The organism is Gilliamella sp. X-23, from assembly GCF_057063545.1.
The window spans coordinates 115,344-166,053 of record NZ_JBXSQG010000005.1; the positions used below are offsets into that span (position 1 = coordinate 115,344).

At 36.9% G+C, this 50,710-nt stretch carries 46 protein-coding genes, 3 tRNA genes and 1 pseudogene (1 of these 50 running past the window's edge); 36 read left to right on the top strand and 14 right to left on the bottom strand.

The window, feature by feature from the left end:
- Positions 1 to 880, top strand: the 3' portion of a protein-coding gene (locus ACYH9I_RS05100; RefSeq protein ID WP_483559396.1) for a helicase HerA-like C-terminal domain-containing protein. The gene continues 641 nt to the left of window position 1, outside the view; the window shows 880 of its 1,521 coding nt (coding positions 642–1,521); its start codon lies off the left edge, out of view; the stop codon is at positions 878 to 880.
- Between the two features lie 48 nt (positions 881 to 928).
- A complete protein-coding gene (locus ACYH9I_RS05105) occupies positions 929 to 2,014 on the top strand; it encodes an AI-2E family transporter (RefSeq protein ID WP_483559397.1) in 1,086 nt (361 codons plus the stop codon).
- 28 nt (positions 2,015 to 2,042) lie between these two features.
- Here ACYH9I_RS05105 and bcp read toward each other — a convergent pair whose 3' ends face one another.
- Together bcp and hemL are read right to left on the bottom strand one after the other, a co-directional pair.
- The gene (bcp, locus tag ACYH9I_RS05110) at positions 2,043 to 2,519 is read right to left on the bottom strand and encodes a thioredoxin-dependent thiol peroxidase (protein ID WP_483559399.1); all 477 of its coding nucleotides are present in this window, start codon (positions 2,517 to 2,519) and stop codon (positions 2,043 to 2,045) included.
- Between the two features lie 63 nt (positions 2,520 to 2,582).
- Positions 2,583 to 3,875, bottom strand: coding sequence for a glutamate-1-semialdehyde 2,1-aminomutase (gene hemL / locus ACYH9I_RS05115; RefSeq protein ID WP_483559400.1), 1,293 nt, complete (start codon positions 3,873 to 3,875; stop codon positions 2,583 to 2,585).
- A gap of 158 nt (positions 3,876 to 4,033) precedes the next feature.
- Between hemL and erpA the strand changes: the two genes are divergently transcribed.
- From erpA to ACYH9I_RS05160, 9 genes are all read left to right on the top strand, one after another.
- Entirely contained in the window at positions 4,034 to 4,372 is a 339-nt protein-coding gene (erpA, locus tag ACYH9I_RS05120) for an iron-sulfur cluster insertion protein ErpA (protein WP_267332595.1), read from the top strand.
- A 213-nt stretch (positions 4,373 to 4,585) separates the two neighbouring features.
- A tRNA-Leu gene (locus ACYH9I_RS05125) sits at positions 4,586 to 4,673 on the top strand.
- A gap of 19 nt (positions 4,674 to 4,692) precedes the next feature.
- Positions 4,693 to 4,768 (top strand) — tRNA-Gly (locus ACYH9I_RS05130).
- A gap of 247 nt (positions 4,769 to 5,015) precedes the next feature.
- Positions 5,016 to 5,432, top strand: a complete 417-nt coding sequence (locus ACYH9I_RS05135; protein WP_483559402.1) for a hypothetical protein — start codon at positions 5,016 to 5,018, stop codon at positions 5,430 to 5,432.
- A 171-nt stretch (positions 5,433 to 5,603) separates the two neighbouring features.
- Entirely contained in the window at positions 5,604 to 6,020 is a 417-nt protein-coding gene (locus ACYH9I_RS05140; protein WP_483559404.1) for a hypothetical protein, read from the top strand.
- Between the two features lie 224 nt (positions 6,021 to 6,244).
- A complete protein-coding gene (locus tag ACYH9I_RS05145) occupies positions 6,245 to 7,246 on the top strand; it encodes a hypothetical protein (protein ID WP_483559406.1) in 1,002 nt (333 codons plus the stop codon).
- On the top strand, positions 7,236 to 8,024 hold the full coding sequence (locus ACYH9I_RS05150; RefSeq protein WP_483559408.1) for a hypothetical protein: 789 nt from the start codon (positions 7,236 to 7,238) through the stop codon (positions 8,022 to 8,024). Before ACYH9I_RS05145 ends, ACYH9I_RS05150 begins: the two co-directional genes overlap by 11 nt.
- Before the next feature lie 107 nt (positions 8,025 to 8,131).
- Positions 8,132 to 8,947, top strand: coding sequence for a hypothetical protein (locus ACYH9I_RS05155; RefSeq protein WP_483559410.1), 816 nt, complete (start codon positions 8,132 to 8,134; stop codon positions 8,945 to 8,947).
- A 234-nt stretch (positions 8,948 to 9,181) separates the two neighbouring features.
- Positions 9,182 to 9,706 (top strand): hypothetical protein, encoded by a 525-nt coding sequence (locus ACYH9I_RS05160; RefSeq protein ID WP_483559411.1) that lies wholly within the window; start codon positions 9,182 to 9,184, stop codon positions 9,704 to 9,706.
- Here ACYH9I_RS05160 and ACYH9I_RS05165 read toward each other — a convergent pair.
- Positions 9,703 to 9,903: pseudogene (locus ACYH9I_RS05165) on the bottom strand (transposase); the annotation flags it as partial. The gene ACYH9I_RS05160 and the pseudogene ACYH9I_RS05165 overlap by 4 nt on opposite strands.
- A gap of 426 nt (positions 9,904 to 10,329) precedes the next feature.
- Between ACYH9I_RS05165 and ACYH9I_RS05170 the strand changes: the two are divergent.
- Complete coding sequence (locus ACYH9I_RS05170; protein WP_483559413.1) at positions 10,330 to 10,980, top strand: DUF421 domain-containing protein; 651 nt, start codon at positions 10,330 to 10,332, stop codon at positions 10,978 to 10,980.
- A gap of 64 nt (positions 10,981 to 11,044) precedes the next feature.
- Here ACYH9I_RS05170 and ACYH9I_RS05175 read toward each other — a convergent pair whose 3' ends face one another.
- Positions 11,045 to 11,317, bottom strand: coding sequence for a DksA/TraR family C4-type zinc finger protein (locus tag ACYH9I_RS05175; RefSeq protein ID WP_091346840.1), 273 nt, complete (start codon positions 11,315 to 11,317; stop codon positions 11,045 to 11,047).
- A 167-nt stretch (positions 11,318 to 11,484) separates the two neighbouring features.
- On the opposite strand from ACYH9I_RS05175, the gene msrA reads away from it, so the two are divergent.
- Genes msrA through msrB form a run of 3 tightly spaced genes read left to right on the top strand, consistent with a single transcriptional unit; the run spans position 11,485 to position 13,048 of the window.
- A complete protein-coding gene (gene msrA, locus ACYH9I_RS05180) occupies positions 11,485 to 12,018 on the top strand; it encodes a peptide-methionine (S)-S-oxide reductase MsrA (protein ID WP_483559415.1) in 534 nt (177 codons plus the stop codon).
- Between the two features lie 15 nt (positions 12,019 to 12,033).
- Complete coding sequence (locus tag ACYH9I_RS05185) at positions 12,034 to 12,561, top strand: cytochrome b (RefSeq protein WP_483559417.1); 528 nt, start codon at positions 12,034 to 12,036, stop codon at positions 12,559 to 12,561.
- Positions 12,562 to 12,616: 55 nt separating this feature from the next.
- Positions 12,617 to 13,048: a peptide-methionine (R)-S-oxide reductase MsrB gene (gene msrB, locus ACYH9I_RS05190; RefSeq protein ID WP_483559466.1), complete on the top strand. Its 432-nt coding sequence runs from the start codon at positions 12,617 to 12,619 to the stop codon at positions 13,046 to 13,048.
- An 85-nt stretch (positions 13,049 to 13,133) separates the two neighbouring features.
- Here msrB and lptG read toward each other — a convergent pair whose 3' ends face one another.
- Both lptG and lptF read right to left on the bottom strand, forming a co-directional pair.
- Positions 13,134 to 14,222, bottom strand: coding sequence for an LPS export ABC transporter permease LptG (gene lptG, locus ACYH9I_RS05195; RefSeq protein ID WP_483559418.1), 1,089 nt, complete (start codon positions 14,220 to 14,222; stop codon positions 13,134 to 13,136).
- Positions 14,209 to 15,312, bottom strand: coding sequence for an LPS export ABC transporter permease LptF (gene lptF / locus ACYH9I_RS05200; RefSeq protein ID WP_483559419.1), 1,104 nt, complete (start codon positions 15,310 to 15,312; stop codon positions 14,209 to 14,211). The genes lptG and lptF overlap by 14 nt, the downstream gene beginning before the upstream one ends.
- 137 nt (positions 15,313 to 15,449) lie before the next feature.
- Here lptF and ACYH9I_RS05205 point away from each other — a divergent pair, with 137 nt between their 5' ends.
- The 3 genes from ACYH9I_RS05205 to ACYH9I_RS05215 all read left to right on the top strand — a co-directional run bounded on the left by ACYH9I_RS05205 (position 15,450) and on the right by ACYH9I_RS05215 (position 19,336).
- Complete coding sequence (locus ACYH9I_RS05205) at positions 15,450 to 16,931, top strand: leucyl aminopeptidase (RefSeq protein ID WP_483559420.1); 1,482 nt, start codon at positions 15,450 to 15,452, stop codon at positions 16,929 to 16,931.
- Positions 16,932 to 16,946: 15 nt separating this feature from the next.
- Positions 16,947 to 17,402, top strand: a complete 456-nt coding sequence (locus tag ACYH9I_RS05210; RefSeq protein ID WP_483559422.1) for a DNA polymerase III subunit chi — start codon at positions 16,947 to 16,949, stop codon at positions 17,400 to 17,402.
- Between the two features lie 233 nt (positions 17,403 to 17,635).
- Entirely contained in the window at positions 17,636 to 19,336 is a 1,701-nt protein-coding gene (locus ACYH9I_RS05215; RefSeq protein ID WP_483559424.1) for a hypothetical protein, read from the top strand.
- Between the two features lie 1,875 nt (positions 19,337 to 21,211).
- On the opposite strand, the gene pdxT is transcribed toward ACYH9I_RS05215, so the two are convergent.
- Complete coding sequence (gene pdxT / locus ACYH9I_RS05220; protein ID WP_483559426.1) at positions 21,212 to 21,802, bottom strand: pyridoxal 5'-phosphate synthase glutaminase subunit PdxT; 591 nt, start codon at positions 21,800 to 21,802, stop codon at positions 21,212 to 21,214.
- A complete protein-coding gene (gene pdxS / locus ACYH9I_RS05225) occupies positions 21,802 to 22,689 on the bottom strand; it encodes a pyridoxal 5'-phosphate synthase lyase subunit PdxS (protein WP_174786574.1) in 888 nt (295 codons plus the stop codon). Before pdxS ends, pdxT begins: the two co-directional genes overlap by 1 nt.
- Positions 22,690 to 22,875: 186 nt before the next feature.
- On the opposite strand from pdxS, the gene ACYH9I_RS05230 reads away from it, so the two are divergent.
- The 3 genes from ACYH9I_RS05230 to ACYH9I_RS05240 all read left to right on the top strand — a co-directional run bounded on the left by ACYH9I_RS05230 (position 22,876) and on the right by ACYH9I_RS05240 (position 25,756).
- A complete protein-coding gene (locus ACYH9I_RS05230) occupies positions 22,876 to 24,264 on the top strand; it encodes an aminotransferase-like domain-containing protein (protein ID WP_483559428.1) in 1,389 nt (462 codons plus the stop codon).
- A 501-nt stretch (positions 24,265 to 24,765) separates the two neighbouring features.
- Positions 24,766 to 25,029, top strand: coding sequence for a SemiSWEET family transporter (locus ACYH9I_RS05235; RefSeq protein ID WP_483559430.1), 264 nt, complete (start codon positions 24,766 to 24,768; stop codon positions 25,027 to 25,029).
- Between the two features lie 406 nt (positions 25,030 to 25,435).
- Positions 25,436 to 25,756 carry a DUF1161 domain-containing protein gene (locus ACYH9I_RS05240; protein WP_483559432.1) on the top strand — a complete coding sequence of 107 codons (321 nt, stop codon included), beginning with the start codon at positions 25,436 to 25,438 and terminating at the stop codon, positions 25,754 to 25,756.
- Between the two features lie 58 nt (positions 25,757 to 25,814).
- Here the strand turns inward: ACYH9I_RS05240 and asnA are convergent, their stop codons facing one another.
- A complete protein-coding gene (gene asnA, locus ACYH9I_RS05245) occupies positions 25,815 to 26,807 on the bottom strand; it encodes an aspartate--ammonia ligase (protein ID WP_483559434.1) in 993 nt (330 codons plus the stop codon).
- 64 nt (positions 26,808 to 26,871) lie between these two features.
- Between asnA and ACYH9I_RS05250 the strand changes: the two genes are divergently transcribed.
- From ACYH9I_RS05250 to ACYH9I_RS05270, 5 genes are all read left to right on the top strand, one after another.
- A complete protein-coding gene (locus tag ACYH9I_RS05250; RefSeq protein ID WP_483559435.1) occupies positions 26,872 to 27,141 on the top strand; it encodes a hypothetical protein in 270 nt (89 codons plus the stop codon).
- Between the two features lie 283 nt (positions 27,142 to 27,424).
- The gene (locus ACYH9I_RS05255) at positions 27,425 to 28,906 is read left to right on the top strand and encodes a hypothetical protein (protein WP_483559437.1); all 1,482 of its coding nucleotides are present in this window, start codon (positions 27,425 to 27,427) and stop codon (positions 28,904 to 28,906) included.
- A 276-nt stretch (positions 28,907 to 29,182) separates the two neighbouring features.
- Positions 29,183 to 29,917, top strand: a complete 735-nt coding sequence (locus ACYH9I_RS05260; protein WP_483559468.1) for a basic amino acid ABC transporter substrate-binding protein — start codon at positions 29,183 to 29,185, stop codon at positions 29,915 to 29,917.
- A gap of 18 nt (positions 29,918 to 29,935) precedes the next feature.
- Positions 29,936 to 30,700, top strand: a complete 765-nt coding sequence (locus ACYH9I_RS05265; RefSeq protein ID WP_483559439.1) for an amino acid ABC transporter permease — start codon at positions 29,936 to 29,938, stop codon at positions 30,698 to 30,700.
- Positions 30,687 to 31,409, top strand: coding sequence for an amino acid ABC transporter ATP-binding protein (locus ACYH9I_RS05270; protein ID WP_483559441.1), 723 nt, complete (start codon positions 30,687 to 30,689; stop codon positions 31,407 to 31,409). The genes ACYH9I_RS05265 and ACYH9I_RS05270 overlap by 14 nt, the downstream gene beginning before the upstream one ends.
- 136 nt (positions 31,410 to 31,545) lie before the next feature.
- Here the strand turns inward: ACYH9I_RS05270 and fabB are convergent, their stop codons facing one another.
- Complete coding sequence (gene fabB, locus ACYH9I_RS05275) at positions 31,546 to 32,757, bottom strand: beta-ketoacyl-ACP synthase I (protein WP_091346658.1); 1,212 nt, start codon at positions 32,755 to 32,757, stop codon at positions 31,546 to 31,548.
- 280 nt (positions 32,758 to 33,037) lie between these two features.
- Here fabB and ACYH9I_RS05280 point away from each other — a divergent pair, with 280 nt between their 5' ends.
- Together ACYH9I_RS05280 and ACYH9I_RS05285 are read left to right on the top strand one after the other, a co-directional pair.
- Positions 33,038 to 34,303, top strand: coding sequence for a putative DNA modification/repair radical SAM protein (locus ACYH9I_RS05280; RefSeq protein ID WP_483559443.1), 1,266 nt, complete (start codon positions 33,038 to 33,040; stop codon positions 34,301 to 34,303).
- A 3-nt stretch (positions 34,304 to 34,306) separates the two neighbouring features.
- On the top strand, positions 34,307 to 35,122 hold the full coding sequence (locus ACYH9I_RS05285) for a TIGR03915 family putative DNA repair protein (protein WP_483559445.1): 816 nt from the start codon (positions 34,307 to 34,309) through the stop codon (positions 35,120 to 35,122).
- Between the two features lie 119 nt (positions 35,123 to 35,241).
- Here ACYH9I_RS05285 and ACYH9I_RS05290 read toward each other — a convergent pair whose 3' ends face one another.
- Positions 35,242 to 36,000, bottom strand: coding sequence for an MlaA family lipoprotein (locus ACYH9I_RS05290; protein ID WP_483559446.1), 759 nt, complete (start codon positions 35,998 to 36,000; stop codon positions 35,242 to 35,244).
- A gap of 125 nt (positions 36,001 to 36,125) precedes the next feature.
- On the opposite strand from ACYH9I_RS05290, the gene ACYH9I_RS05295 reads away from it, so the two are divergent.
- The 6 genes from ACYH9I_RS05295 (at position 36,126) to tkt (ending at position 43,451) form a co-directional block, all read left to right on the top strand.
- A tRNA-Arg gene (locus ACYH9I_RS05295) sits at positions 36,126 to 36,197 on the top strand.
- 940 nt (positions 36,198 to 37,137) lie between these two features.
- Entirely contained in the window at positions 37,138 to 37,380 is a 243-nt protein-coding gene (locus ACYH9I_RS05300; RefSeq protein ID WP_085248100.1) for a FeoA family protein, read from the top strand.
- The gene (feoB, locus tag ACYH9I_RS05305; RefSeq protein ID WP_483559448.1) at positions 37,377 to 39,701 is read left to right on the top strand and encodes a Fe(2+) transporter permease subunit FeoB; all 2,325 of its coding nucleotides are present in this window, start codon (positions 37,377 to 37,379) and stop codon (positions 39,699 to 39,701) included. The genes ACYH9I_RS05300 and feoB overlap by 4 nt, the downstream gene beginning before the upstream one ends.
- Before the next feature lie 77 nt (positions 39,702 to 39,778).
- Positions 39,779 to 40,015: a FeoC-like transcriptional regulator gene (locus ACYH9I_RS05310; RefSeq protein ID WP_160403885.1), complete on the top strand. Its 237-nt coding sequence runs from the start codon at positions 39,779 to 39,781 to the stop codon at positions 40,013 to 40,015.
- A gap of 340 nt (positions 40,016 to 40,355) precedes the next feature.
- Entirely contained in the window at positions 40,356 to 41,306 is a 951-nt protein-coding gene (gene tal, locus ACYH9I_RS05315; protein ID WP_160432374.1) for a transaldolase, read from the top strand.
- Positions 41,307 to 41,444: 138 nt separating this feature from the next.
- Positions 41,445 to 43,451 carry a transketolase gene (gene tkt, locus ACYH9I_RS05320; protein ID WP_483559450.1) on the top strand — a complete coding sequence of 669 codons (2,007 nt, stop codon included), beginning with the start codon at positions 41,445 to 41,447 and terminating at the stop codon, positions 43,449 to 43,451.
- A 182-nt stretch (positions 43,452 to 43,633) separates the two neighbouring features.
- On the opposite strand, the gene ACYH9I_RS05325 is transcribed toward tkt, so the two are convergent.
- From ACYH9I_RS05325 to ACYH9I_RS05335, 3 genes are all read right to left on the bottom strand, one after another.
- Positions 43,634 to 45,022 carry an MATE family efflux transporter gene (locus ACYH9I_RS05325; protein ID WP_483559452.1) on the bottom strand — a complete coding sequence of 463 codons (1,389 nt, stop codon included), beginning with the start codon at positions 45,020 to 45,022 and terminating at the stop codon, positions 43,634 to 43,636.
- A gap of 8 nt (positions 45,023 to 45,030) precedes the next feature.
- Positions 45,031 to 46,347 carry a 30S ribosomal protein S12 methylthiotransferase RimO gene (rimO, locus tag ACYH9I_RS05330; protein WP_483559469.1) on the bottom strand — a complete coding sequence of 439 codons (1,317 nt, stop codon included), beginning with the start codon at positions 46,345 to 46,347 and terminating at the stop codon, positions 45,031 to 45,033.
- 335 nt (positions 46,348 to 46,682) lie between these two features.
- A complete protein-coding gene (locus ACYH9I_RS05335) occupies positions 46,683 to 47,609 on the bottom strand; it encodes a siderophore ABC transporter substrate-binding protein (protein WP_483559454.1) in 927 nt (308 codons plus the stop codon).
- Positions 47,610 to 47,779: 170 nt separating this feature from the next.
- Here ACYH9I_RS05335 and ACYH9I_RS05340 point away from each other — a divergent pair, with 170 nt between their 5' ends.
- The gene (locus tag ACYH9I_RS05340) at positions 47,780 to 49,759 is read left to right on the top strand and encodes a TonB-dependent receptor domain-containing protein (RefSeq protein ID WP_483559456.1); all 1,980 of its coding nucleotides are present in this window, start codon (positions 47,780 to 47,782) and stop codon (positions 49,757 to 49,759) included.
- A 498-nt stretch (positions 49,760 to 50,257) separates the two neighbouring features.
- Positions 50,258 to 50,710 (top strand): hypothetical protein (locus tag ACYH9I_RS05345; RefSeq protein WP_483559458.1); only part of this gene is annotated, 453 nt, incomplete at its 3' end.

Here is a 50,710-nt window from a genome sequence, read left to right on the forward strand (position 1 = left end):
TGAAGGTCATGGCATAGTTAACATATTATCGGCCAACAAATTATATAACTCGCCTAAATTATATTCAGTCTTTTTATTATGGCTATTGTCAGAACTTTTTGAGCATTTGCCAGAAGTTGGTGATCTTGACAAACCTAAACTTGTCTTCTTTTTTGACGAAGCTCACTTACTTTTTAATGATATTTCGCCTGCATTATTAGAAAAAATAGAACAAGTAGTGCGTTTAATTCGCTCTAAAGGAGTAGGCATTTATTTTGCCTCGCAAAATCCAAATGATATTCCTGACACGGTTTTAGGGCAATTAGGTAATCGTGTACAGCATGCTTTACGCGCATTTACCCCTAAAGATCAAAAGGCTGTAAAAACAGCAGCCCAAACCATGCGTGCTAACCCAAGCTTTGATACCGAAAAAGCAATCATGGAACTCGGAGTTGGCGAAGCACTTATTTCGTTTTTAGACGAAAAAGGCCGCTCAAACATGGTTGAACGTGGTTATATTATTGCTCCAAGTTCAAAAATGGGAGCAATGTCGCCAGATAATCAATCATCTATTATGCATCAATCCCATTTTTATCATAAATATGCGCAGAGCTTAGATCGACAATCGGCTTATGAAATATTAAAAGATGGATTTTCATTAAATGGCATACCTAACCAAGATGGCAATAATAGTGCCCCAAAAAGTGATGATAATATCAATAAGCAAAATAATGGTGGTTTACTTAATTTTCTAAGTACACTTCTTTTTGGCTCTAAAGGCCCCAAAGGTGGGCAGCATGACGGCATTACCCAACAAATAGCCAAAAGCGCAACAAGGCAAGTTGTTAATCAAATAGGCAAACAGATCACCCGTGGCATATTGGGTGGTTTAAAAAAATAGTTAAACTGAGTTTAATGCTTAAAATATCAGTAAAGTAGGAGAATTTTAATGTTAAAAATGTTTATTGAATGGTACAAAAAGCGCTTTAGCGATCCGCATGTTGTATCGTTAATGGCGGTTATTATTGGTTTATTTATTATTATCTATTTTTTCAATAAAATTCTACTGCCTGTTTTTATTGCTATTGTGCTTTCTTATTTGCTTGATAGTCCGGTGAACTTTTTACACAAAAAAAATATTCCAAGAACGCTATCTGTTGTGATCGTTTTACTGCTTTTTATCATGGTGGTATTAGTCGGATTTATGATCTTATTGCCGCTAATTTGGCAACAAAGTATCAGCTTGATCACCAATATTCCAAACATGCTAAATTTTGCTAACAATTTTTTAACCACATTGCCTGAACACTATCCCGAATTAATCGATGTCGGCTTATTCGATTCAGTGCTGCAAGGTATTACTGAAAAAGTTGTGCAAACGGGTAATTCATTACTGCAGTTTTCAATTGTCTCTTTATTGGGGTTGGTTTCTGTTGCGATTAATGCGGTATTAATACCAATTATGATGTTCTTTTTATTAAAAGATAAAGCCAAAATATGGGGGTATTGCTCAAAAATTTTACCTAAAAACCGCACAATTCTAAATAAAGTTGCTACTGAAATGGATATGCAAATATCTAATTATATTGTTGGCAATGTACTACATATTATTATTTTAACGATTTGTGTTTATATTCCTTTTTGGTATTTTGGCTTAGATTATGGGCTCTTATTAGCAGTGATTGTTGGCTTATCTGTATTGGTGCCTTATGTGGGTATTATTATTTCAAGTATCCCCGTTGTCCTTATAGCACTCTTTCAATGGGGATTCACTGCTCAATTTGGTTATTTATTGTTTTTCTATATTCTAATACAAGCATTAGACGGCAACTTACTCGTACCTTGTTTGTTTTCTGAAAAGCTCAATTTACATCCATTGGTTATTATTTTAGCGGTGATTGTATTTGGTGGTTTATGGGGATTTTGGGGAATATTTTTTGCAATACCATTAGCGACATTAGTTAAAGCAATCATAAATGCTTGGCCAAAACAGGACGAATTAAATAACGCAAATGGTGAATTAAAAGCAGATTAATGGCTAATCTGCTTTTAATTCAAAGTAATTATTTAGCGTGGTTTTTGAGATAGTCTAAAACCACCTCATGATGATTGGCTGTTTTAAAATCATCAAATACTTTTTCGATTTTCCCGTCTTTACTAATTAAAAAGCTAATACGGTGAATACCATCATAGGTTTTCCCCATAAACTCTTTTTCACCCCAAGTACCAAATGCTTGGGCGACTTCGTGATTTTCGTCAGAAAGTAATGTAAAATTTAACAGCTCTTTTTCAATAAATCGAGATAGCTTTTCAGGTTTGTCTGTACTAATACCAAGGATCACAACATTATACTTTTTAAATTCATCAGAACAATCGCGTAAATTACATGCTTGTACAGTGCAACCCGGGGTCATTGCTTTTGGGTAAAAATAAATTAAAACACGGTGACCTTTAAAGTCCTTCAAGCTTACTAGCTCCCCATCTTGGTCTGGCAACGAAAACTGAGGTGCTTTTTCACCTTCTTTAAGTGGATTAACCATATGATTATTACCTATTTTAATAGTTTAATTTTCTCTTTGGATATATAAAACAGTGTCATATTTTTAAGCTAAGTTACTAAAAAAACGACTTGCAGCCTCAATTGTGTGATTGATCTCTTTATCTGTATGTTTAAGTGACATGAATCCCGCTTCGAAAGCTGACGGTGCAAAATAAACACCTTCCGTTAGCATATGATGATAGAATTTTTTGAATAATTCAACATCACACCGCATCACATCTTGATAACTGGTCACTTCGGAAGCAGTTGTAAAAAATACCCCAAACATCGCCCCCGCATAATTCACCACTAATGGCACATTATACTTTTTAGCTGCTGCTAATAAACCATCGGCAAGTGCTGCAGTTTTATTTTCTAGCTCCTGATATATACCGACTTCCATCAACTTCGTTAACGTTGCATATCCAGCTGCCATTGCTACAGGATTACCTGAAAGGGTTCCTGCTTGGTATATTGGACCAGTTGGTGCTAATTGCATCATAATATCCGCACGACCACCAAATGCCCCAACAGGCATACCGCCACCAATAATTTTTCCTAAACAAGTCAAATCGGGCACTACATCATAATAATCTTGAGCACCACCAAGCGCGACTCTAAACCCCGTCATCACTTCATCAATAATCAATAAAGCACCATACTGATTACAAAGTTCACGCAAGCCTTGTAAAAACTCTTTTTTGGCCGGTACACAGTTCATATTGCCGGCGACAGGTTCAATAATAATGGCAGCAATATCGTTAGGATATTGCTCAAATTGCTTTTTGACTGACTCTAAATTGTTATAATCACAAACTAAGGTATGCTTAACAAAATCATTAGGTACACCAGGGGAAGTTGGGTGACCAAACGTAAGGGCACCAGATCCTGCTTTAACTAACAAATAGTCGGCATGTCCGTGATAGCAACCCTCAAATTTAATAATCTTATCGCGCCCTGTAAAACCACGAGCAACACGAATGGCGCTCATAGTAGCCTCGGTTCCCGAATTTACCATTCTCACCATTTCAATAGAAGGCATTAATTGTGCCACTAAATTGGCAACTTTGGTTTCAATTTCGGTTGGTGCTCCATAACTTAAACCATTACGCACCGCATTAATTACCGCATTGGCAACATCGGGATCGTTATGCCCAAGGATCATCGGCCCCCAAGAACCGACATAATCAATATAAGCTTTATTATCCACATCATAAATATATGCACCGTTTGCGCGCTCAATAAATAAAGGCGTACCACCCACACCATTAAATGCACGAACAGGTGAATTAACGCCACCAGGCATAACGGATAGTGCTTGATGATAAAGCTTTTCTGATTTGAAATTGTTTTGCATAACTGAGATGATCTCTCTATAAAAATTTGTTGTATTTATTCATAAAATCAAAATAAATTCAAGCCAACTAACAAAATTTATTCGATAGAAGTTTTCTATTTTGTATTTTCATTTAGCAAGGGTATATAATACAAAGATCAATATATTAGGAGAAGAATATGAGCGATGCTTTACCAATCAACTTTACTGATGCAGCAGCCAATAAAGTAAAATCACTAGTAACAGAAGAAGAAAACCCAAACTTAAAATTAAGGGTGTACATAACTGGTGGTGGCTGTAGTGGATTTCAGTATGGGTTTACTTTCGATGAAAAGGTAAATGAAGATGATCTAGCTATCGAAAAAAATGGCGTAGCACTAGTTATCGATCCCATGAGCTTACAATATCTTGTTGGTGGCACAATCGATTATGTAGAAGGCTTACAAGGTTCTCGCTTTGTGGTTGATAATCCTAATGCAACAACAACGTGTGGTTGTGGTTCATCTTTTAGTGTTTAAGTCATATTTAAGATTTTTTAGAACGCTAATAATTATTGCTAAGCAACACATCAGAATTTTTAACTGTTAAGCGGGATAGATGAATAAACCCACAAAATGTGACAAACATTGAGCAGTTAGATAATAATTTAAATTTTTTTGTTGACGGCAAATTTAAGATGGGTAAAATGCACAGCATTCAAAACGCAATTACCTTTCGGTAGTAAGTTTTGAGCCCGGGTGGTGAAATCGGTAGACACAAGGGATTTAAAATCCCTCGGCCTTTTTGGCCGTGCGAGTTCAAGTCTCGCCCCGGGCACCATTCAACAAACACCTCTTACGCGGGAATAGCTCAGTTGGTAGAGCACGACCTTGCCAAGGTCGGGGTCGCGAGTTCGAACCTCGTTTCCCGCTCCAATGTAAAATAGATCTAAATATATTAGAATCTGCAAAACATGTTATATCAATGTTTGAATATAATTTTACTTTCTCGGTGATACTAAAAAATTTAGCTCCAATTCATACTGAAAAATTTCTGTATTTTTTGGAATATAATAATGGTATGTCCACACTTTTTAGTACCAAAAAGATAAGGTCATCGATTTCTTTTGTATTCAATCGGCGATGGCAAATATGTGGGAAAACTTATAATAGGATAAATAATATGAAAACATTTATAAACACAATGATTTTGTTTTTTTTCTTTAGTTTGATAACAAATTATGCACATTCACATGTTCTAACGGATGTACAGAAACATTATGGTAATGAGCTAATTCATGGTTTAAAATATATTAATGATAAAGCAATTGAAGTTATCGAAGCATACAATAAAGAACACAATACTCACTGGGAGTCATTAGAGCCCGATTTAAGAATTATTGTTGCTAGGTGCTTAGTGCCACTCAAAGCTAAATGGGCAGAATATGATCCTCATAAAAAATTGTGGAATATACCTTCGGAATATTGGTATGTGTCAGTTTCTTGTGATAAAACCGTCAGCGATATTCCCGAAAGAAAAACCTGGGATATTTATGTTCCAACCACAAGGCCATTAGATCCAAGTCAAGTTAAAAAATAGGAATAAGCCAATTATTGCGGAGTCAATATTTATTCATGTAGGGAATTTATCGGAAGGATGTATTACCTGTTATGAAATACAAAAATGGAATGATTTATATCACTATTTAATTAGCAATAGATCAGACAGCGATGGCAAATATGTGGGAAAACTTATAATAGGATAAATAATATGAAAACATCTATAAACACAATGATTTTGTTTTTTTTCTTTAGTTTGATAACAAATTATGCACATTCACATGTTCTAACGGATGTACAGAAACATTACGGTAATGAGCTAATTCATGGTTTAAAATATATTAATGATAAAGCAATTGAAGTTGTCGAAGCATACAATAAAGAACACAATACTCACTGGAGATCATCAGAGCCCGATTTAAGAATTATTGTTTATAGGTGCTTAGTGCCAATCAAAGCTAAATGGGCAGAATATGATCCCCATAAAAAATTGTGGAATATACCTTCGGAATATTGGCATGTGTCCATTTCTTGTGATAAAACCGTCAGCGATATCCCTGAAATGGAAACCTGGGATATTTATGTTTCAACCACAAGACCATTAAAGCCAAGTCGAGTTGAAGAATAGAAATTTATTTTAACTTAATATTAGGTTACCGGTATGCCGTTTTTGTTATTACCCTTTATACCAGATGCTCCGAGTGAGAATTATTGGTATGTTTTAGTTGATTGTGCCTTGTTAAAGGGTTTTTATTTATCATTATCACAAATTGATAATTTACGTTATCTGGAAACAAGGCTAAATTAATCCTTTCATTTGGTAACAAAAAATTTATCTCGAACGAATTTAGTTTGCCAGCAAAAGATGATGAAGAATCAGTTATTCTTGAGGGTGATATAGACCAGATTAGTTGGTTAATATCCCCGACATTTTCGTTAGAGTACGAAGATAATGATACAGCTATGACAAAAAATAGTCTTTTTCCTGAAAAAATACCACTTGAGGCTTTTGTACTTTATGATGAACCAGCTAAATTTTATAAGAAAGGTGTTTGGGTTGAGGTATTGCGTTTTTTATTCAAAAATACAGATATTAATAATGACCAAGACACTGTTGTTTCAGCAGGGAAAATAGCTAAATATTGTCACAGTGAACATGGGATGGTTTATGAGGCTGTAAATGGGAAGAGCAGTTATTTTTCCTTTGACTTTCATATACCTTATTTTATGGACGAGTCAAACAAGGGAGAGTTTGGATTAAGGGGATATTTATCGAAGACAAAGTATGGCTTATTCGGTTCTACAAAAAAGAAAAATATTGTAAATTGTTACGATCAAGCTGCGGCAGTGCAGTCATTATGTGGTGCATTAGGCATTATATCTAAATGGATTTATATGAAACCTGTTGGTTATATAAAAACGACAAACCTAGTTGGAATTGGAAGCTGTAATAACCCTTTTTATAAATCTAATAATAGCAATAAAGTTGAATCTAGATTATTTGGTAAGCCGGGTGAAGGGACTATACGAATGGCGTTTGACAATCATGTATTTGTTAGATTAAAGGAAACAGGAATTATTTTAGATGCGACAATCGGTCCTTATATTGGAGATAAATCAGTACTAGAATATGCTAATGAAGTGTTAGATATAAAAGTTAATTTTAAATTTAATCAAAGAATTGCCAAAATTCTTGGAGAGCGGAGACCGCCAGAGGAATTTGTTTATCCAAAACCATTAACTGAATTGCCTTTAACACTTGAAGCTATAGAAAAGTCTTTCAAGGGTAAATATAAAGGTCATGAACATACTAGAGGTTATCCTCTAAAAGGAGCATCAAAAATTGTTTGGTAAAAAAAATTTATTTATTTTGGGGATGGTTTGTTTTGTTGTTAACTTATCCAATTCATCATTAGCATTAGCCAATATAGCACCAGAGGAAAATATTATGTCAGCCGTTGTTGTAACAAAAGAAACAATAGAATTAACACAAGAACAATTTTTTTCTCAAGAATTTGGTATTACATTAAACAAACTAACAAACTCTAATATAAAAGCTTATTTAGATTATTTCCAAAACAAAAAAATCATTAAAAATAATAATATATTTAATTTTTCAGATTTTTTACAACAATCTGAAGATAAACAAATTAAGCAAATGTCATTAAATACACATATAGCTGAAAAATTATCAACTGAATCTATAAATGGTAGTAATTATCGAATTGCACAAATAATGGAAACAGAATATGTTGACAATTTAAATAATAAAAAATTGGCAAAAAGAGTCGCGTTAGGGGTGCTACCCAAAGATAAGGTATCTATGAAAGATTCTGACCAATTTGTTGAAATTGAAATACTACTTTTATTTATAGAAGATGCAAACTTTATGGCTAAATTTAATTTTATTCGCAGTTTAAATACTGATAATTCCTCTGGGCGTTTTGCATATAATAAAGCGGAGTTGGGAACTTTTTCCCTTATGAATAAAGAGTCAGAAACGGAAGGGAATATTATTGCGCTTTTTCATAATAGTAATTTCAAAATATGGTATGTAAACCTTGCAGAACAAGACGTTATGCAAATTGCTCAATGGATATTTGATAATATCGAGTTTACTTTTGCTGATTAATACTAATAAAAGATGAAGAATCAGTTATTCTTGAGGATGATATAGACCAGATTAGTTGGTTAATATCCCCGACATTTTCGTTAGAGTACGAAGATAATGATACAGCTATGACAAAAAATAGTCTTTTTCCTGAAAAAATACCACTTGAGGCTTTTGTACTTTATGATGAGCCAGCTAAATTTTATAAGAAAGGTGTTTGGGTTGAGGTATTGCGTTTTTTATTCAAAAATACAGATATTAATAATGACCAAGACACTGTTGTTTCAGCAGGGAAAATAACTAAATATTGTCACAGTGAACATGGGATGGTTTATGAGGCTGTAAATGGGGCATACAGTTATATGGAAAAAGAGCACTGGTGGAATAAAAACGACTGTTCTGATGGCGGCGATATACATCTAAGGAAATATCTTTTAAAAAAAATTAAAAAGGTCAATTGCTATGACCAAAGTGGCGCTATTCAATCATTGTGTGGCGCATTGGGAATTAAAACTGACTGGATTTATATTAAACCAGTTGGGTATATTAACACAACTAATTTAGTCGGTATTGGTAAATGCAACAATCCTTTTTATAAAAGTTTAGCTTTGGGGGAAGCGATTGCACATAAATTATATAGCCATCAGACAAAACGTAAGTTGCGAACTTATTTTAGCAATCATATCATTATCAGATTGGAAAAAAATTATACTATTTTAGATGCTACAATTGGATCATATGTTGGAAATAAATCTCTATTACAATACGCGGAAGCAGTGATAGATATTAGTGCTAATCAGATACATAATGACCCATTTCCTGAGTCATTAACAAGTAAACCATTAACAGTTGATATAATGGAAAAAGCTTGCAAAGGCGAATATAAAAAATTTGAACATAGTTGTGGCTATCCTTGTAAAGGAGTAACTGATGTTATTTGGTAAAAATATAACATTTTTGGTATTTGTTTTCGGAGCAATATTATCTTTACAATATGTAAATGCTAATCTAATATTTTACCCAAAACAAGAAAGCGAAATGACATTTGTAACAAAAAAAAACAAGATGTTATATTTTCAAATGAACCGTCTAAAAAAGAGTATGATTATTTTTCAACATTCTCTGATATACAACTTTATATTAATAGAGATCATAGAATAGCAGCGGCTGATAAAATTTTGGGATTGTCTGGACTTCTTTTGCATCCCCATAAACAAATTAAACAGATAAATATTGGCTCAGCATTAGATAAGCAACCTGTATTAAAATTAAAAAGTGATAATGTTTATAATATAAAAACTATTATTGAAAAGGAATATATGGATGAAATACATAATACTATTTTTGCCCGAGATAAAAAAATAACAATATCAAAAACTAATGAAAAGTATGATCGCGATATTACTAGTGAAGCTGAAATCAATATTTATCTTTTGACTAATGATGTTAGTAATCGTTTCACACAATACCTTTTTATTCAAAGTTTATGTGATAATTCAGCCCCCCATTTTACTTATATTGAAGGACCAAAAACATTAGGAACACTTTCGGCTAAGCATAAAATTTTTGAGTCAAATGGACGTCTAAAATGGATTTACTACAACAGTTCCTTTGAGTTAAAAAGTAGTAATATCCCTGAACAAGACGTTATGCAAATTGCTCAATGGATATTTGATAATATCGAGTTTATTTTTGCTGATTGAATCTCTTTTAAGCGTTTGATATTTGAGCTTTCCATACCACCGTATTTTTCTCGCCATTTATAAAAAGTCGAGTTGTTCATGCCATATTTACGACAAAGTTTTTTAACGAGAATGCCGGCTTCTGCTTTTTTTAATATCGATACGATTTGGTGTTCTGTCATCTTTTTGACGTTGCAATCCTCTTTTTCTTTTATCATAGAGAACTTTTTCTTTTTTTGCTGTGCTATTTTAGGGAATAGCTAAAAATGTGGGGGATTAAAGTGTTTTCGATAATTTGCACGCATAATGCGAGCGATTTTTTAAGTAATAATTAATCGTATTTTAGCTATTACAATCGCTTAATATCTCATTATGTAAAATCGCATTGCATAATAGAAATTAATTATCGCAATCAAAGTAATAATCTTATAACTTGTTTAAATTTTAGAGTAAAATACAATCAATAAGTTATATTAATAATCATACCCAATTTTAGTCATAAAACCGATACATATTGATTGTCAATTAAATAAAAGCTATACCAGTTTTATATAAATTGTTACCCGTTTCGATACAGAAGTTTCTATTGATTTTGCATTTTGGAATTATAGTTCAACATATAATGTTTAGCTTGGAGGAAGGACATGTATTTATTAGAAATGGCACCAAAATTTTTATTAGCTATATTTATTTTACTTATTTATGTCAAATTATCAGGAAAGAGTCAAATTGCACCAATGTCGCAGCTCGATCAGGTTGGTAGTATGGTCATTGGTGCGCTAGTTGGGGGCGCGTTGCTTAGCCCAACAGTGTCACCTTGGGAAGCGTCTGGATTAGTTGCAATTTGGGCGGGGTTGCTTGTTTTAATTCGATTTATCAAATCTAAAAATTCACGTTTACGTGACACAATTGATGGTAAACCAATTCAATTAGTTAAAAATGGCCATTTAATAACGGATAATTTTATTAAAGCAAACTTACCAGTAAGGGATTTTGAAACATTAGTTAACATTCAAGGCATTCCCTCATTTGGTGACTTAAAAGAAGTTTGGTATGAACTCAATGGTTCTTTAACCCTTATCAAAAAAGGTGATAAAGATATTGCTGTGCTCATTATTGAAAATGGTGCAATTAGTCAGGATAATCTTAAGCAGCTTAACAAAGATGAAGATTGGGTTAAACGCGAGATCACCAAACAAGGTTACGAAAAAATAGAAGATATTTTTTGCGCTGAATGGTTTGATAATAAGTTGATTATTTATCCTTATGATGCAGTTCGTGAAGGTAAAAAATAATCATTTTTAGGGTGGACTGAGGTCCACCCATTTTCAACTCAATTAATTTATATCCACTGACTAATTAACGCAGTTGGCTATCTTTACTGCCACGGCGATTATATAGGCTTGATGCTTTGGTTAATTGCTTATCGATTTCTTGTTGGCAAGACAGACAATATTGCACTCCGGGTAATGCTGCTTTTCTGGCTTCGGCAATAGGTTCTCCACACTCAATACAAAAATCTGCGCTAGTGGTACCGTGATTAAGTTGTCGTCTTGCGATTGCAATAGCATCAGCAATGGTGCCTTCAATTTGTTGATTAACCGCATCGTCAGATGCCCATCCACTTGCCATAAACAATTCCTTCTATAACTGAAATAGTTGATAAATAAAATGGTGTTTTTTTATACTTTTTCAAGTAATATGCTAGGTAATGGCCGATCATTTTAATGTGAATGATAAAGCTAGTGTTAAGCAACACATAGATTCATTGTTAAACATTATAAAATCAGGAGGTTATTATGCAACAATATGAACAAGCAACGTTTGCCGGTGGTTGTTTTTGGTGTATGGTTAAACCGTTTGATCAGTATGATGGGGTTATTAATGTGGTGTCGGGGTATACGGGAGGACATGTTGTCAACCCAACCTACCAGCAAGTTTGTGCTGGTCATACTGGCCATACTGAAGCGGTACAAATCACGTTCGATCCTAAAATTATCAGTTATAAAAAGCTTCTTGATATCTTTTGGCGCCAAATTGATCCGACTGACTCACAAGGTCAATTTGCTGATAGGGGGAATTCTTATCGTCCAGTTATTTTTTATCATAACGAATTTCAGCACCAATTGGCATTGGCATCGAAACAAGCTTTACAAGAAAGCGGATGTTTTGATAAACCAATTAAGGTAGCCATTGAACCTGCAACTGCTTTTTATTTAGCTGAAGATGACCATCAAAATTATTACATTAAACAGCCACAACATTATAATCGATATTACCAATTATCAGGGCGAGCCCATTTTTTGTCTGAGCATTGGACAAATAATAAATAATAGGATGACTTCATCATGCAAAACTATCCACAATATAGCAGTAAACAAAAATGGATTCATTGGTTAACATTGGTATTAATTGTAGTTGCTTTTTTGCTGGTTACGTTTAAAGTGACATTGTCACATTATTTAGGAGGGATGGCCAATATTTATTTATTGCATAAATCCTTTGGTGTGCTGATTTTTGGCATCACATTTTGGCGTTTGGTAGTGATTAAGCGGCAAGGGGTGCCTAATGTGTTGCCAAAAGATCATAAACTACAGCGAATTTTGTCAAAATCAATACAAGGAGTTATCTATCTTTTATTAATGATTGTTCCGCTTTCAGGTTATTTAATGAGTAGTCGATCGCTTGATGTCTTTGGGATTATCTCTATTCCTGCTATTGATATGCCCAATAAGGCTTATCAGATATTTCACCAAACCCACAAAATGAGCGCGTATTTTCTTTCTGTTTTACTTATTGTACATATAGTTGCAGCTTTGTTTCATTATTTTTGGATTAAGGATAAAGTATTACAGTCAATGTTAAGCCGTAATTAATCTAAATAAATTAAAAAATAACATAAAATAATGAAGGTGGTTTATGGAAAATACAATGAAGCAAAAAGCACTCTCAAAATTAACACCCATGCAATACCATATTACACAACGAAACGGCACTGAACCGCCATTTGACAACGAATTTAACGCCAATTATCGGGAAGGGATTTATGTTGATATCGTATCGGGCGAACCGCTATTCAGCTCGTTAGATAAATTTGACTCGGGGTGTGGTTGGCCGAGTTTTTCTAAACCGATAGAGAAGGGCAACATTGTTGAAAAAAAAGACACCAGCTTTGGTATGCGCCGAACTGAAGTTCGATCGGTTAGTGCTGATTCTCATCTTGGTCATGTTTTTAATGATGGACCAAAAGATTTAGGTGGACTGCGCTATTGCATCAACTCGGCTTCGTTACGCTTCATTCCAAAAGATGAGCTTGAAGAAGAAGGTTATGGGCAATATTTAAAGCTGTTTGATAAATCATAAATAAAAGGCGACAAAACAATCGCATAAAACAAAAAATCCTATCATCTCAGCAAAAGATGATAGGATTAATAAAAACATAGTTAGATTAATTCTTTCGTTTAAATAAAATATAACTAATTAATAAAAACACAAAACTAGTGATAAGTGATCCAATAACAGGATAAATGCCCATCACAATACTGACTTGGGCAAACAAATTATCGGCAATATAAAACAAGAAACCAAAGCTAATGCCAATCAGCACACGAATCCCCATCGATACGCTACGTAACGGACCAAAAATAAACGATAAAGCTAACAACATCATCACCGCCACCGAAACCGGCTTGATAATCTTTTTCCAAAATAGTAAATCGTAATACTTGGTATCTTGCCCTGAGCTTTTAAGGTATTGCGAATATTGATAAAGCCCCGAAGCCGATAATGATTCTGGATCAAACGCGACAATACTGAGTTTATCGGGAGTAATATTCGTTTTCCAAGGTGTGGATACCATATTAAAGCCCACTACTTTATTCGGCTCTGTTAGCTCATTTTTTTCGACTTGCGACAAATTCCACGCGTCATTTTCATATACACCATAAGCAGCGTGGGTAATGGATTGCAACTTATTTTGATCAACCGAATAAATATACACATTTGAAATTGAATTATCGTTATTTATATGCCCAATATACACATAATCATTACCATCCTTAGCCCAAAGACTGCCTTGTTCAGCCATCAACGAATTTCCATACAGTTTTTCAGAACGCATATTACGTGCCGTTTGTTCGCTAACTGGCGCAACCCATTCACCAATCGCCATGGTAATTAACACCAATGGTAAGGCAGTTTTCATCACTGCAAACGCAATTTTAAAACGGCTAAAGCCCGAAGTTTCCATTACAATTAGTTCACTGCGTGACGCCAGCAAGCCCAAACCAATTAAAGCACCTAACAGTGCTGCCATAGGAAAGAACACTTCTAAATCTTTTGGCACCATTAACAGGGTATAAATCCCCACAGAAAACGCATCATAATCAACTTTAATTTTTCGCAGCTGATCAATAAAACGGATAATACCCGACAAACTAATAAGTAAAAAAAGGCTAACACCGATGGTGCTTAAAATAGTTTTACCGATATAACGATCTAAAATCGAAAACACGCTTTTCTCCTTAAGATGCCGCATATTTTAAGCGAAGTTTACGCATAAATAGGTTATCCCAACAATTCAAAATAAGCGCTAGCACAAAATATCCTAAATTCAAAATATAAAACCATAATTCGGGATCTAAACGGCTTTTACCTGCATTAGCCTTAATAGAGCTGGCCGACAAAAAGTAAACCAAATACAGCAGTAAAGCTGGTAAAACTTGTGCAAGTCGCCCTTGGCGAGGGTTAGACACGCTCAGTGGAATCACTAAAAATGCCATTAATGGCACTGAAATAATCAAAGTTATTCGCCAATAAAATTCAGCCGTAGCTTTTGGTGTATTGGTGCTTGCCAGCTCAAATAATCCCAATTGTTGAACATCAGTTTTATCTGTATCCTCATTGGTTGACAACACTTTGGGTTTAATAATGCCTAAATAATTATGAAAGTTTGAAATTCGAAAATCCTTCAATTGTGCTGTGCCTTCATAACGATTGGCATTTTCAAGAGCGATGATTTGATTACCTTCATCATCATGTCCGGTCTTTCCCTTATTAGCAATAATAACGGAAGGGCGTTGATTGGTTTTTGGATTGATTTGAGCAATAAACACATTTTCTAAATTATTATTATCCACATTACCAATATAAATCACCGAATTACCATCAGGCGTTTGTTGAAATTGCCCAGCTAACAATCCCGCTAAACTAGGGTTTATTTTAGCATTGGCAAGTAGTTGATCTTGCTTAACGTTAGACCAAGGACCAAACCAAAGTGAATTGAGTGCCGTTAATATGCAGGTTAAAATACACAGAAAAAGCACCACTTGATAAGTCAAATTCTTCTTAACTCCACAAGCATGCATAGCTACCATTTCGCTATCAGAATAAAGCCGTCCAAAAGTTACCAAAACGCCAAGAAACAGGCTTAAAGGTAAAATAAGATCGGCCATATTTGACACACCTAACACCAACAATGGCATAATTAATTCATGCGGGATCGAACCATCAATCGCACTCGATAAAATTCTAATTAATTTTTGAGAAAAGAAAATCAACAATAAAATAAATAAAATTGCCCCTTGGGTTTTCAATGTCTCTTTAACTAAATATCGACGAATTATCACAATTTACCTATATATGCTGGTACAAAATCGGGTTATTATAATCTGATTTGCTTAGTTTTAGTTATCTTTTTGTTGCTATCCAATACTGAACCGATAAAATATTGACAATCCCCATCAATTCATAAACGAGAAGCACCATGGAATTTCAAATAAAAAACAGCACTATTATAACCAAACAAAAAGCAGAGTGTTTAGTTATTTCAATTGATTCAGGAAAAAGTCAGTCAGATTTTGTTAAAGAAATCGACAAATCAACTAACGGTCTAGTGAGCCAGCTTATCAAATCAGGCGATATCAGCCACGAATTGGGCAAAACTACATTATTATATGCAACTAGCGGCAATCTAAAACAAAAACTCTTATTTGTTGGGTGCGGCAACGCTAAAGCATTTGACTTAATGCAAGCCCAAAAAGTCATTCAGGCTGTCATTAAAGAACTGCTTGCCAAAAAAATCAAAAGCATCGCGTGGGACTTATTGAATGTTAATCACACAAATAGCCTACAAATTGCCAAACAGCTACCGCAAATTGTTAGCGACATAACCTATCAGTTTGACGAATTCAAAACAACTAAAACTCCGGCCCCCAGCCTAACAAAAGTGACATTATTAGTTAGTGAAAAAAGTATGTTAACAAAATTAACTAACAACTTGTTACAGGGTGAAATTATTGCTAATGCTATTACTGCAACTAAAACTATTGCCAACATGCCATCGAACGTTTGCAATGCAAAATATTTAGCCGAGCAAGGCAAACAACTTAGCAAAGTACATCCATCACTCAAAGTCACCTGCCTTGGTGAAAAGGAACTGGCAAAATTAAATATGAATGCCTACTTAGCTGTTGGGCGCGGATCGCAAAATGAATCGATCATGACCATTATTGAATACCAAGGCGCTAAAGACAAAAAAGCCCAGCCTTATGTGTTAGTTGGCAAAGGGCTAACGTTTGATTCGGGTGGTATATCTATCAAACCTGCCGCAGGCATGGACGAAATGAAATACGACATGTGTGGCGCTGCAACGGTTTATGGTGTTATGCAAGCTGTTGCTGAACTTAAATTACCGATCAATGTTGTGGGCGTTATGGCCGGCTGTGAAAATATGCCTGATGGCAACAGTTACCGCCCAGGTGATATACTCACCACTATGTCAGGCACCACGGTTGAAGTGATTAACACCGATGCCGAAGGACGCTTGGTATTGTGCGATGCTTTAACATATGTTGAACGCTACAATCCAAAAACCGTCATCGACATTGCCACCTTAACAGGCGCTTGTATTGTTGCACTTGGTCATCACTATACAGGTGTTATGGGCAACAACGACAAATTAGTTGCACAATTGGTTAGCGCATCGCAAAAAGCTGGCGACAAAGCTTGGGCTTTGCCAATCGACAATGAATTCCAAGAACAGATCAAATCCACATGCGCTGACATTGTTAATGCCGGTGGGCGTGATGGTGGCACGATTACTGCTGCCTGTTTTCTATCTCGATTTACTGAAAAGTACCAATGGGCACATTTAGATATTGCCGGCACTGCATGGAAGTCTGGCTCCCAAAAAGGTGCAACGGGACGTCCTGTTGCTATGTTGATTCAATATCTACTTGACCAATAAATCGAGCCAGTATTTATGAAAAAAGTGATCTTCTATCTACTCGAAAACCAAACCGAAGCCAACGAATCAGGCGTGCTTTATTACGAAAAACTAGCATGCCAAAAAATTGTCGAAGCATGGCAAGCTCACTTACGTGTGCAAGTTGCATGTCAAGATCAGGCTCAAGCCGAGCGAATAGACGAATACCTATGGCAACTGAGCACCGACAGCTTTGTACCACATAATTTAGCCGGTGAAGGTATGAAAGGGGGATCACCAGTCGAAATTAGCTGGCCACAAAAACGCAGCAGCGGCCGCCGACCGCTGCTTATTAATTTACAAGAGCAGTTTCCTGAATTTGCCAATGTTTACCATGATATTATTGACTTTGTTCCAGTTGGAGAAGATTTAAAGTCTCTAGCACGGGTAAGGTATAAATGTTATAAAGAGGCAGGGTTTAATCTTAAAACTATATCGGTTACATGTGACTAAGGTGAAGGCGTTTTTAACTAAAAACATTCCCCTCCAAAAACACACCAACAAAACCCCCAACCTTAACAAAACTTTACAAATATTTAACAAAAAAACTAGCGCATTATTAATCAAGCGGTTATAATTTAAGCGCTTTAAAAGCAAGGGAAAGCTCGTTAGTCGAGCGATTAATCATAAAAAATGTAAATAAAACAAAAATTACTTGACAGGATAATCGAAATGCATTACCATGTATGGCACATGGCACATGGCACATGGCCTGCCAAACCTATGCCTTAAATCTTTTTCAATTTCACCGTAGTCTAAACCAGACACAGTTCTTATTTTCATCACCGAGGTTATTGAACTCATCGCGTTTGACGAGGTCGCCGAATTTATCGCGGTCTTCGGGCTTGGCATTATTGCCAAGGTTATCGTTGTGGTGTTCGTCGGGGTTAAGTTTTTTACTTAGCTTACTTAATTTTTCTATCTTACTTAAGTTATCTAGTTTATTTAGGTTATCTAAATTACCAAACTTACTTAGATTATTTAGATTACCGAGATTGTCGTTGTTCTTCGTGCTGTTGTTATATACACAGAGTTCTGTGGCATTAACGGCGTATACATCAAGAATAATTGAAGGTACTCTTCCGTATTTAACGTTCGACGGTGGTCGGACAAAGGCAATATCAACAGATAGTTTATTGTCTATTAAGTTGCAGGATGGTACAAGGTTCACACCGTCAACTAATCCATCAAGTGCTACAAATCCAATAAGATTACCTTATGCAGGGAGTACTTTGGGTGATATAGATATGATAATTCCATCATCAGCTAGTTCAGTGAGTTTAAGTGATTTGGTCACTAGATATAATTATTGGAGGGATGATGATGGGGATGGTAGTGTAACGGCTACCGGGAGTGTATCGGTGAGATTTACTGATAAGAATGGTAATACAGTAAGTCGTAGTGATACATTAAGTATATGTAGTGCTCCTTATAGGGTAATTTTAGATAGTGTAGGGGGATATTTACAAACACAGTACGGAGTTCCTAATATAACCAATTTTAGTAGTAGTACGGTGACGTATTATATCAATCCGTATGGCAGTGGTACTTGCGTTCCTTACTTTGTGCAGTACGCAAGGCCGAATCTTGAACGTGGCACAGGCAATTACGCTGGTCCATCTAACATATGGAATCCTGATAAGGGTTTTTTAACTCAGTCTACATATCCATACAATTACAGCCGAAATTTTCCTACAACGGGTGCTGATGGGTTGTATTTTGATTTGGACATTGGTGGACTCGATGCAAGTCAGTTGACGTGGTCTCCGGTTACGCGTGGTGCAATAACGGCTACAGTGACAAGTGTAACAGCTAATGAATCATGGATTCCTAGTGCTGATAGGGGAAAAGTTGTCGCACGTGTTAAGTTAAGTGGTCCTAGGGCTAGTAGCACTCAAATACAGGCAGGTTATCCTGGTCGAATTACAAAGCCATCTTTGCCGCAGACATTTGAATTGGTCGGTAGGGATAGTCGAGGTAATGAGGTAAGGTATGGATTTGTGTTAAAGCAGTGGTTCGTCCATCGGGGTAATAAGCGGGATACTTGGAATAACCAGCAATCTTGGTGTAGTGTTTTAGGTTATCATACTGCTAGAGTTAGGGATTTAACTAACGCGAAATGTGGTGTTGATAATACTGATTTCCCATGTGTTGGCATAAGCAGTGCCTCACCTAAATCATCTGTTAATGATTACATGCGTCACATAGGTGCAGGATTTTTCGCTGAATGGGGCTACATGCAAGGTTACGCTGGTGCGGACTTTGTCTCGGTCTATTGGACAAGCGACTCTACAGGTAGCAATGGCTTTGATGTTCGCTCGGGAGACGGAGCAGTCTTCAACTACAGAAACACCCTTGCCCGTAATGGTCTTTGCCTCGCACCTTAGCTTTTATTTCTTAGTTCTTAATCCTTGGGTCGCGGGGGTGGTTATGGTGCAGATAGAGGATAATTTATCAAAGAATAAAGCCCCGCGTAAGTGGGGCATTCTCTTAGGGTTGCGCGATTGCGGCGAAGCCACAATCTCGCCGCCCCCCCCGCCAATGCTGAAAGCGTCGATGGCAATTCTAGTGATTACGCTGTGGCGGTTTAAGTTTGTGGTCTATTTATAGTACGGCAAGGTTTCGGACGTTTTGACCTTGGGTGAACAAAATAGCTACAGTGACCACGTCCGAGCAAAGGGAATTAAAGCGAATTCCCTTTGCAATCCCACGCTTTGGCTACAGAATGTGGCTTGCGGCACTACTCGTATCATCCTGATACTCGCCTCTACGAGGCCATCTTCGCTATGCTCAGATGTTCAAATTTGTTCCAGACAAATTTGTCGTTTCAGACGGAGAATAGCCTCGCCAAAAATCCCTGTTTGGCGTGCTAACCTCGCTCTGTTGTTGGCACATTCTGACGCCGGAACAAGACAAATAACATAATCTTAGGTGTTTTTTGTGAGTTGTTTTTGTGTAAAAAAGCAATGCAATTACATCCAAAAAGTGGTCAGGAAAGGTATTGATTTTATTGAAGTTTTTATTTTTGTATTTTCAAGGAAAATCAACCGCTTACACAACCTAAGCAAAGCGCCGACATGCAACAAATCAACAAAACCACAAATAGCGCTCTAATAACAGCAATTTAACCACTCCAAACCCTTTTTTAATGATAATTTAAAATTAAATAAAATCAATAAATTATAAAACACCTCAAAAAAAGGGTTTTCAAAAATGAAATTGTTGTTTATCTTTATATAGCAAGATTTATCAAATCTTAAGTTCTACTTTAACGCCGTATAGGTGGTTTAGAAATGAGGTGTTTGCTCGAATGTTGGTAAGTGACACTTTAACGCCGTATAGGTGGTTTAGAAAATGCTCATATTGATCGAGCCTAGCGTAACTGTCTTTAACGCCGTGTAGGCGGTTAATTCAAATAAAATCAATTATATAATTATAAAAACATAATATCTTCCAAAAAAGATGGTTATGTTGTTTGTCCTATTCCGGCGCACAGAATGTGCCGACAACAGAGCGAGGTTAGCACGCCAAACAGGGATGTTTGGCGAGTTTGTGGTGCGTCTGGAACGCGTCCACAAACGGTGCGTTAAGACCGAGCGGCCGCAGGCCACATTCTGCAGCCAAAGCGTGGGTTGTTAGGGAATTCGCTTTAATTCCCTGACTCGGACGTGGTCACTGTAGCTATTTTGTACATCAAAGGTCAAAACGTCCGAAACCACCGCACCCAATCCATCCTATTCACCAAAACAAAAAAGTCCTGATTTTTCGCTCAAAAGTTGGTTAGGAAAGGTATTGATTTTATTGATGTTTTTCTGGCTGTTTTTTAACAAAAACCGCCTAATAAAAACACAACAACCCATCCCAAAAAAAAGATGGTTATGTTGTTTGTCCTATTCCGGCGTCAGAATGTGCCGACAACAGAGCGAGGTTAGCACGCCAAACAGGGATGTTTGGCGAGGCTATGCTTCGCCGGGAGCGAATCATAGCCGGTGCGTTAAGACCGAGCGACGGCGTCGGGCAGCCGCAGGCCACATTCTGCAGCCAAGCGCGGGATTGCTAAGGGAATTCGCTTTAATTCCCTTAGCTCGGACGTGGTCACAATAGCTATTTTGTTCACTATAGGTCAAAACGTCCGAAACCTCTGCACCTAATCCATTCTATTCACCAAAACAAAAAGGCTTGATTTTCCGCTCAAAAATCTGTCAGTAAAGGTATTGATTTTATTAAAGTTTTTATTTTGCTGTTTTTACAGTATCACCCCTTTAACACCTATCAACTAAATAACGCATAATTCGATTATCCTTGCTTAATTCAGGATGAAAAGCACATACCAAAATATTACCTTGTTGTGCCATAATGCAACGCTTTCCAACGAATGCGAGTTGTTCAACAGTTTGTCCTGCTTTGGCAATATAAGGTGCGCGAATAAATATTGCTGGTATTTGCCTGCCAATCGTTGGTACCTCTAAGGTTGTTTCAAAACTGTTAATTTGCCGTCCAAAGCCGTTGCGTTCAACACAAATATCCATTAAGCCCAACAATTCGACCTCGTTATGAGTTGTGCTATGACCGCAAAGCACCAGTCCCGCGCAGGTGCCTAATATGCCTTTGCCTTGTTTGGCAAATTGTTTTATCGGTTCGACAAGTCCATTTTGTTTAATTAAACGGCTAATGGTAGTCGATTCGCCACCAGGAATGATTAATCCGTCTAGCTTGGTTAATTGTTCTGGATGTTTAACTAAAGTTGTTTGTACATTGTTGATGCTATTAAGCATTGTTATATGCTCACTGACTGCACCTTGCAAATTGAGCACTCCAATGTGTTTAATGTCGTTATGAGCTAAAGTTGTCATTACCAACCTCGATCTTGCATTCTTTCTGATTGAGCAAGTGTACTGATTTCAATTCCTTTCATTGCGTTACCCAAGCCTTTTGAAAGCTCGGCTAAACGTGGATAGTCGTCAAAATAAGTGGTTGCTTGGACAATGGCTTTAGCAAACTTTTCAGGATTTTGGGATTTGAATATGCCAGATCCAACAAAAACACCGTCAGCACCCAATTGCATCATAAGTGCCGCATCGGCAGGGGTTGCTATGCCGCCAGCGGCAAAGTTAACAACAGGTAGTTTTTTTAACTGTTTGATTTGCAATACTAGCTCATAAGGTGCACCTATCTCTTTGGCAAAAGTCATTAATTCATCTTTCGATTTGTTAGCAACTTGGCGAATTTGTTCGTTGACTTTACGCATATGGCGCACAGCTTCAACAATGTTGCCGGTGCCGGGTTCACCTTTGGTGCGTAGCATAGATGCACCTTCGCCAATTCGGCGTAGCGCTTCGCCCAGATCACGACAACCACAAACAAATGGTACGGTGAATTCTTCTTTGAGTAAGTGATACTGTTCATCGGCAGGGGTGAGCACTTCGCTTTCGTCAATATAGTCAACGCCCATTGATTCTAAAATACGAGCTTCAACAATGTGACCAATGCGTGCTTTAGCCATCACAGGTATAGTGACCGCTTTCATGACTTGTTCAATAATAGTTGGATCAGCCATTCGAGCAACTCCACCCGCGGCGCGGATATCTGAGGGCACTCGCTCTAAAGCCATTACGGCAACTGCGCCAGCTTGTTCCGCTATTTGGGCTTGTTCTGCGTTAACCACGTCCATAATAACGCCACCTTTTTGCATTTGTGCCATGCCACGTTTAACGGTTTGTGTGCCTGTAATTGGGTTCATTTTTTTGCTCCTGATTCAATCAATAATGACGATATTGTCTAACTGTATTTAATGCTTTGTATTATTCAAAAATAAAACACCACAAAAAACAGCCAATTGGACTATAATAGTACCATCCAATTTTGCAGTGTTTGCGGTAATAAACCAGCCCAAGCAAGCCATGAAACCTGTTAAAGCGAAATAATCATGTGGGATCAGCAAAAACTAGCACCCTTGTCAGGTGCACTTTTTAAGAAAGTGACACAACTTATTGAAGATTATATTGAGCAAGGTATGTTGATAGCCGGCGAAAGGTTGCCTTCAGAACGCGAATTGGCAAAAAAATTGTCTGTTAATCGTTCAACGGTTGTCCATGCTTTAGATTTGTTAACGGAACGTGGTGTGCTGATCCGTCGGCAAGGAAGCGGTACTTATGTCAATAATCAAAAATGGGGAATGCAAACCTATTCATCGATTCATTGGCGTTTACCTGCGCATTTTTATCAAAATAAGCAATCGTTTTATCAACAAAAATCGGCACAAATGCGTACGCAATTATCCATTTGTGATCTGGCTAATGGTGATTTACCAACGCATTTGATCCCCAAACTTCAGTTACCCAATGTCTCATTAGATGAATTGATTATGCACGAAAAAAATAGCGATACATTACAATTGGGGTTGCCATCACTAAAGATGCAAATTGCTATTTATATGCAAAAGCAGTTTGCGATGCAAGTTGATCCTGAAGAGATTTTAATTACATCGGGCACACAGCAATCGTTGTTTTTGATTACGCAGGGGTTGCTTAAACCCGGGGATTCGGTGGGTATTGAGTCGCCATCTTATTTTTATTCTTTGCCACTGTTTCAAGCAGCAGGATTACGTTTGTATGGTATTGAGTGTGATAATGATGGTATCACGCTTGAAAGTCTTGCTAGCTGTGTACAACAACATCACATAAAATGGTTGTTTTTAAATCCTGTCTTCCAAAATCCGATGGGGTTTGTTATGAGTAATGAACGCAAGAAAGAAATATTGGCATTTTGTCGATCTCAATGTATTGGGATTGTTGAAGATGATGCTTATAGTCGTTTAGCGTTTAAACGTGATTTGGCCGTATCACCAATTAAAAAATTTGAACAGCATAACCAAGTGATTTATCTGGGTTCGCTATCAAAATATATAGGGAGAAATATTCGCGTCGGGTGGATGGTTGCCCCACGTGATATTATCGAAAATCTAGCAAAAATTCGACAACATATCGACTCAGGATTAAGCATTTTGCCACAATTATTGGCGCAAGAGTATTTGCAACATCACTACGTAAGCCATCAACAGCATCTATGCCAAGCGTTGCAAGTCAAAGCTGAACAGTTAATGCAGTGGTTAGATAGTTATTTTGGCAGTGATATTACTTATCAAGCTCCACTGGGTGGCTTTCACTTGTATGCTTATTTACCAGTGAACACGGTTGCGCAAGAATCTGCTTTGCTTAATAAGCTGTTATTAGATGGTGTGATTGTGTCGCAAGGTGCCAGTTTTGGCGATGGTCTTGGTGCAATTAGGTTAAGTTATGGACATTTTGAATTATAACTAAAATAAAATTATTGTTATGATTGTTTAATATTTGATCTTAAATAAAATTATAAATTAATCATAATATTAAAAAGTTATCAACAGGATTATTCAACAGTTATTAAGTCATACAGTGAATAAATATTTTTGGTTCTTTTTAGTATATTGGCTCTGTAGCTAAAATTATCAATTGACTATTATTGTACAAAGCAAACTGTACTAAAATAATCAAAAAAATGTTAAAAAATATTAAATCGTTTAACCAATTATTGAAATTAGTTATGCCTTGTTATTTGTTACCACGTGCCGAAATTAATTATTGATTGTTGTTTTATTTTATTGATTAATAGTGGATTTTTTTATAAATCTTAGCCCGTAATGCAAGGTGAGTGAATTGCTTGTCTTATTTTAATACAATTTACAGGATTAAGCTTTAGAGGGTGGATTGCTGATAGTATTCTAACTAGCTATAATTGAGCACATAAGATGATAAATCATAAATGCTATTAGGAGGCTATTTTGCATCTTTCACCGAAGGCTTTTCGTATTTTGGGTATTATCGCCACGATAGCATCATTAGGAATGTATATTTCTTATATTCCGCAAATCATCGATAATTTGCATGGATTAAAATCCAATCCAACTCAACCACTAGCCGCAGCCGTTAACTGTGCGCTTTGGGTTAGTTATGGGTTATTGAGAGAAAAGAAAGACTGGCCACTTGCTATTGCCAATTGCCCAGGTGTCTTTTTTGGGTTAATCGCCTTTTTTACTGCCTTATAATTTGTGCAAAGTGATTGATTGGGTGCCAATCAAATTTGTTTGGTGATTGGTTTTTTGCTTACCAATAATCATAAGATAATTTTTGTAAAACTAAAAAAAAGAGTGGCTATTTTTATTAAAATAAGATCGAAAATAAAGTCGTTTAATATTTAACCTTTTAAAAAATAAATTATTAATCAAGGTGTTACTGAGTTATTAACAGGTTTATTAAGCACTTATCAAATTGTACAGTGAATAAATTGAAGCCATCGGTTTGTTTTAATATTACCCAACAAAACAATAATCTTGTTGGATGTGTAATATACTTGCAGGCTGTTTTTAATCGCCCATTAAAAGTTGATAGACAGTGTAATCAATAGTTTTATAATGCATTCAATAATCAAATCATATATAAAAGGGGAAAAAAATGAAAAAATTAATCGGTGTGTTTTTACTTAGTTTACCTATGTTAGCTGCGGCATCAAATTGTGATGAAATTAGCGCCAATATTGCCGAAAAAATTAAAAATAACGGTGTTGATCCATCGCATTTTCAGCTTAAACTTGAACCTGCTGACAAATCAGAGGAACAAATTGAAGGTAAAATTGTAGGATCGTGTGATCGTGGTCAGCAACATATTGTTTATGTTCGTTTAGATGGTGTTGCCACTGAAAAGCAGTCATCAAAATCTACTCCACAAAATACAGAATCAGCGCCAGTACAAAGTGATGAGCCAGTGACAAATTAATTTAAATTTTTTAAGCAAAAAAATAGGGCGCAAGGCCCTATTTTTTGTTGGTGATTGGTTATAATAAATTACTGTAATTTGCTTTGACGTCATCGTCCCATACACTTGCTTGTACTTGGCCTATGTGCTTTTGTTGCAGAAGTAACATTGTTAAACGCGATTGGCCAATGCCACCACCAATTGTTTGCAACAAATCGCCATTGATTAACGCTTTATGCCAATCAAGTTGTAAGCGATCTTCATCATTAGTCAGTTTTAATTGATGTTTTAGCGTTTCAGCATCGACACGAATTCCCATTGATGAAATTTCAAATGCACTATTTAAAATCGGATTCCAGACTAAAATATCACCATTTAAGCCTTTAGATCCTAAATCATTTACGCTACTCCAGTCATCATAGTCGGGGGCACGGACGTCATGTTTTTCATTATTCGATAATTTACCGCCAATACCAATTAAAAATACGGCACCAAGTTCTTTGGTTATTGCATTTTCGCGCTCTTTAGGGGATAAATTTGGGTAACGTTTTAATAATTGTTCACTATCGATAAAGGTGATCGATTCAGGTAAAAATCGCGAAATATGATATTGTTGTGATACTGCCTTTTCAGTTGCCTTAATGGCGGCATAAATATTGTCAACAGTCTGTTTTAGATAAGTTAAATTGCGATCTTCAGGGCGAATTACCTTTTCCCAATCCCATTGATCAACATAAACCGAATGAATTGGTGAAAGCTTATCTTCATCTGGGCGTAATGCCTTCATATTGGCATAAATTCCTTCGCCAGCTTCAAAATGGTGATCGCTTAAAATTTTACGCTTCCATTTAGCCAGTGAATGCACCACTTCATATTGCGTATTAGGGATTGCCTTCACTTTAACTTGCACGGCATGTTCTGTACCAGATAAATTATCTTGAATACCATCGCCAACTTTACTGAGTAACGGAGCTTGCACTTCGATTAGTGACAAACGTTCGGTAAGTTGGCTGGCAAAAAACTGCTTAACAAAGCTGATTCGTTGCTGCTGCTCTTTAAATGATATCGTCATGTTTACGCTCTAGTTATTTATTTAATTTTCCGTGTATAAGTAAAGTAAACTAGATGAGTGAATTTTGCAAGATGAAGATAAAAAGCAATACAGAGTGAAGAAAGTACCCATTGTTGTTGTGATTTTGTCACTGTATATTATGGATATGACGTATCTTATGGAATTATTTTTACAAAAAACAAATCATCACTCAAAAATCAGTCAGAAAACATATTGGTTTTATTTGGTTTTTTATTTTAAACCGCCGCTCAAAAGCTATCCACCAAATCCAAATAAAAAAACACCATTAACAAAACTTTACAAATATTTAACAAAAAACCTAGCGCGTTATTAATCAATCGACTATAATTTAAGCGCTTTTAAAGCAAGGGAGTGCTCATTAGTTGAGCGGTCAATTATAAAAAAATCAAATAAAACAAAAATTTACTTGACAGGATAATCGAAATGCGCTATCATAATCGGCATCTGGCATCTGGCATCTGGCCTGCCAAACCTACGCCCTAAATCTTTTTCAATATCATCGTAGTCAAAATCAGACACAGTTCTTATTTTTATCACCGAAGTCATTTCGCGTAGCGAAATCGACGCCGTCATCGCGGTTTTTTCAGGCGATGTTCTTGGAGGGCTCTTCGACAATCTCTTCGGCAAAATTATCGTCGATATCCAAGTGGTTATTAAGACCGCCATTAGTATTCAAACCGCCATTATGGTTTAGACCTTCATTGTTATTTAAATCGGCATTATTCTTTGCGTCATTGTTGTTATTGTCATATACACAGAGTTCTGTGGCATTAACGGCACATACATCAAGAGTCATTGAAGGTACTCCGCCGTATTTAACATTCGACGGAGGACAGACAAAGGCAACTAATACGGATACCTTTTTGGCAATCGAGTTGCCAGATGGAAGGACTATCACGCCATCGACAAACACATCGAGTTCGACAAACCCGATAGTGGTTCCTGCTGGAATAACATTTAATGATATTCATATGGTGGTGCCGTCGAATTCAAGTAGCGTAAGTCTCAATAATTTAATTACCCGAGGGAAGTGGGGAGATGATGATGGAGATGGACAGGGAGCAGGTGGAGTAACTACAACAGGGAGTATGTGGGTAGTGATTTATAATAAAGATGGCTATACCGTTAGTCGTAGTGATACATTAAATATATGTAATGCACCTTATAAGTTAGTCTTAAGTAGTACAGGAGGAAGTTTAACTACACAATATGGTGTGCCGAATAGTAGCACTTTTAGTGGAGGTCGTGCGGAGTATTATATCAAGCCGGATTCTTCTGCTACTATCTGTTACGCAAGGCCGAATTTGTTATATGGTGGTACTACTGGTATCGACCCTAATGATAATCCTCGCTACGCAGGCCCATCAGACAAATGGAATCCAGCTAAGGGCTTTTTAGTTCTCCCAACACGTTCATACAACCAAAATTTTCCAACAACGGGGCTAGATGGATTGTATTTTGATTTGGATATAGTTGGGGTGGATGCAAGCCAATTGAGTTGGTCTGTAGTTACGAGTGGTATTATAAGGGCAACGGTGAGTTGGAGATTACCAAACCAAGGTACAAACGAAGATAGATGGATTACGGATAAATCAAAATATGTAACGCGGGTAACGTTAAATGGCCCTACATATTCGTCTCGCGTTGTTCGCCCAGCTTTGCCGCAAAAATTTGAATTGATCGGTAGGGATAGTAGAGGTAACGAGGTGAAATATGGTTTTGAATTGAAACGATGGTTTTTTGGTGTTCGTGGAATAATAGGCTTTTGGGAGAGTGTTGCTGCTGATCTTTGGGATAGCGAAGTGTGTCGTCCGACTGGTTATTACTCTGCGCAAAAAAGGTTTTTGACTAATGCATGTGAGAGTAATTGTAGTAATGGAAGAGGGAATTATTACCAGCGTATAATAGGTGGGGGGCTTTACTCAGAGTGGGGAACTACGCGCTACTCTAATTCGATATATCCAGGAGGAAGCTTTGCATATAGTAGAAGTTCTAATATTTACCCTTATGTCGACTCTAAAGGTACAATAGGTAATCAAACTATTATTGGGTATGGAGTTTGCGTTTATCCTAACTAATATTCAAAAACATGCGCTTTTGCTACAAAACTGCAAAAGCGCTTTTTCAACGAATAAAAACCCCTAAACCTTTCCAATAAAAAAATAAAATTTACATAATTAACTAGCAATTTATGATTTACTTTTTTCTGTTTTTATTAGAAGTAAGACCTATTAAGTTATTTTATTAGAATATTAAGTTGCAATATTTTGTTCAAAAGTTATCATATTTTTCCATTTATTTACAATTAGGAAGCCATGATGAAGTCTTTTTTTTCGTTAATCTTTGCTAGTAGTATGCTTGTTTTTAGTGCTTTTTCTTATGCTGATGAGCCAACTTATGTGGTTGGTGCAGGTGGGACTTATCGTCCATTTGAGTTCGAAAATAGCCAACGTGAGTTAGAAGGCTTTGATATTGATCTGATTAAAGCAATTGCAGATGCTGAGCATTTTAATATTAAGCTGATTAATACCCCTTGGGACAGTATTTTTGCAAGTCTAAATAATGGTGAGCGCGATATTATTATTTCTGGAATTACAATTACCGATAAACGTAAAAATTCAGTTGATTTTTCGTTACCTTATTTTCCAGCAGAACAAGTTATTGTGACTCAACAAGGGTCAAATATTACCTCGCTTACTGATTTGAACACCAAAACAGTAGGGGTTGTTAATGGTAGTACGGCTGATGTTGTTGTCTCGAAAGTTTTAGGTCGTAATAGCCGCGCTATTAAGCGTTTTGATAATACACCGCTTCTTTTACAAGATTTATATGAACAAGGTATTGATGCCGCTGTTAGTGATGTTGGGGTAGTTAAGTTTTATATCAAAATGCATCCCGGTAAGGATTTTAATTTGATTTCTGATTCAAATTTTGAACCTCAGTATTTTGGTATCGCTGTTGCTAAAGGCAATCAAAAGTTAAATGATAAAATCAATGCAGGACTTAAAAAAATTGTTGCTGATGGAACTTATAGCAAAATTTATCGCAAATGGTTTGATGACAACGTACCAACTTTACCAATTAATTAATTTGGCCAATAGGTTTTAGTGATGGGATTTAACTGGGATATTATACAAGATTATCTACCGCTGTTTATTGATGGCGCAATAATGACAGTGACTTGCACTGTTGTTTGTGTAGTGCTTGGTACTTTTTGGGGCTTAATATTAGGAATTGGTCGGGTTGCTCAATGTCGGCATGGTATTTATAAATATGTGCTGTGTGTGTTGGTTAAGTGGCCGGTGAAAATTTATGTTAGTGCCTTTCGTGGTACGCCATTATTTGTGCAAATTATGGTGACTTATTTTGTTGTTATGCCATTTTTGTTACATCCTAATAACGGTATTTTGGTGTCCGATTATTTGATTTCGCCAGAAGTTGCCCGATATTTACGTGTTCAATATGGCGCGTTTATTTCGTGTATATTAGCAATTACGTTGAATGCTGGTGCTTATATTTCTGAAATATTCCGTGCCGGCATTCAATCCATCGATAAAGGGCAAATGGAAGCTGCCCGATCGCTGGGTATGGGTTATGGCAGTACAATGCGCAAAGTCATTTTGCCACAAGCTTTTCGCCGAATGTTACCGCCTTTGGGCAATAATGCGATTGCTATTTTAAAGGATTCATCATTAGGTTCAGCTATTGGGCTTATTGATTTGGCTTATGCGGCTAGAACTGCGGGTGCTGCCAATGCGGTTTATGCTGAACCTTATTTTATTATTTCGATTGTTTATTGGTCTATGACGTTTTTATTATCACTCTTTGTGAAATATATGGAAAAAAGGTTAGGCAAAAGTGATTCACATTAAAAATCTACAAAAACAGTTTGGTGATATCCATGTATTGCGTGGTATTACGTGTGATATTCAAGAAAAAGAGGTCATTTCGATCATTGGGCCATCGGGGTCGGGTAAGAGTACTTTTTTGCGTTGTATTAATGCGTTAGAAGATATCACATCGGGCGAAATTGTCGTTAATGGTTTTAAAGTACATGACCCTAAAACCAATATTAACCAGTTACGTGAATCGGTAGGTATGGTGTTTCAGCGTTTTAATCTGTTCCCCCATATGATGGTATTGCAAAATTTGATTTTAGCGCCAATGGATGTCAAAAAGATGGCGAAAACTGATGCTATTGCTAAAGCTGAAAGTTTGCTTGTTAAAGTCGGTTTGATTGATAAGATCGACGCTTACCCAAGTCAATTATCTGGAGGTCAACAGCAACGCGTGGCAATAGCTAGGGCTTTGATGATGGAACCAACAGTGATGTTATTTGATGAACCTACATCGGCGCTTGATCCTGAACTCGTTGGTGAGGTGCTTGCTGTCATGAAGTCATTAGCGCAAGAAGGCATGACTATGATTGTTGTTACCCATGAGATGGGGTTTGCACGGGAAATGTCCAGCCGTGTGATTTTTATCGATCAGGGAATTATTCAAGAGCAGGGCTCGCCCGAGCAGATTTTTAAATATCCGCAAAACGAACGTACTAAGCTATTTTTGAGTAAGGTGCTATAACTGTTAATATAGTCATTGCTGTTTTTAGGTGTTCCTTTTGTCAGCAGTAAGTTGGTTAGTCAGTGGCATTATTTAGCAATAAAAAAAAACCGTTCATTACAGAACGGTTTTTTATGAATATAGTTAAATTTGCTTATTAACCCTTGTATTTTTTCATAACAATTGAGGCATTTGTACCACCAAAACCGAAGCTATTTGACATGACTGTGGTAAGTTCACGTTCGGTTGGTTCAGTAATAATGTTCATACCAATTGCAGCTTCATCAAGTTCATCAATATTAATACTTGGTGTAATAAATCCATGTTCCAACATTAATAATGAATAGATAAGCTCTTGCGCACCAGTTGCACTTAATGAGTGACCTGTCATTGATTTGGTTGATGAAATCGCTGGAATGTTATCGCCAAATACTTGTTTGATTGCCCATAACTCTTTGACATCACCCACTGGGGTTGATGTGCCGTGGGTGTTGATGTAATCAACTGGAACATCTAAATCTTGAATAGCAAGTTGCATACAACGCATTGCACCTTCGCCTGATGGGGCAACCATGTCATGCCCATCTGATGTTGCACCATAGCCAACAAGTTCGCCATAAATATGAGCACCACGAGCAAGGGCATGTTCTAATTCTTCAACAACAACCATGCCAGCACCACCTGCAATAACAAAGCCATCACGATTTTTATCATAAGCGCGTGATGCTTTTTCTGGGTTGTCGTTATATTTAGTTGATAAAGCACCCATGGCGTCGAATTCGCATGACATTTCCCAGCACAGTTCTTCGCCACCACCAGCAAAAACGATATCTTGTTTTCCAAGTTGAATCAGTTCGGCAGCGTGACCAATACAGTGAACCGATGTTGCACAAGCAGATGTCATTGAGTAGCTAATCCCTTTGATTTTAAATGGGGTTGCTAAACAAGCCGAAATCGCCGATGACATTGATTTGGTTACAGCATAAGGACCAACACCACGTAGGCCTTTTTCTTTCATGCCAGCAACGACATTGTATTGTGTTTTGGTTGAGCCACCATAACCAGCAATTAAACCAGTGCGAGGGTTAGAGACTTGTTCTGGGGTTAATTTTGCATCTTCGATAGCCTGTTGTAAAGCGAGATAACCATAAATAGAAGCATCATTCATGAAGCGAACAACTTTGCGATCAATCAGTCCTGTTGTGTCGAGCTTGACATTCCCGCATACATGGCTACGCATTCCGCTATCTTTCATTTCTTGGGAAAAGGTAATACCGCTACGACCGATTTTTAGTGATTCTAAAACTTCTTTAGTATTATTCCCAATACTTGAAAGAATTCCTAACCCTGTAATTACAACACGTTTCATTTACTATTTAGCTCCTAAGTTATCTGGCTTCATACAAAAAAGTGCGTTGATTATAGCGTACACTTGTAAGCTGAACAATACCTTGGCGTGTTTTTTATTTGTATCTGTAAATATCACCTTGATATTTAAATAAATAAAGCAATTAAGCTAAATAGAACAGCTTAATAAAGCGACTGTAAAGAGTTCGAATGATCACTATTTTAACTAGCAATATTTGCTTGCCAAGCTTTATATGATTGCTGTACACTGTATAAATAAACAGTGTTTTAATGAGTTGAATATGTCCGAAAAAATAATAACTAAACTTGAAATATTAGCCGAATCAGCAAAATATGATATTTCTTGCTCGTCAAGTGGCGCATCAAGAAGTAATAAAGCTAAAGGTATCGGTAATGCACATAAATCTGGTATTTGCCATACCTTTACTGCCGATGGAAGATGTGTTTCGTTACTTAAAATTATGCTGACAAATTATTGCATGTTTGATTGTGCTTATTGTATTAACCGGCAAAGTAATGATATTCCAAGAGCAGGCTTTACTCCGCGCGAGCTGGCCAATTTGACCATTGAATTTTATCGCCGTAATTATATTGAAGGTTTATTTATCAGTTCGGGGATTGTTCGAAGCCCAGATCACACCATGGAAAGAATGATTAGAGTGGTAAAGATTTTACGTGATGAGCATGGCTTTAATGGCTATATACATATGAAAGCGATCCCCGGTGCGAGTAATGATCTAATTAATCAAGCTGGCTTATTAGTTGATAGGATGAGTGTTAATTTAGAAATTCCAACCGAAGAAAACCTTAAATTACTCGCGCCCGATAAAGATCATCAAAGCATCTATCAACCTATGCGCCAAATTCATCAAAATGTGATAGAAAATATTGAAGATCGCAAAAAATTTCGATCCACACCCAAATTTGTACCTGCAGGGCAAAGTACTCAAGTTATTATTGGTGCGACAGATGAGTCGGATAAGCAAATTTTGCAATTAACCGCTAAACTTTATAAACGACCAAGTATGAAGCGAGTTTATTATTCGGGATTTATTCCGGTAAATGGCTACGACAAACGACTGCCTGTTGTGCAAGAAGTACCAAGAGTGCGCGAAAATCGCTTATATCAAGCCGATTGGTTATTGCGTTTTTATGATTTTAATGTCGATGAAATCGTTAACGATCAATATCCCGATCTAGATTTAACTGTTGATCCTAAATTGGCTTGGGCAATCCGTAATCCGCAGTTTTTTCCGGTTGATGTTAATCGTGATAGTTATCAAAAAATATTACGAGTGCCAGGCATTGGAGTTAAGTCTGCCAAGTTAATTGTGATGGCAAGACGGCATCGAAAGCTTACTCTTGATGCGCTTAAACGCATTGGCGTTGTTTTAAAACGTGCACAATTTTTTGTTATTTGTCACGAAATGAGAAAATTCAAATTACTCAATTCATCGGCCGAATATATCCGACTTACGTTGCAAGATCCGCCTTTGCTAGAAGATAAACAGATAAATACTCCACAGCAATTAGTAATGGGTTGGTAAAACATGTTGGTGTTTTATTATGATAAGAGCTTTGAAAGCTTGCTTTGTGCTGTGTTTGATGCTTTTAAACTCAAAAAAATGCCCGAATGCTTATTAACCACAGGGCAGATCGAACCGTTGTTAGTGTCTGATAGGCATCATGTTGAATTCTGTGATGCAAAATATGAACGAGTACGGGTAGCATTAATTAACAAGATTAGCAAAGTTGCGCTTAGTCAGTTGATGTATGTTTGGCTATCGGAATTACCTGAAAGTGATTTAATTGTTTTTCGTTACATTTGTAAGGTATTTAAATCCTCTAAATCAATCGAAACTGATTTTGCCGATCAAGATGTGTTAACTGTGCATGATATTGCTAAAAAAGTGAGTCGGGAGCGGCATAGAGTGATGCAATTTGTACGCTTTAATGCTATTAATAATCCTGTTAAAGATGTTGTTGAGCCTAACGATAGGGAAGATAAGATCTATTTTTCGATTATTGCACCTATTTATAATGTTTTGCCGTTGGTGCTTAAATTTTTTAAAGAACGTTTTGCCGATCAAAAATGGGCAATATATGACGAAAAGCGTGAATATGGTTATATTTATAATTTACACGGGATTGAACCGGTTTCGCTTATTGATAAAGATGATCTGATTATCAATAGCCAAGTTAATCAACATTATCTAACCGAAGACGAAGCACTATTTCAAACCATGTGGTTACGCTATTGCAATGCGTTAACCATCAAAGAACGCATCAATCCTAAATTACAACGACAACAAATGCCAAGCCGATTTTGGCATTATCTGCCAGAAATGAAACCAATATCGAACTAAATAGGCAAATAAAAGCGGCTAAATTAGCGTCATCATAAATAAAAGACCATAAAAAACCGCCAATTAATGGCGGTTTGTTTATTAGTGTGATTTAACACAACAGCATAATTTAATTAAAGTTATTGTGAATCGATATCATTAATAACATCATTAATCGCTTCTTCACGTTGTTTTTGCTTGCCTTCGTCGACTTTACCGCCCGATGCCACAAAGTCATTACGTTGGAAGTAAGCATTACGCATAAAGTTATAAGGGTCATCGCTATTTTTAATTAAATCTTCATATTCGATCGCGACCGCACGTGCTTCAATACCGTCAAACGCACCACGCACTAAAGTCCACTGCCAATCTAACCAAACAAGCGGTGGATAAAGAGAGTCAACTAAGCTACCACCTTCGTTTCTTAACGTTGCTGATCCATAAAACGGTAACACAACATAAGGACCATAAGGCACATCGTAATGGCCTAGTACATCACCAAAACTCCGTTTGCCACCTTTTTGTAGTTGTGGATCTGACATACTAGCAACATCCATTAAACCCGCAAAACCGAAAACGGTATTTAAAAAGAATCGTGCTAAATGCGTACCCGCTTTATGAACATCACCTTGTAATAAATTGTTCACCATTGAAGCGGGTTCAGAAAGGTTAGAGGAAAAGTTAACCACACCTGTACGAACAGGGGATGGGACGTAATCTTTCCAAGCGACTGCCGTAGGGCGCAAAATATAAGGATCAAGCGCATAGTAGTTAACATCAAACATGGTTTTGTTAAAGCCAGATAACGGATCACTATAGGAATTATTTTCGGCCTGATAAGTAGCGCAACCTGTGAGTGCCATTACAGAAAACATCATACCAACGATTCGTTTTTTCATAGTATCTTCAATTAAAAGTAATGAGGTTAAATTTGAGATAATTGTATCATGATTACCTAAAATAAAAAATTTTTCGTTATTTAAATGGCATTATCTTTGTAAATTTATTAAAATGAGCCCCCTATGACCTCATAGTTAAATGGATATAACGAGCCCCTCCTAAGGGCTAGTTGCAGGTTCGATTCCTGCTGGGGTCAAAATTCTACTCAACTATTCTATTAGCGGTTAAATTTACGCACTACCCAAAAATCTAAAATACAGCTAACCTTTTTTTTATTAAAAAAAACTAATAAAAATAACAAATTAAAAGTAACCTATAAAAAAGGGTTTTATAAAACAAAAATCCTATTTGCCTTTTGCAAAATCGGATTATAGTATATTGGCTTCTAGTTCACCGCCGCGTGGGTGGCAAATTAAATTAAAATAAAATCAAATAGATAATTATAAAAGTATAATAATCTTTCCAAAAACGATGGTTATGTTGTTTGTCTTACTACTGCGTCAGAATGTGCCGACAACAGAGCGAGGTTATTCTCCGTCTGGAACGATAAATTTGTCTGGAACAAATTTGACACCTGAGTGTAGCCGAAAGCCACATTCTGCAGCGATAGCGTGAGATTGCTAAGGGCATTCGCTTTAATTCCCTTAGCTCGAACGTGGTCACTATAACTATTTTGTTCACCAAAGGTCAAAACGTCCGAAACCACCGTACCCAATTTATTCTATTCACCAACCCAAAAAGTTATTATTTTATCCAAAAATCGGTCAGAAAAGGTATTGATTTTATTAAAGTTTTTTTTGCCGTTTTTCACAAGAAAACACGGTTAACCACTTAATTTTATTAAAAAATAAATACGATACCTGAGCAACTTTTATAAAAACAATAGCGTTTTTAGAACATTTGAAAGCTATTGTTAAGATTTATTTGACAGGTATAAAAGCGCAAAACCAAATGAGTTTTAATTTGAATTTTCTATGGTTTAGCTATTTTTTTGTTTTTTTTTTACTTGTTATTTATTGTTATTGAGAATAATTCGCATTTTTACACCAAAAATAACCCTGATATTTTTTTAAAATGTGCATCTTTAATTTAAACGATTACTTCAATCTATATTATCGTTATTTTTAGGAAGCATAATGTCATCTTTTACCCTTAACCAGTTACCTTTAGGGCGCGAGGCGGTGATTACTCGATTATTACCTGAATCGTTACCCTTTCGTCGAAAGTTGCTTGCAATGGGCATTACGCCGGGTTGTAAGGTTTTGGCTGTGCGCGTTGCGCCACTTGGCGATCCGATTGAAATTAAAATGCGTGGATTTGCACTTTGCTTGCGTCGTAAAGAAGCACAAGCCATTGAAGTGATGGAGGTTAGTGCGTGAAGATAGCATTAATTGGTAACCCTAATAGTGGTAAGACAACGTTATTTAATATACTAACGGGTTCAAAACAGCGAGTAGGGAACTGGCCGGGCGTGACTGTTGAACGTAAAACCGGTATGTTCACTTATCATCATACACAATATGAAGTTATCGATTTGCCTGGTACGTATTCAATTGAGCCTGATCTGCTTAGTGTTTCGCAAGATGAGCTTATTGCGCGCCAATTCGTGCTGTCCGAAAGTGAATGCGTGATTATTAATATTATTGATGCAACTAATTTGCAACGTAGTTTGTATTTAACTTGTCAGTTGATTGATTTACAAGTATCGATGATTGTTGTGTTAAATATGAGCGATGCAGTTAAAGCCATGGGCGAACAGATTAATGTTGATCTGTTGTCAACTTTGCTCGGTTGTCCTGTGGTGGCAATATCATCTCGTCAAAAAACGGGCTTGCAGGGCTTTTATCAACAAATCGAAAACATGGTAATGCATCCATATGCAGCACAGCCATCGATTGATCTGCTTGGCGAGGATCAGCAAGCGGTGATTCATGGTTATATTTGCGATCTGCCTGAAGATAGTGTTGTGCGCCAATTTAATCGCTGGCAATTGATAGATGCCTTATTAGATGATTCGCGCTATCACTTATCACAACGTGAAACCAAAATGTTAGCGGACTGCCGCTTGTCGCTTGCAAAGTGGTGTGATAATGAAATCGATGTGGCACTTGCTAGCGCCCGTTATGACACGATTGATGTAATTTGTAAAAAAGTCATTGAGAAACCGCGTGAGCTTAGCCGTCGGTTTTCTGATAGGTTAGATAATATTGCGTTAGGGCGTATTACTGGAATCCCGTTCTTTTTGTTAGCTATGTATGCCATGTTTATGGTGGCGATTAATTTTGGTGCGGTGTTTATTGATTTTTTTGATGTGCTTTGTGGCACTATTTTTGTTAATGGTACAACCGAGCTACTTCATGCCATCAATGCTCCAAATTGGATTACAGCTATTTTAGCCAATGGTATTGGTCGTGGCATTCAAACTGTTTCAACGTTTATTCCTGTTATTGGGGTGATGTTTTTTTGTTTGTCGTTTCTAGAGGATTCTGGTTATTTGGCACGCGCAGCAATGGTAATCGATCGGCTAATGCGCAGTATCGGGTTGCCGGGTAAAGCGTTTGTGCCAATGCTTGTGGGATTTGGCTGCGGTGTGCCAGCCATTATGGGCACGCGAACGCTTGAAAGTACACGTGATCGCATTATGTCCATTTGTATGATCCCTTTTATGTCATGTGGAGCAAGGTTGCCGGTTTATGCATTATTTGCGGTGATATTCTTCCCTAAACACTCCTCTATAGTGGTGTTTGCTTTATATTTGCTAGGCATTGCAGTGGCAATGGTGACGGGATTTGTGCTCAAATTCACTTTATTAAAAGGTTCGCTCACACCATTTATTATGGAAATGCCTGTGTATCGTATTCCGACTTTAAGTAGTCTAATTAGTTTGACTTGGCAGCGCTTAACGTCATTTATTTTTAGAGCGGGTAAAGCCATTGTGCTTATGGTAACGGTATTAAGTGTGCTTAACTCATGGGGGAGTGATGGTTCGTTTAAGCAAGAAAGTTCACAAAACTCTATGCTTTCTGTTGTTAGTCAAAAAATCACTCCTGCATTTGCACCGATGGGGATTAAACACGATAATTGGCCAGCAACAGTTGGTATTTTTACTGGTATTTTTGCTAAAGAATCGGTAATTGCAACACTCAATTCGCTTTATGCTATCGATGATGATAACGAGCAAGACGAACCATTTAGTTTGTCGCAAGGGATTTTAGAGGCGCTAGCAACCATTCCAAAAAATCTGACAAGTTTGTCGAATGCTGTTTTAGATCCGTTAGGATTTAATACTGCTTCACAAGATATGGATTCACTACAGACTGATTTAGAGGTGGATTCGACAACAATTTCACAAATTAAAAATGGGTTTAGTTCATCTTCGGCTGCCATGAGTTATTTAATTTTTATTTTACTTTATACTCCTTGTGCTGCGGCGTTGGGTGCCGTTTATCGCGAAGCTGGTTTTAAGTGGATGGTGTTTGTGGCAATTTGGACTTTTACCGTTGCGTGGCTTACGGCAACCATTTATTATCAATTTACGTTGCTTGGGCATTCGCCTGTCGCCGTTTGGTGGCTAATGGGGTGCAGTGCATTTATTGTGGTAATGGTACTGTTTATGCGTATTTTTGGGCAATATTTGCCTTTTAATCAATCAGCAGCGCCAAATATATCCCATTGTAAAAAATCATCATGCTGTCAGTAAATAAATGCCTGGCTAATTTGTAAAATATAAATAGAGGAAAAGTATGCAGGGATCGCCCTGCAACTTTGGTTATGACTATGTTAATAACATCAATTCGTGATTATGTACAATTAAAAGGTCGTGCACCATTGCAAGATATTGCCAGACACTTTCACTTACCCGAAAGCGCAACTGAGCAGATGTTACGTTTTTGGATCAAAAAAGGCGTGATAAAATTGATAGCGCAAGATCAGCCACTGCCTTGCCAAGCTAATCAGTGCCGTTCTTGTATAAGTTGTGGTTTAACCAGTCAACTTGAATATGTTTGGGCTTAAGCAATTAAATTATAATTTAGCGAATTTTAAATCTGCAAATTTTTTTGTTAAGCATTTTGTCGATTTAAAGATCGATTAATGCAAATTAATCCTAATTTGATTTTGTGATTTAATTCACATAATTGAATTTATTTGTACGCTAAAAATAGCAAACATAACTAATATTAATGAGTGATAATGTTACGGTAAAGCTTGATTCCGCCTTTTTTGTTTGCATTTTACTGTGTTTTTTTTGAACACAACCAAGATGAATCATCATCCAATGACAAAGTCGTTTTATTATGGAATAAATGTTATTATACTTTACATTATAATAACACGCTGTATGAGGATAAAAAGTATGAGTCAATTAGATGAATTTAAAAAATTAACTGTGGTGGTAGCTGATACGGGTGATATCGATTCGATTAAGCAGTTTTCTCCCGAAGATGCAACAACGAATCCCTCTCTTGTTTTGAAAGCAGCACAACTTCCTCAATATCGCAATTTAATTGATTCTGCAGTGCAAACCGCTAAAAAATTAGGTGGCAGTAAAGAACAGCAGTTAGTTAATGCGTGTGATCAAGTTGCGGTGAATATTGGTGCCGAGATTTTAAAAATCGTTCCAGGACGAATTTCGACCGAAGTGGATGCGCGTTTGTCTTTCGATAAACAAGGTTGTATTGAAAAAGCGCGTAAAATCATTGCACTTTATCAAGAAAAGGGCATTGATAAGTCTCGTATTTTAATTAAGATTGCGTCAACGTGGGAAGGTATTAAAGCGGCTGAAGTACTTGAAAAAGAAGGTATTAACTGTAATTTAACGTTATTATTTTCGTTCGCGCAAGCGCGTGCGTGTGCTGAAGTCAATGCCTTTTTAATTTCGCCATTTGTAGGGCGTATTTATGATTGGTATCAAGCTAAAAAACCAATCGATCCTTATGTGGCTGATGAAGATCCGGGCGTTGTTTCTGTGCGTAATATTTTTAATTATTATAAACAACATGGTTATAAAACAGTTGTGATGGGTGCAAGCTTCCGTAAAGTCGATCAGATTTTGGCATTAGCCGGTTGTGATAGGTTAACAATTTCGCCTAATTTACTTGCCGAAATGCAACAATCAAATGCGCCTGTTGTGCAAAAACTTAATCCAAATCAATCTTTGGTTGAGCGCCCTACGCCAATGACCGAAGCCGAATTTAGATGGCAACATAATAGTGATGCCATGGCAGTTGAAAAATTAGCCGAAGGCATTCGCGCATTTGCCGTTGATCAAGGAAAATTAGAAGATATGATTGGCGCACTGCTATAATCATTTGCACATGATAGGGGAGTTAGCTCCCCATTTTTATACTAATTTTTGTTGATTTAACTAGCTATTTTGCAAGTGATATCCATCTTGCAGGTATTAACAAATTTTTACTCAAAAAATTTTTTTGGAGATTATAATATGAATGCAACCACACTATCCCACCGCGAACTGGCGAATGCGATAAGAGCATTGAGCATGGATGGCGTACAGAAAGCAAAATCAGGGCATCCTGGTGCGCCTATGGGTATGGCAGATATGGCTGAAGTGCTTTGGCGTGGCTTTTTAAAACATAATCCAAACAACCCAAAATGGGCTGATCGCGACCGTTTTATATTATCAAATGGTCATGCTTCTATGTTGATCTATAGTTTATTGCATTTAACCGGTTATGACGTAACCATTGATGATCTAAAAAATTTTCGTCAGTTGCATTCAAAAACTGCAGGACACCCTGAATATGGTTATGTACCGGGTGTTGAAACAACAACCGGACCTCTAGGTCAAGGTATTGCTAATGCCGTAGGTATGGCTATTGCCGAAAGAACCTTAGCTGCACAATTTAATAAACCTGATCATACTATTGTTGATCACCATACTTATGTGTTTATGGGTGATGGTTGTATGATGGAAGGTATTTCGCACGAAGTGTGTTCGTTAGCAGGTACTCTTAAATTAGGTAAACTTATTGCGTTTTACGATGATAATGGCATTTCAATCGATGGTGAAGTCGAAGGTTGGTTTACTGATGATACCGCAAAACGTTTTGAAGCTTACGGCTGGCATGTTATCCGTAGTATTGATGGTCATGACGCTAAAGCGTTAAAAGAAGCTATCGAGCAAGCGCAAGCGGTAACCGATAAACCATCATTATTAATGTGTAAAACGGTGATTGGTTTTGGTTCACCAAATAAAGCCGGCAGCCATGAAAGCCATGGTGCACCATTAGGCGATGCCGAAATTGAAGCAACACGCAAAGCACTTGGCTGGAATTATCCTGCTTTTGAAATTCCTAAAAACTACTATGATGCTTGGGATGCTAAAGCTAAAGGTCAGCAGATCGAAGATGAATGGAATGTTCGTTTTGATGCTTATGCTAAGGCTTATCCTGAATTAGCCAAAGAATTTAAGCGTCGTGTTAATGGTGATTTGCCGGCAAATTGGTCACAAATTGCTAACGATGTGGTGAATAAACTCCAAGCAAATCCAGCAACAATTGCTACCCGTAAAGCATCACAAAATGCTATTGAAGCGTTTGCCCCTGCTTTACCTGAGTTTTTAGGTGGTTCGGCTGATTTAGCACCAAGTAATTTAACCATGTGGTCAGGCTCTAAAGAGATCTTAGCTAATGCGGATGGTAATTATATCCATTATGGTGTGCGTGAATTTGGTATGTCTGCAATTATGAATGGTATTGCATTACATGGTGGATTTATTCCTTATGGTGCGACATTCTTAATGTTTATGGAATATGCACGTAATGCCATTCGAATGGCGGCATTAATGAAGATTCGTGCTTTATTTGTCTATACTCATGATTCAATTGGCTTGGGTGAAGATGGACCAACGCATCAACCTGTTGAGCAAATGGCAAGCTTACGTATGACGCCTAATGTGAGTACTTGGCGACCATGCGATCAAGTTGAGTCAGCTATTGCGTGGCAATATGCAATAGAACGTAAAGACGGTCCAACAGCGCTGATTTTTTCACGACAAAATCTTAAACAACAAGATCGCACTGCTCATCAATTAGCTGATGTATATCGCGGTGGTTATATCTTAAATGATTGCATAGGTACACCAGATTTAATTATTATTGCGACGGGTTCAGAAGTTGAGCTTGCCGTTGAAGCTTATCAACAATTGACACAAGCAGGTAAAAAAGTGCGGGTGGTATCAATGCCATCAACTGATGCGTTTGATAAACAAGATCAGGCTTATAAAGAGTCAGTATTGCCATCGTCAGTCACAGCCCGCCTTGCTATTGAAGCGGGTATTAGCGATTATTGGTATAAATATGTTGGCCTTAATGGTAAAGTAATTGGCATGACAAGCTTTGGTGAATCAGGTCCAGCGGATCAACTGTTTAAAGAGTTTGGCTTTACTGTTGAAAATGTACTTGCGCAAGCCAATAGCTTGTTGAAATAGTTAATTTATTACACTAACAAAACGCCATCAGCGAAAGTGTTGATGGCGTTTTTTGTTATTTAAATAATGTGTATTAATCAAAAGAATTAACTCATTTTTTTAATTATTGAAAAATCAATAATTGGTTATTATAAAAATGTAGTTAATCCTTTCTATATTATTAAATTCTTATATAGGTAATTTTATTTTGATGCTCGTTCTAAAATAACATCAACGGGTTGTTTTTGGATGTAGATCATCCTAACTATTAATAGTAATGCTGCAACAGCAAGTCCTGATATAATACCTATCCAAAAACCAGCTGCGCCAATTGGTTCAATGATTAGGTTGGTTAATCCTAAAACATAGCCAACGGGCAGTCCAACTACCCAATAAGAAAGTAGGGTGATAAAAAAGATGCTTTGGGTATCTTTATAACCTCGTAGCACGTTACTTGCTACTACTTGTAAATAATCTGATGCTTGATAAATAGCTAATAATATGATGAGTTGCATACAGATAGCCATGACGGCTGTTTCTTTGGTGAATAGAGTGACAATTGGTGCTTTAAAAATAACTAAAATTAACGCAACAATTATTGCCATGGTAAGCGATATAGCTAAACTAATATAGGCGGTTTGTTTGGCTAATGCAGGTTTTTTATTACCCAGTAAATAACCAACACGAATACTGGTTGCAACACCAAGAGATAATGGAATGGCAAAGGTTAAACTACTGATGGTAAATATAATTTGATGCGCAGCAACGGTTATTTGACCTAATGGGGCAATTAATAATGCAATCACAGCAAATAAGCTCATTTCAAAAAAGTAAGCGAGCGCAAGAGGAGTGCCAAGCACAACAATTTTTTTGATTATAACAAAATCAACTAGTTTAGTGATTGGTGTCTGGCGAATGTCGCGTTGGCTTGCGCTAGTGAGTGTGTATAAGCGTATTAATATAAACATAAGCCAAAAGATAATTGTCGCTGTAATGCCACAGCCGACTCCGCCAAAAGCAGGTAAGCCTAATTTTCCATAGATTAAAACGTAGTTAATTGGAATGTTGGCAAGGAGAGCAATGAATATGATCACCATGGCTGGCTTTGTGTTTGATAGTCCTTCACATTGATTGCGGTAGACCAAAAAAAGCAAGAATGCTGGCACACCCCACATTATGGCGCGTAAAAATGAGACGGCAACGTCAACCATTTCGGGATCGATTGGGTGATCAGCTGAGCTTCTTAAGTTAATGACTTTGTCAGAATGATATAGAAACAACATCATTAATATTGATAATATGAGTGCTATTACTACACCTTGACGTGTTTGATTAGCAACTTGATCACGTTTAGCTGCACCATTTAAGTTTGAAATAATTGGTGTTAATACCGTTAACAAACCTTGTCCAAATAAAATTGTGGGCAACCAAATTGACACTGCAATAGCCACACCAGATAGGGCAGTTTTGCTATAATTTCCTGCCATAATGGTATCGACAAATGTGATTGCTGTTTGTGATATTTGTGCAATAAGTACAGGAACCGCTAATTTAGTAAGATTTTTTATTTCGTGTTTATAATGTTGTTTCATGATTTTTATTAACGTTTAACCGTTCCCCATAAGTCGTATTCATCAGAATGTTCAATGTTAACTTGAACAATATCACCAACATTGACTTGGTTTTCTTCGTTTAAATAAACAACGCCGTCGATTTCAGGGGCATCAGCCATGCTGCGACCTATTGCGCCTTCGTCATCAATTTCGTCAATAATGACAGCTAGTGTTTTGCCTATTTTGGCTTGTAATTTTTGTGTTGAGATTTTTTGCTGTAATTGCATAAAACGATCAAAACGTTCTTGTTTGATTGTTTCTGGAATTTGGTTTGCCAGTTCATTCGCAACAGCACCTTCTACTGGGCTGTATGGGAAACAGCCAACTCGATCTAATTGTGCTTGTGACAAAAATTCAAGTAGTAGTTCAAAATCCTGATCGGTTTCGCCTGGATATCCAACTATAAACGTTGAACGTAATGTAATATCTGGGCAGATTTCGCGCCACTTATGAATACGTTCTAAGGTTCTTTCAATCGATCCGGGGCGTTTCATTGATTTTAAAATAGTTGGGCTTGCGTGTTGTAATGGCACATCTAAATAAGGCAAAATTTTACCATCAGCCATTAATGGAATTAGATTATCAACACTTGGATAAGGATACATATAATGCAATCTAACCCAAATTCCTAAATTTGATAGTTGTTCACACAGGGTTTGAATATCAGTTTTTAATGGCATTCCATTCCAGAAATTGGTGCGGTTTTTGATGTCGATACCGTAAGCCGAAGTATCTTGGGCAATGACCAATAACTCTTTAACGCCACTATCTGCTAAACGTTTTGCTTCATCCAAGACATTCCCAATAGGTCGGCTAACCATATCTCCACGCAAAGAAGGAATAATACAGAATGTGCAGCGGTGATTGCAACCTTCGGAAATTTTAAGATAAGCGTAATGTTTTGGTGTTAATTTAACGCCTTGACTCGGGATTAAACTGGTAAAAGGGTTGTACTCTGGTTTAGGGGCATATTTATTAACATGACTTAAAACCGCTTCATAGCTATGTGGGCCAGATATTTCAAGAACTTTTGGATGTACAGTTCGAATTTGATCTTCTTTGGCTCCAAGGCATCCAGTTACAATGACTTTTCCATTTTCGTTTAGTGCTTCGCCGATTGCTTCAAGCGATTCTTGTACTGCACTGTCAATAAATCCACAAGTGTTAACGATGACTAAATCAGCATTGTCATAGCTAGGTACCACTTGATAACCTTGCGTGCGTAGTTCGGTTAAAATTCGCTCAGAGTCAACTAAGTTTTTAGGACAGCCAAGGCTCACAAATCCAATTGTAGGGGGTGACATATTCATAGTATTTATAATAATAGTGTTTTATGTTTAAAGAGGTATTGTTTGAGAATTAATAAACTATATTTGTTAATTATCATTTGCAAATCAAAATGAAGCCGGCATTTTATCATATTTCATCATAGTTGATACACTGATTTTCTAATTTGAATGCTATGTTAACGACGCTTTGATTTATTCATTAGATACTAGTAGTTATGGCTTGGAAAGTTACTAGTTTGTTTGAATAAAAGGATTATTGGTTAAGTGCTATCGAACAATATAAAATAAAGCCTTTATTTGCAATAAAGGCTTTTAAAAATAGGAAGATAAACTTACCAATTAAACTGTTACTATTTTAATGCATTAATGACTTCGTCTATTTGACGATTTATGCTTTCGGCACCACCACCAGACAAATACCATAGATCTGGCGTTAAATAAACCACATGTGTTTTACTTTTGTTGAGTACTTGCTGAGAAAAATAGTGTTCAGCCATACCTTGGTTGCCGATTGCTTTACTACGATCAACAACAAAGATAATATCAGGTTTCACCGATTTAATGTAATTATCATCAACAAAAATCGGTTTTGGCTTGCCTATTGCGTTATTCGCAGGCATAACGGTGAGTGGTACTGCTCGTTTAACATTTAGTACATCATGAATCAGTGCCGCACTTGAACTTAAATTGATAAGAATCATTTTTCCATCATTATGGATAGCAACAATAGCCTTTTTAGCACTGGCTTGAGCTAAAGCTTGTGTACTTTGAATTTTTTTATCTAATGATTGGATGATGCTATCCGCTTTGCTTTCTGTTCCCGTAATCTTTGCTAGCACTTGGATATGATTTTTTGTTGATTCAACGTAATTTTTTGCATCAACACTTAAATTAATAACTGGGGCAATTTTAGATAAATCTTCGGCCTTACTTGCTTGACGACCATCAATAACGATCAAATCAGGCTTAACTTGCTTGATAGTTTCAATATTGGGTTCTTTCATATTGCCCGTATCGGTAATCGAGGAGTTATTATATTGTTGCAAGTAAGATGGGATAACTGACCGTGGGGTGGCTGCAACTATTGAGCCTTTACCTAATGCATCTAGCGTATCTAATGCGCCATAGTTCATCACTACAACTTTTTTAGGTGCTTTAGGAACTACCACTGTTTGATTATCAGTAGTGACATTCATTGTTGATGATGATTGGCAGCCAGTTAAACTTAACATCATCACTGCAATACTACTCAAAAGTAACTTTTTTTTCTTGTTCATATCAATTTTCTCACGTCATTGTAAATGATAATAATTATTATTTAATAAAAGTGAATTGTCTAGAACTAAATAATTTTTTATAAAGATATTGATAATCATTCTCATATAGTGTAGTGTGCCTAGGGCAAATTAAATGGTAATTGTCATTATAAATAATGGGGTTATAAGGAATGAAAGCAAAAAAGAAGTTTAAATTGGCAACTCATGCCATTAATACGGGCATTTTGTTGTCATTATCAAGCGCCGCTATAGCGGCTAGCAATACAGATACTGACACCATGGTTGTTACTGCATCGGGTTTTTCTCAGCAAGTAAAAGAAGCACCAGCAACCATTTCGGTTATTACACCTAAAGAGATCGAAAATAAACCTTATCGCGATGTTACTGACGCGCTAAAAGATATCCCTGGCGTTACAGTTACAGGCGGAGGGGACTCAACAGATATCAGTATTCGTGGTATGGATGCCAAATATACTATGATTCTCATTGACGGTAAAAAAGTAAGTACACGTGAAACAAGACCAAATAGCGATAACTCAGGTTTTGAACAAGGATGGTTACCACCACTAACTGCTATTGAACGTATCGAAGTTGTACGTGGACCAATGTCATCTTTATATGGTTCTGATGCAATGGGTGGTGTTATCAATATTATTACCAAAAAAGTCTCTGACAAATGGCATGGTGGTGTGCGTTTAGAATCCGTTATTCCATACCGATCAGCAGAAAAAAATACCTATACAGGTAGCTTTTCAACTTTAGGGCCATTGATTGATGATATCTTAGGTATCCAACTTTATGGTCAATATTCTAAACGTAATGAAGATAAATTCTTAAATGGTCATGCAGAGCAAAAATTACGCAGTATAAATGGTAAAGTATCGCTAAATGCAACCGATACACAAAAATTTGATCTCGATTTTGGACGTGCATTACAAAATAGTAAATCTACAGGAGGTAAAACAAGACCTCTGTCTAGAGGTGATTTTCTTCGTGATAACCGTCGCAATTCGTTTGCGGTAACACATAACGGTTTATTTGGCGATGTATCGACAACCTCATTTGTTGCTTATGAAGGTAACAATAACCCAGAAAGAAAAATGAAAATTCGTAATACCGATGTCGATACCCGTGCAACTCTTCCTTTTAGCATCAACATGCTTACTATTGGTGGAAAGTATAATTACCAAGAGCTACACGATAAAGGAAATCAGCTAAATAAATCGATCACTAAAATTGATCGTTGGAATTATGCGCTGTTTGCTGAAGATGAATTAAGATTGCTAGAAAGTTGGAGCTTAACATTAGGATTACGCTACAATAAAGATGAAAATTATGGTAGTAACTGGAATCCAAGAGTGTACAGCGTTTGGAATATTGATGATAATTTTACCTTAAAAGGTGGTTATTCAACAGGTTTTGCAACGCCACAATTACGTCAAGTTGTTTCTGATTGGGGACAAGTGACAGGCGGAGCTGGTACGGGTAATAAAGGTATGATCATGGGGAACCCAGATTTAAAACCTGAAAAATCGAATAACTTCGAAATTGGCGTTGGTTACACCAATGACTATGGTGTTGATGCATCGGCTACGGCGTTTTATACCAAATATAAAGACAAAATCCAAAGCTACTATATATGCCAAGGTCCAGCAAGAAGAGGCTTATGTAAAATAGATGGATATCAAGAAAGATTCGATTTTGTTCAAGGTCGTGAAAATGTGGGTAAAGCTGATCTTAAAGGTCTTGAGTTTTCATTTAAAACGCCTGTATTTACTGATTTCTTATTAAGTTCTAATTATTCTTGGACAAAAACAGAACAAAAAAGTGGTCAATATAAAGGACGAGCTTTAAACCGAACGCCTAAACAAAAATTCAATACCCAACTTGATTGGTATGCTACACAGCAATGGGATTTATGGGCTAAAATGGCTTATTATGGCATGGAATCATCAAACAACCGCAATGGTACAAAAGTTGAATATCCTGGCTACACTTTCTGGGACGTCGGTGCATCTTATCAAGTACATAAACAAGCTAAGATCTATGCCGGTGTTTATAACTTATTTGATAAAGATGTTAGTAACGAAGATTTTGGTAAAACATTAGAAGGTCGACGCTATTTTGTCGGTACCGAAATTAATTTCTAATTAACCAATATTTTGGTTTAGTTTATTATTCTAAGGCAGCTTTAATATAGCTGCCTTTTTTATAAATAATCTATTAATTTATGCGAAAAATCGGTCAGAAAAGGTATTGATTTTATTAAAGTTTTTATTTGGTGGTTTTTAGGCGAAAAACACCACCCAAAACCCGTTTCTAGCAGTATACCAACGTATGCAGACTCATTTTTTAACAAAAAAAACTAGCGTGTTATTAATCAACCGGCTATAATTTAAGCGCTTTTAAAGCAAGGAAATGCTCATTAGCTGAGCAGTTAATTACAAAAAATCTAAATAAAACAAAAATTTACTTGACAGGATAATCGAAATGCGCTATCATAATCGGCATCTGGCATCTGGCATCTGGCCTGCCAAACCTACGCCCTAAATCTTTTTCAATATCATCGTAGTCAAAGTCAGACTCCATTCTTATTTTTATCACCGAAATCGGCGACGTTGTCGGCAAGGTTATCACCGATTCCCAAATTGTTATCTAAATTCTCGTTATTATCAAAATCTGCGTTGTTCTTTGCTTTGCTGCTCTTGTCGTATTCGCAGGGTATACAGGCGTTGACGGCACATACATCAAGGGTCATAGAGGGTAGCGCGCCGTATTTAACGTTTGTTGGAGGTCGAACAAAGGCAACGGATACAGACAGCTTTTTGGCAATAGAGTTGCCGAATGGTAGAGTTATCACGCCATCAACTAACACATCGAGTGCTACAAATCCGATAAGGTTACCTAGTGGTAATTATACATCTAATGATATTCATATGGTGATACCGTCGGGTTCAACCTCTACTAGTTTAAATAGTCTAATAACTCAAGGGAAGTGGGGAGATGATGATGGAGATGGACTGGGGGCAGGGGGAGTAATAGCATCGGGGAGTATATCGTTAGCAATAAAGGATAAAGATGGCACTACGGTTAGTCGTGGT

Coding starts and splice junctions, on each gene's coding strand:
- ACYH9I_RS05170 (WP_483559413.1), top strand. CDS start 10,330: ATGTATTTATTAGAAATGGCACCAAAATTTTTATTAGCTATATTTATT.
- bcp (WP_483559399.1), bottom strand. CDS start 2,519: ATGGTTAATCCACTTAAAGAAGGTGAAAAAGCACCTCAGTTTTCGTTG.
- ACYH9I_RS05335 (WP_483559454.1), bottom strand. CDS start 47,609: ATGAACAAGAAAAAAAAGTTACTTTTGAGTAGTATTGCAGTGATGATG.
- tkt (WP_483559450.1), top strand. CDS start 41,445: ATGAATGCAACCACACTATCCCACCGCGAACTGGCGAATGCGATAAGA.
- ACYH9I_RS05300 (WP_085248100.1), top strand. CDS start 37,138: ATGTCATCTTTTACCCTTAACCAGTTACCTTTAGGGCGCGAGGCGGTG.
- ACYH9I_RS05310 (WP_160403885.1), top strand. CDS start 39,779: ATGTTAATAACATCAATTCGTGATTATGTACAATTAAAAGGTCGTGCA.
- ACYH9I_RS05155 (WP_483559410.1), top strand. CDS start 8,132: ATGACAAAAAATAGTCTTTTTCCTGAAAAAATACCACTTGAGGCTTTT.
- ACYH9I_RS05185 (WP_483559417.1), top strand. CDS start 12,034: ATGCAAAACTATCCACAATATAGCAGTAAACAAAAATGGATTCATTGG.
- lptG (WP_483559418.1), bottom strand. CDS start 14,222: ATGCGGCATCTTAAGGAGAAAAGCGTGTTTTCGATTTTAGATCGTTAT.
- pdxS (WP_174786574.1), bottom strand. CDS start 22,689: ATGAACCCAATTACAGGCACACAAACCGTTAAACGTGGCATGGCACAA.
- tal (WP_160432374.1), top strand. CDS start 40,356: ATGAGTCAATTAGATGAATTTAAAAAATTAACTGTGGTGGTAGCTGAT.
- ACYH9I_RS05205 (WP_483559420.1), top strand. CDS start 15,450: ATGGAATTTCAAATAAAAAACAGCACTATTATAACCAAACAAAAAGCA.
- ACYH9I_RS05325 (WP_483559452.1), bottom strand. CDS start 45,022: ATGAAACAACATTATAAACACGAAATAAAAAATCTTACTAAATTAGCG.
- ACYH9I_RS05290 (WP_483559446.1), bottom strand. CDS start 36,000: ATGAAAAAACGAATCGTTGGTATGATGTTTTCTGTAATGGCACTCACA.
- hemL (WP_483559400.1), bottom strand. CDS start 3,875: ATGCAAAACAATTTCAAATCAGAAAAGCTTTATCATCAAGCACTATCC.
- ACYH9I_RS05105 (WP_483559397.1), top strand. CDS start 929: ATGTTAAAAATGTTTATTGAATGGTACAAAAAGCGCTTTAGCGATCCG.
- ACYH9I_RS05215 (WP_483559424.1), top strand. CDS start 17,636: ATGGCACATGGCACATGGCACATGGCCTGCCAAACCTATGCCTTAAAT.
- ACYH9I_RS05175 (WP_091346840.1), bottom strand. CDS start 11,317: ATGGCAAGTGGATGGGCATCTGACGATGCGGTTAATCAACAAATTGAA.
- ACYH9I_RS05230 (WP_483559428.1), top strand. CDS start 22,876: ATGTGGGATCAGCAAAAACTAGCACCCTTGTCAGGTGCACTTTTTAAG.
- ACYH9I_RS05340 (WP_483559456.1), top strand. CDS start 47,780: ATGAAAGCAAAAAAGAAGTTTAAATTGGCAACTCATGCCATTAATACG.
- rimO (WP_483559469.1), bottom strand. CDS start 46,347: ATGTCACCCCCTACAATTGGATTTGTGAGCCTTGGCTGTCCTAAAAAC.
- pdxT (WP_483559426.1), bottom strand. CDS start 21,802: ATGACAACTTTAGCTCATAACGACATTAAACACATTGGAGTGCTCAAT.
- ACYH9I_RS05260 (WP_483559468.1), top strand. CDS start 29,183: ATGCTTGTTTTTAGTGCTTTTTCTTATGCTGATGAGCCAACTTATGTG.
- msrB (WP_483559466.1), top strand. CDS start 12,617: ATGAAGCAAAAAGCACTCTCAAAATTAACACCCATGCAATACCATATT.
- ACYH9I_RS05135 (WP_483559402.1), top strand. CDS start 5,016: ATGAAAACATTTATAAACACAATGATTTTGTTTTTTTTCTTTAGTTTG.
- asnA (WP_483559434.1), bottom strand. CDS start 26,807: ATGACGATATCATTTAAAGAGCAGCAGCAACGAATCAGCTTTGTTAAG.
- msrA (WP_483559415.1), top strand. CDS start 11,485: ATGCAACAATATGAACAAGCAACGTTTGCCGGTGGTTGTTTTTGGTGT.
- ACYH9I_RS05240 (WP_483559432.1), top strand. CDS start 25,436: ATGAAAAAATTAATCGGTGTGTTTTTACTTAGTTTACCTATGTTAGCT.
- fabB (WP_091346658.1), bottom strand. CDS start 32,757: ATGAAACGTGTTGTAATTACAGGGTTAGGAATTCTTTCAAGTATTGGG.
- ACYH9I_RS05280 (WP_483559443.1), top strand. CDS start 33,038: ATGTCCGAAAAAATAATAACTAAACTTGAAATATTAGCCGAATCAGCA.
- erpA (WP_267332595.1), top strand. CDS start 4,034: ATGAGCGATGCTTTACCAATCAACTTTACTGATGCAGCAGCCAATAAA.
- ACYH9I_RS05140 (WP_483559404.1), top strand. CDS start 5,604: ATGAAAACATCTATAAACACAATGATTTTGTTTTTTTTCTTTAGTTTG.
- ACYH9I_RS05285 (WP_483559445.1), top strand. CDS start 34,307: ATGTTGGTGTTTTATTATGATAAGAGCTTTGAAAGCTTGCTTTGTGCT.
- ACYH9I_RS05210 (WP_483559422.1), top strand. CDS start 16,947: ATGAAAAAAGTGATCTTCTATCTACTCGAAAACCAAACCGAAGCCAAC.